Raw genomic sequence first — 56164 nt, 5'->3', positions numbered from 1 at the left:
CGAAGCCGAGCATGACATCGTGCGCAGCTTCGGCGGCCGCGTGACCGAGGAAAAGCGTGCGCAGCTCGCGCGCGACTTCCCGCCGGTGCGTCACCCGGTCGTGCGCTCGCACCCCGAAACGGGCGAGAAGATCCTCTACGTCAATTACACCTTTACCAGCCGCATTATCGGGGTGAGCGAGGAGGAAAGCGACAGCCTGCTCCGCCTGCTGTTCGACCGGATCAAGGTCCCTGAATATCAGGTGCGCTTCCGCTGGACCCCGAACGCGATCGGCATCTGGGATAATCGCTCGACCCAGCATTATGCGGTCGGCGATTATTGGCCCGAATATCGCGCGCTCGAACGCGTGACGGTGTCGGGCGACGTGGTAACCCGATGAGGATGATCGACGCCCAGCTGCACTCGCCGCGTCCGCGTTTTCGCACCGCGACGCGCGTCGCGATCGTCGGTGCTGGGTTTTCCGGGACCTTGCTTGCGATCAACCTGCTCGAACAGCCCGATGTCGAGGTGCTGCTGATCGAGCGCGACCGGCACCGGATGGGCGCCGGGGTCGCGTATAGCAGCACCGAAACCTCGCACCTGCTCAACGTCCGCGCGGGCAATATGAGCGCCTTCGCCGACCGGCCCGATCATTTCTGCGATTGGCTGGCAGCGCGCGGGCTCGGCTGCGAGGCGGCGTTCGTCACGCGCGCGACCTACGGCCGCTATCTGCGCGAGACGCTGCGCGCGGCGATGGAGAAATATGGCCGGCGGCTGAAGCTCGTCGACGACGAAGTGCTCGATATCGAGGAGAAGCGCGGGCAGGTCACGCTCGGGCTCGTCAACGGCGGGCTGATCGAGGCCGACCGCGCGGTGCTCGCGATCGGCAACCTGCCGCCGCACGATCCACCCGCGATCGAGGGCGCGCATCTGCCGTCGCATCGCTATATCGGCGATCCATGGGCGAGTGCCTTCGAGGAGGGGATGGACAAGCGGGCGCCGGTGCTTGTCGTTGGCACCGGGCTGACCGCGATCGACGTGATCCTGCGCCTCGTTTCACACGGCCATGAAGGGCCGATTACCGCGCTCTCGCGCCGCGGGCTGCGCCCGCATCGCCATATCGATGGCCTGCCGCGTCCCAAGCCCGTCCTTGCCAAACCCGCCCCCGACCTCTCCGAACTGGTGCGCTGGGCGCGGGGCGAAGCGAGAGAGCGTGACTGGCGGCTGGTCGTCGATTCGATCCGCCCGATCACGCAGATGATGTGGTCGGCCGCCGACGCCGGCAAGCGCGCGCGCTTCCTGCGTCATTTGCGCCCCTTTTGGGACGTCCATCGCCACCGGCTCGCGCCCGAGGTCGCCGACCGCATCGACGCGCTTGTCGCGTCGGGGCAGCTCCATTTCCGCGCGGGCAAGATCGCGCATGTCGCGATCGAACCCGATGCGCTCGCCGTCGCGTGGCTGCCGCGCGGCGAAGCCGAGCTGGTAACGACGCGCGCGGCGCGGATGATCAATTGTACCGGCCCGCAGGGTGATCTGCTGCGCTCGTCGGACCCGCTGGTGAAACGCCTGCTCGGTGCGCGGCGTATCCGCCCCGATGCGCTGCGCCTCGGGCTCGATATCGACCGCGACGGGCATATCGTCGATGCGTCGGGCCGTTCGTCGGAGCATATCCTCGCGATCGGCCCGATGACGCGCGGCGACCTGTGGGAAGTCGTCGCGGTGCCCGATATCCGGGGCCAGGTGAGCGCGCTCGCGCGCCGCCTCGTCAACGCGCACTGGACGGGCGGCGAGGGGCTTTAGGCTCCTCACCCCCAAAAAAACTCTCCCCTTGCATCCATTGGCGCGCGTCGTGCCGTCCAGTCCATGATCGGCCCCGCGCCGGTCCGGGCGGCGGCGTCGCGCGGTGGTCGATATGTGCTCCCCGGTGCAGATCATCTCCGCCTTGCCGGAGGCCGCCGCCTGTGGTTTCACCATGTCGACGCGGCATGAAGGAGAGTGATAATGGGTTTTCTGATTGCCGCAGCGGCCGCTGCCGCCACGGTTTCCGCCCCGGCCGCGGTGCCCCCCGCCGTCACGACGATCACGGTGCCGGCCGGGGAATCGCTCAGCGCAGAAGATGTCGCCGCCTATATCAGCCCGCGGGAAGTGGCCTCCTATGTGCCGGCGCCCGCGCCGACCACCGAGCTGGTCGCGGTCAGCGACGGTTTCTTCAGCTTGCTCGAAAATATCACGATGGTCGCGCTGTTCGTCGTCGGCTTTTTCCTGCTCGCACGGCTGCTTCACGCCTGGATGTTGCATCGCTCGATCCGCCGCGCGCTCGAGGCCAAGTCGGATGCGGTGAGTCCGCTGATCGACAAGCTTAACAAGCCGTATGAGCATCTCGGCGGACAGGGCGACAAGGAAACGGCCAGTGGAGGCGACGACCGCAATGCGCTGGTGCTGCTTGCAATTGGCCTCGCGATGGCGGGCTTCGGGCTGATCCAGGGGAATGAGCAGCTGATCCGCGTTTCGGCGGGCGCCGCGCTCTTCCCGGCCTTTGTCGGTATTGCACTCTTCGTCCGCCGCCGCCTCGCGCGCGCTGCGGCTGCCGAGGAGCGCGCCGCTGCGTGATGAGGCCAGCGCCGATGAAGATTGGGCCCTCAACCAGCGTGTTGCCGGAGGAGATCGCGCCGCTTTCCAGCTCCTCGTGCTGCGGCACGAGGGGCGATTGCGCGCCTTCCTGTCCCGCGCCGCCGGGTGCGATGCCGACGATCTGGCGCAGGAAGCTTTCGTACGTGCGTGGCAGCGCGCGGGCGAATATCGGGGGCAGGGGAGTTATGCGGCGTGGGTCATGGGGATCGGCTGGCGGCTGTTCCTCGACCAGCGGCGCACCGCGCGGCGGCGCGAGGGACTGGCAGCGGGGGAGGAGGCTGCGGCATCGATCGACCCACGCCCGGCAAGTGACGCCGCGATCGACGCCGACCGCTTGCTCGGCGCCTTGTCGCCGCAGGAACGCGCCGCGCTCACCTTATGCTTCGGCCATGGCTGGTCGCATGGCGAGGCGGCCGCGATCATGGGCTTGCCATTGGGCACGCTCAAATCGCTTGTCTTGCGCGGGCGGGCAAAGGCGCAGAAGATGATCGGCGAAGGAGCGGACGCATGACGGCGCCTGACGATCGGGACATCGATGCGATGCTGGCCGCGATGCTGGCGCCGCCCGCGCGGCCGGGCGATCGCGGCTTTGCGGCCGGAGTCGAGCGCGCGATCGATGCGCAGGCGGCCTATGCGAGCGCGCGGTCGCGTTTCTGGCGCAGCTTCGCGTTCGAGGCGCTCGCTGTCGGCGCGCTGCTCGCGGCGCTGTGGCTGCTGTCATCGGCGCCCTTGCTCGCGCCGTTCGCCGGGGCGGGGCATTGGGGGCTTGCGCCGCCGCTGCTGCTTATCCTGCTGCTCTGGTTCGGGACGCAGCGTTGGCGGCAAGCCTAGCGCGCCCGACTTTAGCTGGCGGGCACATCCTCGCCATCGATGCCCTGATATTTGAGCTGGAGATAGCGTTCGCGCGTCGCGAGCTTGTCGAGTTCGCCCGCCGCGAGGCTGCGCGCGGCGTTGCCGATCTCGCTTTCGAGCATCTTCAGGCCGCCGACGAGCGTTTCGTCGGGGGTACGGCCGGCGTGCGCTTCGGTGCGCAGCCCCGCGGGGATGCGCTGATAGCCCGCGACGAGTTCGGGCAGATCCTCGCCGACGAGCTTGCGGATGTTCGCCGCCGCCGGGCTCGATGCGTCGAGCGTCTGGAGCTGCGGCGCGAGCAGGTCGAGCTGGACGCCGATGCCGTCGACGAGCTGGCGCGCCGGGGCGGGGAGCGCGGGGCGCTGTGCCTCGAGCCAGATTTCGGTGCGGCCGGCGAGCTGTTTCAAGTCGGCCTTGGGCAGATCGGCCTGGCGTGGTTCGGGGAAGGGCGAGCGGCCGAACAGCACCGCGACCCCGATCAAGAGGATGAACAAGGCGAGCAGCCCGGTGAAACCGAGCGGCTGGATCAGTGCGCCGAACACCGCGGCGCCGATCAGCACGATCCCGCCTGCGATCAACACGCGGCCGAGCTTTTTATAGAGATGCTGGCGGCGCAGCGCGACGCTCTTGGTGCCGATCGGGCGGCGGCGCTCGCGCGACCGTTCGATCGCGGAGGCGGCCGTAACCCGAATCTTGTCGACTTCGCTCATTGTCATGATGTGCCTTAGCCTTCGAGCGATGCGAGCGGGCTGTCGGCACCGCCGACGCTCGCCTGCGCCTGGCTCGCACCCTCGGCGCGCGCGATATAGCCTTTCGACTTGGCGACCTCGCCCTCCAGCGTCGTCACCGTCGTCTTCATGCTGTCGAGCGCCTTCAGCTTGAAGGTGTCGATCGCGTCCATCGTGTCATAGATGTTCTGGAACGCGCGCTGCAGCGTTTCCATCGGGATCGTGCTCGACGCCGCCTGCTCGTGGATGCGCGCGGTGTTGTCCTTCAGCATCTTCGACGTGCCGTCGATGATGTTCGCGGTCGTGGTATTGAGCGCGGTGATCTGCTCGAGCACCAGCTTCTGGTTCGTCATCGCCTGCGCGACGGTGATCGCGGTCTTGAGCGCGCCGACGGTCGTCGTGCTCGCACGATCGACGCCCTTCACCAGCTCGACATTATTCTTTTTGACGAGATCGAGCGCGAGATAGCCCTGCACCGTCACCGCCATCTGGGTGAGCAGATCCTGCGTGCGCTGGCGTGCATAGAAGAGTGCGTTCTCGCGCAACACCTTCGCTTTGGCGGGGTCGATGCCGTCGAGCTCGGTCGCCTTCGCCTCGAGCTTGGCATCGAGCGTGCCCGCGATGTGGACCATCTGCTCGAGCTTGCCCATCGCTTCCCACAGCTTACGGCGCTCGACGTCGATGGCGGCATTGTCCATCAACAGTTCGTCTTTGCCGTTCGACAGCGCGGTGAGCACGCCCGAGATATGCGTCTGCGCGCTGCGGTACTGCGCAAAATAATTGCCCACCTTGTTGCCGAGAATCTTGTCGAAAAAGCCTCGCTTCGTCAACAGCTTGCCGTTCGCCGAGGGGTCGAGCCGTTCGACGGTGTTGCGAAGCTCGATCAGGTTCATCCCGATATCGGTGTCGCGGTCCATCGCCTTGATCGGGCGGTCGAGGAAACGGTTCGACTGGTTTGCCGCCTCGAGCATTTCCTTGCGGCCCATGTTGGTGATCTGGTCGACCTTCTGCCCGAAGGCGGGCGAGTTGACGTCCTGCGCGACGAGATCGTCGATGAAGCCATCGACGCGTTCCTCGAGCTTCGATTTCTGTTCGGTCGACAGCGGGACCAGGCCGGCGGCCTTTTCGGGGGAAACTGCGGGCACGGGATCGGGCGGGGTCAGCTTCAACTCGTCGGTCGCGGTTGCCGTCGCGGTCAGTTCGCTCATTCGTCTTCCTTCCAGCCACCCAATAGAAAATCTGGCCAATGCCTATATGGCATGCGCATCTGTGTTATTCAAGCACCACACCCTGCCGCGACCGCAGCACCGGCGCGATCCATGCGGACAGGATCAGTTGCGCCATATGATAGACGAGGATCGGAACGAGCACCATGCCGGCGATGGCGGGCGGGAAAAGCGTCGCGGCGAGCGGCGCGCCGACCGCGATGCTCTTTTGCGCGCCCGAAAAGAGCAGGGTGACGCGGTCGGGCCGCGCGAGCTTCAGCAGCCCGCCGAGCGCCCAGGCGCCGCCGAAAGAGAGTGCGAGCAGCACCGCGACCGCGGCGAGCACGATGGCGATCTCGCGCCCGTCGAGCAGGCTCCAGATCCCTGCGACGACCGCCGCAGAGAAGGCAACATAGACCGCGATCGCGATCGCGGTGCGGTCCATGAAGGTCGCGAGGCCGCGATGCGCGAGCACCCACGGCCGCAGCCAGCGCTGGACGAACTGGCCGGCAACGAAGGGCACGAGCAGGATCGAAACGATACGCAGCACCGCCTCGCCATGGATATCGCCCGCGCTGCCCGCGAGCAGCGCAAAGAACAGCGGCGAGAGCGCGACCCCGCTGAGGTTGAGCAGCGCCGCCGCGACGACACTCGCCGCGACATTGCCGCCCGCAAGGCTGCTCGCCGCGGTCGCCGACTGGACGGTCGAGGGCAGGATGCCGAGGAAGAGGAAACCGAGCGCAAGCGTCGCGGGGAGCAGCGGCGCGGTCGCCGCCTGCGCCGCGAGGCCGAGCAGCGCCATGAAGCCGAAGCAGAAGGCGAGCGCGCTCCCCTGCAGCTTCCAGTTGCGGATGCCGTGGAGAACCTCTTCGCGCGGCAAGCGCACGCCGTTGAGGAAGAAGAGGAAGATGATCGCCGCGGTCGACAGCCCTCCCGCGATCGGCACCGCCGCGCCGCGCACCGGCAGCAGGCTCGCGAGCAGGATAGTCGCGAACAGCACGGGGACGAAGCGGTCGGGAAAGATACGGGACAGCATTGGTGTGAGCGATGGCGGGATGAGAAATGAATGGCAAGCTTGAGATGATTTCGTCGCCCCTGCGAAGGCAGGGGCCGCCATCGGTGTTGAGCAAGGCTGCCAGCGGCCCCTGCCTCCGCAGGGGCGACGGTTAACATTCGAACTAGCCATGGTCCGCCGCCCGGCTACATACGTGCCATGGCCCATATCCTGATCCTCGCCGCGCTGCCCGAAGAGGCCGACGCGCTGTTTCCCGGCACCGGCGACCGCGCTGACGGGCTGTTTGCCGAACGGCGGCTCGTGGTCGGTGGCCACAGCCTCACCATCGCGACCTGCGGACTCGGCAAGGTCAATGCCGCGTTGTGCGCGGGCATGCTTGGCGGCGATGCCGACCCGCTGTTGATGACGGGCACCTGCGGTTCGCTGGGCGCGGCGCCGGGCGCTTACTGGATCGCCGAGGCGTTGCAGCATGATTATGGCGCCAATCAGCCCGGCCTTTTTCGCCGCTACCGCGCGGGCGAATGGCCGATCGGCGAGGCGGGCGAGGCACATTTTTCGGCGATGCCCGACCCTGGGCTCCGTCTGCCGCACGCGCGCATTGCGAGCGGCGACAGTTTCGTCGCGTGTCCCGATGCCGCCGCCGATCTTGCAAGCCTCGGTGCGACACTCGTCGATATGGAGGTTGGCGCGGTGGCGCAGGTCGCGGCGCGGCTGGGCAAGCCGTGGGCGGCGATCAAGGCGGTCACCGACGAAGCGAACGGCGACAGTGCGGGCGATTTCCATGCCAATCTCGTGCGCGCCGCGCGTGTCGCCGGGCAGGAGGTCGAGCGGCTGATCACGATGATCTGACCGTCGCTTCCTCGTTCCGCGCGGGCCGCATTTGTGATAGGCTGCGCCCGTATCGACCGCGGGAGAGACTCGTGATGCGCTATCGATCTTCACTATCCATCGCTGCCGCTTGCGCGATCTTCGTCGCGCCGCTCGCTTTCGCGGCGGGCGGCGGCGGAGGGGGCGGCAGCGCGCCGCCGAGCCAGAGCAGCTACGACCCGACGGTCGATTACAAGAAAGGCGCCGACGCCTTCGCCTCGGGCAAATATGACGAGGCGGCGAAAGCATTCAAAAAGGTCGTGTCGGCGGTGCCGAAGAACCCCCAGGCCAATTATCTGCTCGGTGCGAGCTATATGGCGCAGGGCGATTTCTCGCGCGCGGTGAAGCCGCTCGAAGCCGCGGTGCGCTATAACGAGAAGATGGTCGAGGCGCGCCGCGACCTCGGCATCACGCAGGCGAAGCTCGGCAAGGCGGAAAAGGCAGCTGAGCAGGCCGCGGCGCTGAAGGCGATGCAGGAAGGCTGCGGCGGCACCTGCGCCGATGCCGCGAAGCTCGCCGATGCGGTTGCTAAACTCGATGCGGCGGTGGCCGCGGGTCCGCAGGCGCAAAATGCGGTCGAGCCCGAGGTTCGGCTCGCCGCGGCCGAGACGCTCGATGCGACCTATGTTGCCGCCGTCGGGCTGATCAACGAGCATCGCTACGAAGCCGCGATCGCCAAGCTCGACGCGGCGCTGTGGGCGGCGGGGCCGCATCCCGATGTGCTCACCTATCTCGGTTTCGCGAATCGCAAGCTGAAACGCTATGACGCGGCCGAGGCCTATTATCGGGAGGCGCTTGCCATCGCGCCGGCGCATCGCGGCGCGCTCGAATATTATGGCGAATTGAAGCTCGAACGTGGCGATCTTGCGGGGGCGAAGGCCCATCTCGCAAAGCTCGAGGCGATCTGCGGTTTCGGCTGTCACGAGGTCGACGAACTCAAACGCTGGATCGCGGAGGGCCGCTCATCGGCAAGCTGATCGCGCTCGCGGCGCTGCTCCTTGGCGTCGCGGCGACGCGGAATGCGCCGCCGGCTTTCGAACAACTGCGCTGGACCGCGCCGGGGTCCGAACGGGCGCTTTTGTCGGAGCAGCCCGCGAGTTGCCTTGCCAGCGACACGCCGCTTGTCCGCAGCGGCCGAGCGCTGTTCGGGGCGCCGACTTTGCTCGGCGGACAGGCGGCGAAGGCGGGGCTAAGCTGCGCGAGTTGCCATATCAACGGCCGCGACAATCCGCATTTCCTGCTCGCAGGCGTGTCGGCGGCGCCGGGGACGGCCGACGTCACGAACAGCTTTTTCAGCGCCGCGCGCGGTAATGGTCGCTTCGACCCCGTTGCGATTCCCGATCTCGCGATGCCGGGAAAGGTCGCGCGCGATCCCGATACGCGCGCGCTCGAAGCCTTTGTCCGCAACCTGATCGTCGAGGAGTTCGGCGGGCAGGAGCCGACCCCCGCGATGCTCGACGCGCTCGCTACCTATGTTCGCGCGGTGCGCCCTTGCCCGGTCGAGGAGCGGATTGGGCGGCGTCTCGGCGATCAGCTTTCGGCCATCGACGACGGCGTCGCGGGCGCAGAGCTGATGCTCGATCGCGCCGACCCGCAAGGCGCGCGGCTGGCAATCGCGTCGATGCGCCATCAACTTGGACTGATCGCCGAACGCTATTCCGGATCGGGACTGGCACGCGAGCGCGAAGGGTTGCTCGCCGCATCGCGCGCGTTGCAGGCGATCGGCGATGGCGACGTCGCGCGGATCGGGCCGGCGCTCGCGCGCTGGAAGGGCGAATTCGACACGGGGCTCGCAAAACGGCTGCGCCGCGCCGAGGGGCGCTCGCTGTACGACGCGAACCGTCTGGCGAAATTGCTGCGCTAGCTCGCGCCATCGGCAATCATGTTGCGCCGCAGCACCCATTCTGTTAGGGGCGCGGCGTTTCGCGGCGCTCCGGGCGCTGCCCCCTTCCAATAAGGCCCTTCCGCATGTCTTTGCGCAATATCGCCATCATCGCGCACGTCGATCATGGCAAGACCACCCTCGTCGACCAGCTGTTCCGCCAGTCGGGCACGTTCCGCGACAACCAGCGCGTCGAAGAACGCGCGATGGATTCGAACGATCTGGAAAAGGAACGCGGGATCACGATCCTTGCGAAGTGCACCTCGGTCGAGTGGGGCGAAGGCGCCGACCTGACGCGCATCAACATCGTCGACACCCCGGGCCACGCCGATTTCGGCGGTGAGGTCGAGCGTATCCTCAGCATGGTCGACGGCGTCATCCTGCTCGTCGATGCGGCCGAAGGCCCGATGCCGCAGACCAAGTTCGTGACCGGCAAGGCGCTCGCGCTGGGCCTCAAGCCGATCGTCGTCGTCAACAAGATCGACCGCAGCGACGCGCGCGCCGCCGAAGTGCTCGACGAAGTGTTCGAACTGTTCCTGACGCTCGAGGCCAATGACGAACAGCTCGACTTCCCGATCCTTTACGCCTCGGGCCGCGGCGGCTTCGCCTCGGACAGCCCCGAAGCGCGCGAAGGCACGCTCGAGCCGCTGTTCAAGACGATCGTCAGCCATGTGCCCGAACCCGGCCTGCCCGAAGACGGTCCCTTCACCTTCCTCGCGACGCTGCTCGACCGCGACAATTTCATCGGCCGCATCCTGACCGGTCGCGTCCAGTCGGGCACGATCAAGGTCAACCAGCCGATCCACGCGATCGACATGGATGGCAAGGTCATCGAGACCGGCCGCGCGTCGAAGCTGCTCGCATTCCGCGGGCTCGAGCGCGTTCCCGTCGAGGAAGCGCGCGCGGGCGACATCGTCGCGATCGCGGGCCTCGCGCAGGCGACCGTTGCGAACACCATCGCCGACACGAGCGTGAGCGAGCCGATCGCCGCGCAGCCGATCGATCCGCCGACGCTGTCGATGCGCTTTGCCGTGAACGATTCGCCGATGGCGGGCCGCGAGGGCAGCAAGGTGACGAGCCGCATGATCCGCGACCGTCTGTTCCGCGAAGCCGAAACCAACGTCGCGATCCGCATCACCGAAAGCGCCGACAAGGACAGCTTCGAAGTCGCGGGCCGCGGCGAGCTTCAGCTCGGCGTGCTCATCGAAACGATGCGCCGCGAAGGCTTCGAACTCGGCATCAGCCGCCCGCGCGTGCTTTATGGCGAGGACGAGGCCGGCAAGCGCACCGAACCGTATGAAACCGTCGTCATCGACGTCGACGACGAACATTCGGGCACGGTCGTCGAGAAGATGCAGGTTCGCAAGGCCGACCTCACCGATATGCGTCCGTCGGGTGGCGGCAAGACGCGCATCACCTTCTCGGGTCCGTCGCGCGGCCTGATCGGCTATCATGGCGAATTCCTGTCCGACACGCGCGGCACCGGGATTATGAACCGCCTGTTCGAGAAATATGGCCCGTACAAGGGCACGATCGAAGGCCGCAAGAATGGCGTCCTGATCTCGAACGGCAATGGCGAAGCCGTCGCCTATGCCTTGGGCCCGCTCGAAGAGCGCGGCATCCTCTTCGTCTCGCCCGGCGAGGCGCTGTATGAGGGCATGATCATCGGCGAGAATGCGAAGCCCGACGACCTCGAAGTCAACCCGATGAAGTCGAAGCAGCTCACGAACTTCCGTTCGACGGGCAAGGACGACGCGATCCGCCTGACCCCGCCGAAGCGCATGACGCTCGAACAGGCGATCGCTTATATCGACGACGACGAGATGGTCGAAGTGACCCCGAAGAATATCCGTATCCGCAAGACGCTGCTCGACCCGCACGAGCGCAAGAAAGCGTCGCGCAAGAAGGAAGCGGCGTAAGGATCAGGGGGGCGGCCAGCGATGGCCGCCCCTTTTCTTTTCGAACCCCGTTTCGATTGGCGTTCCCCCGGGCCGGGTTGCGCATTACAGGCGGGCGATGCTTCGCCTGACCGAACTGACCTTGCCGCTGCACCATGCGCCGGAGGATTTGCCCGCTGCGATCTGCAAGCGGCTGCGCATCGGCCCGCGCGAACTGGTGCGCCACGTCGTCGCGCGCCGCGCGCACGACGCGCGCGACAAGACGAACATCAAGCTGATCTATTCGGTTGACGTCAATGTGAAGGACGAGGGCGCGGTGCTCGCGCGCTTTCGCAAGGACCGCAATGTCCAGCAGACCCCGAACACCGCCTATAAATTCATCACGCAGGCGCCGAAGGGCGTCAAACGGCCGGTCGTCGTCGGTGCGGGGCCGTGCGGGCTGTTCGTCGGGCTGATCCTCGCGCAGATGGGGTTCCGCCCGATCATCCTCGACCGCGGCAAGGTCGTGCGCGAGCGCACCAAGGATACATGGGATTTGTGGCGACGCGGCGTGCTCCACCCCGAATCGAACGTCCAGTTCGGCGAGGGCGGCGCGGGCACTTTCTCGGACGGCAAGCTCTACAGCCGGATCAAGGATCCGCGGCACCTCGACCGCAAGGTGCTGACCGAGTTCGTCAAGGCGGGCGCGCCGCCCGAAATCCTGACCGAGGCGCACCCGCATATCGGCACCTTCCGGCTGGTGACGATGGTCGAAAGCCTGCGCGAGACGATAGAGGGGCTGGGCGGCGAATATCGCTGGCAGCACAAGGTCGACGGGCTCGACATCACCACCGACGGCGCGGGCGAGCGCCGCGTCCAGGGGCTGCACCTGGCGGGTGGCGATTATATCGAGGCCGACCGCGTCGTCCTCGCCGTCGGCCACAGCGCGCGAGATACCTTCGCGATGCTGCACGCGGCGGGGGTGCATGTCGAGGCGAAGCCCTTTTCGATCGGCGTCCGCATCGAGCATCCGCAATCGTGGATCGACACCTCGCGTTTTGGTGCCGATGCGGGCAACCCGATCCTCGGCGCCGCCGAATATCATATCTCGCACCACTGCAGGAACGGGCGCACCGTCTACAGTTTCTGCATGTGCCCCGGCGGCACCGTCGTCGCCGCGACGTCCGAGGAAGGCCGCGTCGCGACCAACGGCATGAGCCAATATTCGCGCAACGAGCGCAACGCCAATTCGGGGTTCGTCGTCGCGATCGACCCCGCACGCGACTATCCGGGCGATCCGCTCGCGGGCCTTGCCTTCCAGCGGCACTGGGAATCGCTCGCCTTTATCGCGGGCGGATCGAACTATAAAGCGCCCGCGCAGCGCGTCGGCGATTTCCTCGCGGGGCGCCCGTCGACCGCGCTCGGCAGCGTCGTCCCCTCGTACCGCCCCGGCATCACGCCGACCGACCTTGCCGCCTGCCTGCCCGATTTCGCGGTCGAGGCGATGCGCGAGGCGATCCCGGTGTTCGGGCGCCAGATCGCGGGATACGACCATCCCGACGTGGTGATGACGGGGGTCGAGACGCGCACCTCGTCGCCCGTGCGCTTTACCCGCGGGGAGGATTTTCAGAGCCTGAACACCGCGGGGCTTTTTCCGGCGGGCGAGGGCGCGGGCTATGCCGGGGGCATATTGTCGGCGGCGGTCGACGGGATCAAGGTTGCCGAGGCGGTGGCGCGGAGCCTGATGCCATGACGCTGATCCTGTTCAACAAGCCGTGGGGTGTGCTGTCGCAATTCACCGACAAGGGCATGACTGCGGGCGCCGATGGCCCGCGCGCGACGCTGTCCGACTATATCGACGTCCCCGGCGTCTATCCCGCCGGGCGGCTCGACCGCGATAGTGAAGGGCTGCTGATCCTCACCGACGACGGCGCGCTGCAGGCGCGCATTTCGTCGCCGAAGCACAAGACGCCCAAAACCTATCTGGCGCAGGTCGAGGGCGAGCCCGACGCGGCGAGCCTCGACCGGCTGCGAAGCGGGGTCACCCTCAACGACGGCCCGACGCGCCCCGCGACCGTCCGCCGCATCGACCCGCCCATGCTGTGGGACCGCGACCCGCCCGTACGCTACCGCAAGAGCGTCCCCGACAGTTGGATCGAACTGACGATAACCGAAGGCCGCAACCGCCAGGTCCGCCGCATGACCGCCGCGGTCGGCTATCCGACGTTGCGGCTGGTGCGCTGGCAGATCGGGGGGTGGGAGCTTGGCGAACTGGCGCCGGGGGAATGGCGCGAGGCCGGGTAAAAGGTCCGCGTGCAATTTCGCGGTCGAACGGCGCCGCCCTTGTCAAAGGCCCGGTGTCCCACTATCCGTCGCGAACCTGGCCCCAGGCGCCTCGACCAGCCGACGCCGCCACCAAAGATTGCTTCAGCTGAGCCCTGTTCCAGCCACTCCCTATGTCGAACAGCTCAGCATCGGGGCGGGGCGCCGCACGCTTGCCATAAGCCTGGCGGTTCTGATCCCCGCGCTCCTGCTGCTCCTGCTCCTCTCCTTTGGCTTTGAAACCGAGCCTGACTATCGGGAGGCGCGCGTCAGCGTGGTCAGCCTCGAGGCCAGCCAGATTTCGGAGGAAGCGCCCGAACCGAGCAGCGCGAAGCGCGAGCAGGCCGAAGAGCCGCCCGTGCCTCCGCAGCCGGCAACCGAGGAGCCGCTGCCCCCGCGCGCCGTGGAACCGAAGGTCCCGCCGATCATAACGACGCCGGCCGAACAGCCGCCCGCGCCGGTGCTTCCGCCGAGTCCCGTTCGTCCCCCGAGCGGAAAGGTCTATGGGCCGCCCAACACCGGGGGCTCCTCCGCCTCGCGCGATACGGAACGCGTGGGAACGGCTCCCAATGGCGAGCCGCTCTATGCGGCGGCCTGGTATCGCGAGCCGAGAGACGACGAACTGCGCGGCTATTTGTCGACCGCCAGCGGGCCTGGCTGGGGACTGATCGCTTGCCGCACCGCGCCTGATTATCGCGTCGAGGATTGCGTCGGGCTCGACGAATATCCGAACGGATCGCAGATCAATCGCGCCGTGCTCGCCGCGGCGTGGGCGTTCCAGGTGCGGCCCCCGCGGCTTGGCGGGCGTCCGCTGGTAGGCGCCTGGGTCCGGATCAGGATCGATTATGGGACCAGGCGGCGCTAAGGTCAGGCGAAGCCGTCGACGGCAATCCGGGGCATGACTGCGGCCGGTTCGACAGGGCGGCGCCGCGCGCTTCGTGGCCATTCTTCGGCCGTATTTCAGGGCGAGGATCGGGTTTCAGGGAGGGGCATCCAATGACCATGAAATCCATCGCCGCATCGCTCGCGCTGCTGTCCTGCTGCGCGTCGCCGCTACACGCCCAGACGATCGGGGACAGCACACATCTGAACGGCGCCGGCCCGGTCGCGACGGGGGGCTTCGTCGGCGCGCGCCTGCGCATCCCGCTCGGCGGAACGAAAAGCGACGAGGCAAGGACGCTTCGCGTGGGCCTGACCGTGGCGCCGATGCAGCGGAGTGAGGGGGCGGGGCTGAAAGGGCCCGCGTGGCGCATCGGCGAGGGGCTCGAATTCGGCTTCTCGGGCGATGAGCGATCGCCGCAAATCTCGCTCGCCGGGCAGCGGCTGACGCCGGCGCGCTATGCGCCCGGCCGGTCGACGCCAGCGAAGGGGCGCAGCAACATGTCCGACGCGGGGACCGTGGCGGTCGTCGTGGGCGGTCTCGCCCTCCTCGCGGGGGTCGGGCTGCTCGTCGCCCTCGATGCGTCGGACGACCCCGACCGCTGCTGCGAATAGCCGCAGCGGCCGGACTGGGGAGGCGTCTCGGCCTGAAGCGGCAGTGCAAGGATGCTCTGCTTCGCGACAAAGCCTCATATCCTTCCCCCATCGAGGGGGAAGGATAGCGGGTCCGGTCAGAACTTCAGGCGCGCCCCGACATAGAATTGGCGGCCATTGTCATAGATCGCGCGCGGGCGGTCGCGGGTGCCCGAATATTGCTCGATCTTCTCGTTGGTCAGGTTGATCGCATCGGCGGTGAGCGCGATATTATCGGTGATGTTGACGCTGACCGAGGCGTCGAGCGACGACAGGGCCGCCTGATTGAGCGGCGCCGCGCGGTCGATATCGATGAAGAATTTCGACCGATAGTTGTACGAGAGCCGCGCGCTGATCAGATCATTCTCATAATAGCCCGTCAGGTTGAGCGAATGCTTGGAGTTGCCCGGGATCGGGTCGCCATTGTTCGCCTTGGCGTCGGAGTAGGTGTAGTTCGCCACCATCCCGAAGCCGCCCCAGATCGGGCGCGATACCTGGAATTCAAAGCCCTGGTTGCGTCCGCCGTCGCCGTTGCTGCGACGGTTGATCTGATAGGGGCAGTTGAACAGGTTCGGATTGGCGCCGCCCGCCGCGACGCAGCCCGCGGGCTGTGATCCCGGCACGAAGACGCTCGGCAGGATTTCGGTCGAGGTCGTGTTGACGATGTACGACTGGATATCCTTGTAGAAGGCGGCGAGCGCGACGATCGTCTCGCGGTCGGGATACCATTCGATCGACAGGTCATACTGGTTGGCGCGGTACGGATCGAGGTTCGGATCGCCGCCGCGGCCGGTCAGCAAGGTGCCGTTGAGGTCGACGCCCGGGGTGATGTCGACGAAGTCGGGCCGCGTCACCGTCTTGCCCGCGGCGAAGCGCAGGATGACCTGGTCCGACAGGTCGACCGAGAGGTTCGCGCTCGGCAGAATGTCGGTGTACGAGCGTTTCGCCCGCGACGGGGTGAAGCCGCCGAACGGGTTGGTGAACTGCGGGTTCGCGCCGCCGATGATGAAGCCGTCGGAGGTCTGCTTGGTTTCGATCACGCGCACGCCGACATTGCCGCGCCAGCCGTCGCCGCCGAATTTGGCGAGGCCGTAGCCGCCATAGGCTTTCTCGTTGATCGAGTAAGTGTTGCCGGGAACGAGGAAGCGGTCGGTACCGGGTGCGGTCTGCGCGCCATAGATGGCGCGCAGCTTGGCGGGATCGACGCGCCAGTAATCCTTGAGCGTGCCGGGCGCCGCGATATTGTCGAGGAAGTCGCCGGGCATCCCGCTGCCGGTCGCGAAATCGGCCGAGGTGCAGGGGACGCCGCCGCAGCGCAGCCCGGGGGTGAACACGCCGCCATTGGTCGCGAAGCGTTCGGCGACGCGGTCGTGGTCGGTATATTTGACCCCGAATTTGAGCGCGGTCATCGGGCCCCATTCGACCTGCTTTTCGACGTCGAGGTAGAAATATTTCTCCTCATCGTCGTTCGTCACCGACTGCATGCGCGCGAAGTCGGGGCGGATGCCCGCCGGGTTGAGCGGATTGGGGTTGGAGAAGCTGACTTCGGGCCGGCCGCTGCGCAGGTCGTAGCTGAAGGCGCCGGGGCCCGCGAATTCGATGAAATTCTCGTTGCTCGTGTCGCCGTTCGCCTTGGTCCAGCCGACCTTGAAATGCACCGACAGGCTGTCGGCGGGGCGCCAGGTCAGGTCGAAATCGGCCGACACGGTCTTGGCGACCGCCGCCCGGTCGATCGCGTCATAGACGACCCCGAAGCCCTGCGTGCCGCCGGCGCGCGACGCGACGTTGCCCGCGACCGCGACGCCGTCCTGCACCACCGCATTGCTGATCGTGCCGCCGCCGCCGAGTGCCTGTTCGCCCCATGCGATATAATTCTGGTTGAAATTGTCGGCGTTGAAACGCGAATAGAGGCCGGTGATGTTGACTTCGAGTTCGTCCGACGGCCGGAACTGGATGCCGATATTGGCGCCGTAGCGTTCGCGGTCCTGTTCGAACATCGTCGAGCCGATCAGCGTCGGGACCAGCGCGCTCTGCCCGCCGCCGACGGGGAAGGAGCGGTAGCCGAAGATTTCGAGCCCGTCGCGGCGTGTGCGGCGCTTCTGATAGATGGCACCGACGAGGACGCCGAAGGTTTCGGCTTCATTCTTCCAGCTGACGAGGCCCGAAAGCTGCGGGTCGAACTTGCCCGACAGGTCCGAATAGACGCCCTGCACCGAGGCCGAGAGTGTGAGCGGGTCGAGGTCGAGCGGGTTGCGCGTGATGACGTTGATCGTGCCGCCGACCCCGCCTTCCTCGACGTCGGCCTGCGGGCTCTTGTAGACTTCGAGGCGGCCGATGATCTCGGCGGGCAGGGTCAGATAGTTGAAGCTGCGCGTCGAGGCGACCTGGTCGAGGATGAACCAGTCGGCGGTCGCGACCGAATGACCGTTGAGCAGGGTCTTGGTGAGGTTCGGCGCGGTGCCGCGCAGCGAGACGCGCTCGCCTTCGCCGAACTCGCGGTTGACGACGATGCCGGGAACGCGCTGGAGCGCCTCGGCGACATTCTTGTCGGGGAATTTGCCGACATCCTCGGCGGTGACGACATCGGCGATGACCGACAGGTCGCGCTTCGCATCGATCGCTTCGCGGAGCGATCCGCGGATGCCGGTGACGACGATTTCACTTTCCGCTGCGTCGGCGGCGGCCGGGGCAGGGGCTTGGGCGTGGGCCGCGCTAGCGGCAAAAAGCAGCGTACCAATGCTGGCCGAAGCGAGCAGATATCTTGCATTGGTCATGTTCAGTCTCCCTCTTTTTGATCTTAGATCAAGTTTTGCTCTAATTTTGAGGGAAATTTATACATACCAATCTATCCGTCAAGCTGAATTTGACGCAATTTATGCGCCATACACGCGAAGTGTGCGGAATTTTGGTACTTTATTGGTATTGTTGCGGCGGCGCTTAGCACCCTAACTAATTTCCGGTGCGCGAGTCGCGCTGGGCCCGATGGGCTAGAAATCCGGAAGCAGCTGGTTCGCAAACCCCCAACCTTTGAGTTCGGGGCTCGCGGCGCGGTCGAGCAGGTCTTCGCCATCCTTGATCGTCCAATGCCCCGCCTTTTCGACATCGGCGAGCGCATCCCAGCCGATCGGCACGGCGACCGGCGCGCCTTCGCGCGCGCGCGCCGAATAGGGCATGATCGCGGTGCTGCCGCGCTGGTTGCGGAGGTAATCGATGAAAATCTTGCCCTTGCGCTTCGCCTTGCTCATCGTCGGGGTGAAGCGGCCGGGCTCGGCGAGGCTCAGCGCCTCGGCGAAGCGTTTCGAGAAATCCTTGTGCGCATCCCAGCTGTGCCCCGGATCGAGCGGCACGACGACATGCACGCCCTTGCCGCCCGAGAGCATCGCGAAGCTGACGAGCCCGATGTCGGCGAGCTGGCGGCGGATGTCGAGCGCGGCTTTCTTGACGTCGGCGAAATCGAGCCCTTCGTCGGGGTCGAGGTCGAACACCATGCGGTCGGGCTTTTCGAGCGCATCGACATGGCTGCCCCAACCGTGGAATTCGATCGTCCCCATCTGGACGCAGGCGAGCAGGCCGTCGGCGTCCTCGACATAAAGATAATCCTCGTGCCCGCCGTCCTTCTCGCGGATCGGGACGTGCAGCACATGTTTGCCGAACGAGCCCGAATCATGCTTTTGAAAAAAGCATTTCTTGGCGCGTCCCTGCGGGCAGCGCACGAGGCTGATCGGGCGGCGCGCGGAGTGCGGGAGCATGATCGGCGCGATCGCGGCATAATAATCGGCGAGGTCGCCCTTGGTTGCCTTCGCCTCGGGGAAGATGATGCGCTCGCGGCTGCTGATTGTGACATCGCTTGTCGCGGTCGGGGCGGACTGTTTCTTTTCGGGGGTCACGTCCTTGGCCTCCTTGTCGTGGCGCAGGCCGAGGAAGCTTGCGTGGCGGACCGATCCGCTCGCGGTGAATTCGGCGAAGGCGATTTCGGCGACGAGGTCGGGTTTGAGCCAGCGGACCTTGCGCGCCGATGCGGCGTCGACTTCGAGCGGCGCGGTCTTGCGTTCGCGGGCGGCGAACTTCCTGGCGAGGTCGGCCATGGTGGCGGTGTCGAAGCCGGTGCCGACATTGCCCTTGTAGACGAGCGTGTCGCCCGCGCGCTGCGCGAGGAGCAAAGAGGCGAAGGGGCGCGCCTTGGTCGACGACGGGTTCCAGCCGACGAGGATGAACTCCTGCCGCCGCGTGCATTTGACCTTCACCCAGCTTTTCGAGCGGCGACCCGAATAGGCCGCATCGGCGCGCTTCGAGATGATGCCTTCCTGTCCGGCGCCGCACATTGCGGTGTAGAGTTTTTCGCCTGCGCCGATGACATGGTCGGCGACCGCGACCGGCGGCGCGGCATGGCGGAGGAGCGCTTCGAGGCGTTCCTTGCGCTCGAGGTTGCCGAGTTTGGCTAGCGATTTGCCGCCTTCTTCGAGCAGGTCGAAGGCGAAAAAGAGCAGCTCCGTTTTCTCGTCCTGCGCGCCGTGGCCGCGCTTGAGGACGGCCTGCAATGAGGAGAAGTCGGGGTTGCCGTCCTTGTCATAAGCGACGATCTCGCCGTCGATCAGGCACGGCGGCAGGTCGAGCGCGGCGATATGGCGGACGAGCGGCGCGAATTTGTCGGTCCAGTCGAGGCCGTTTCGCGTGTAGACACGCACATCCGATCCCGCGGCGGCGATTTCGGCGCGGTAGCCGTCATATTTGATCTCGTGGAACCAGCCGTTGCCGCCGGGGACGGCATCGACGAGCGTCGCGAGCTGGAGCGGACGGAATTTCGGGGGTTTGCCCTTTGCTGCGGGCTTGGCGACCTGCTTGTTGTGCGCGGCGGCGACCTGCATCTTCTTGGCGAAGGCCGCGCCCTTCGCGCCCCTCAAAGATTGTTCGCCGCCGGCGTCGCCCGCGATCTCGGCCATCGTGCGGTCGGTGAGAATGCTTGTAAGCTGGCGGCCGACGAGGTCGTCGGTGCCGCCGGCATAGGCATCGTCGATTTTGCGGAGCAGCCAGTTTTCGGGTTTCTCGCCCGCGCGCGGCTTCATGCGGACGAGCAGCCACTCGCCCTTCATCCGCTCGCCCTCCAGCGTGAAATGGAGATGACCCTTCTCGATATCCTTTGCGCTCTTGCCCGCGATCGGCGCCCAGGTTCCGCGATCCCACAGCATCACGGTGCCGCCGCCATATTCGCCCTTGGGGATGCTGCCCTCGAAATCGGCATAGCTCATCGGATGGTCTTCGGTGCGCACCGCAAGGCGTTTATCGGCGGGGTCGGCGCTCGGTCCCTTGGTCACCGCCCAGCTTTTGAGCACGCCGTCGGCTTCGAGCCGGAAGTCGTAGTGGAGGCGCGTCGCATCGTGCTTTTGGACGATGAAGCGGTTGCCCTTTCCGGGGGTGACCTTGCCCGCGGGTTCGGGGGTCAGCTTGAAATCGCGCTTGGCGTTATATTGCGCGAGGGGGTCGGCGCGTTTGGCCATCAGATCCGACCTTGCTCAAACAAATCCGTTCGTCCTGAGCTTGTCGAAGGACCGTCCTTTTTCGCGGACGGAGAAAAGGAAGAACGGCCCTTCGACAAGCTCAGGGCGAACGGGGAAAAGACGTCAGGCACGTTTTCGGGCTGCGGGCTTTTTGGCGGGCGCCTTTTTTTCCTCGGCGGGGGCTTTCTTACCGTCGACCGAGGCTTTCAGCGCCGCCATCAAGTCGATGACGTTCGACCCGCGCGAGACTTCGGCGGGTTCCTCGACATCTTCGAGGACGCGCTTGCCCTTGGCCTTCGCCTTTTTGGCGATCACGCGTTTGAGCGCGTCGACATAGTGATTGTGATAGTCGCTCGCGTCGAACTTGCCGCTCTTCTTGCCGATCAATGTTTCGGCGAGGTCGAGCAGGTCGGCGTCGGGTTTCGCATTGCCGACATCGCGGAAATAATTCGCCGCCTTGTTCACCTCGTCGGCGTAGCGCAGCACTTCGAGCACCAGCCCGCGCCCGCACGGACGCAGCGCGACAAGCTGTTCCTGCCCGCGCAGCGCGAGCTGGCCGAGCCCGACCTTCTTCGTGCGCTTCAGCGCCTCGCGCAGCACGATATAAGCTTCTTCGGCAAGCTCGTCGGCGGGAACGACATAATAGGGCTTGGTGTAATAGAGGACGTCGATCGCATCGGTGTCGACGAACTGGACGAGCTCCAGGGTTCGCTTGCTCTCGAGCTTGACCGCCTCGATCTCCTCCTCGTCGAGCAGCACATAATTGCCCTTCGACAGCTCGAAGCCCTTGACGATATCGTCATGGTCGATCGCGCCGATGCCGGGCACGACCTTCTCATATTTGACCGGCTTGCCGCTCGGCTCGTGGATCTGGCGAAAGGTCACCGCGGCGCCCGATTTGGTCGCCGAATAGATTTCGACCGGGATCGACACCAGCGCGAGCCGGATCTGCCCCTTCCAGTAAGCGCGTGCGGCCATAATATCATCCTTTTGCGGCTCCCAAGTCACAATGATCGGGGCGGCGCGCGGTTCCCGGGCGGCACTTCATCGGACCCAACTTGATTTTATTGCACCATTATTGTCTCATGGAAGCGGTGGGGCAATGGATCTAATTTCTATCTTTGCAGGGCAAAAGCTCGTCGAATGCTGTATTTACGGCATTCTTGGAAATCGGGTCGATGCCGGCACAAAATGGCTTGCAACGGCGGGCTTCAACCGGCTGTCCGGCGAGGCATCGAGCGAGAGCCCTGTCGTGCTACAGTCTATGCACAAGGCGTTCGTCCTGTCGATCGCGGCAATGGAGAAGGCGTGCGATTCGGTCGGCGGCGATCCGGTGAGCAATATGGCGCGGCGCGCGCTGCGCGATTTTGCGCGATCGAAGGATTTGCGAACCTTCGATCGTGCTGCTCACCAGTTGCGAAGCGATCTGCTCGAAGAACAGGTGCGCACTATCTATGGCCAGCAGGCGAAAACGCCCAAGGCGGCGGCAACCGACCGGGCAATGGCACTGGTCGAAGCCGGGATGCGAACGGCGCTGAGTGAGCCGCTGCGTCAGGTATTCCATGAGGGTCATGGGCGCTATCCCGGCTGGGCCGACCAGTTCGAGATGTTTTTTGCTGCAGAGGTCGGGCGCAATCAGGCGCTGGCCAACATCCTCGCGCTCGACCGCGAGAATGAGGCGATTGCCCGGCTGGAAGAATTACGCGTGCTTGGCACGCATCATGCGAATGATCTGGCCGATCTGAGAGCTGATATCGAAAGTGGCTTCGACCGGTTCGACCAGCGGTTCGATGAAATCAAGGAAGCGATCCTGTCGCTCGAAACGACGCAGCAGGCCGAAGCCATCTTTCCGGAGGCGGCGCTCGACGTACTGGAAACGGCCGCACGCGACGGCGATCTGACCGATCGGCAGAAGCAGCGGATTGTGGAACTCTACGGAAAATATCTGGCGCGCACGACGACGATCGCCGCCCCGATCGTCGAAGCAAGCATCCGTAATCTGGCGGAATCGGCGGACGACCAGCTCCTCGCCATGGCGCTGCGCGACATGGCGGGTGAGGATCGGGCCAAGGTTGTCGCCGAACGCGAGGAGCAGCTCGAAGGAGATGTTGCGCGAACGGCGGGGCAGTTTCGTGAGCTTGCATCGGTCGCCGCGCTCGATTCGATCGCGAATGCGGTCCGGCTTTACCGGCGTGCCGCTGATCTCGATCCGGGCGATGTATGGACGTGGATAGCGCTTGCGCGCCTTCATGAAGCGGCGGGGAATCTGGGGGATGCGCGCCGTGCTGCAGAGGCGGCGCGCCAATATGCCGAAGACGCGCGCGATCAGATGGCGGCTCATAGCGAGTTGGGGGATATCTGTATCGCCGAAGGTGCTTTGACATCCGCAAAAGAGCATTTCCATGCGGCCATGCAAGTGGCGGTCGCGGCGGCGGCGGCCGACCCCGAAAATGAAGTGAAAATGCACGATCTTTCGGTCGCCCAAGACAAGCTGGGTGGCATCGAGAGGATAACAGGCGATCTGGCGGCAGCAGGAGAACGCTTTAGGGCAAGTCTTGCCATTTGCGAGGCACTGGTAATGCGTGAGCCGGGAAAAGCGGAATGGCAGCGGGGTTTATCGATCAGTCACGAGAAGTTAGGGGATATCGAGAAAGCGGGTGGCGACCTGGATGTGGCGCGCTCGCGCTATGCGACGAGTCTGACGATTCGCGAAGATCTGGCGTTGCGCGAGCCGGGAAATGCGGAGTGGCAGCGTGATCTGTCGGTCAGTTACAACAAACTCGGCGATATCGAGATGTGGACTGGCCAGCTCGATGCCGCCCGGGAACGTTACGTCGCGAGCTTGGTCATCCGCGAGGGTCTGGCATCACGCGAACCGGGAAATGCGGAATGGCAGCGCGATCTGTCGGTCAGTCACAACAAGCTTGGCGATGTTGAGAAAGCGTTGGGGAATCTGGCAGCGGCGCGGACGCGCTATGCGTCAAGCCTGACGATTTGCGAAGGTCTGGTATCACGCGAGCCGGGCAATGCGGAATGGCAGCGTGATCTGTCGTTCAGCCATGAACGGCTTGGCGATCTGGCCGAGGCGATGGACGACTTGCCTGAGGCCGTCGCGCTGTACCGCGCGTCGCTTCCGATCGCTCAGGCGCTGGCCGATCGCTGGCCTGATCATCCTCAATTTGCCGATGACCTGGCGATCACGCAACGGAGGCTGGCCGAACTGGAAGACCAGCTCCCCTCCCGCTAGCGGGAGGGGAAGACCGTTCAGAATTCGATCGAGGCCGATGCCTTGAAGGTGCGCGGGCCGCCCTGGAGCAGCCGCGAGCCGAAAGCGCTGAACGCGTTATAGGCTGTGGCCCAATAGCGCTTGTCCGCGACATTATCGACGTTGAAGCGCAGCGTCAGCGGGGTGTCGCCGACCAGCGCGACATAGCGCGCGCCAAGGTCGAAGCGCGTCCAGCTATCGAGTTCGAGCGTGTTGGCCGAGTCCACGGCCTGCTTGCCGGTGTAGACGACGCGGCCGACGAGCGTCAGCGCGGGCAGGAAGGGAAGATCCCATTCGACATTCGCGTTGGCGAGCACTTCGGGCACGCCGACCGCGTCCTTGCCTTCGTTCACGCCGCCCTCGGTCCGGCGCAGCTTGGCGTCGTTGAAGGTCAGGCCCGAGATGATGCGGAGGCCGTCGACCGGCTCGCCGTCGAGCGTGATCTCGACACCGCGGTTCCGCTGGGTGCCGTAATTGCCATAGACCAGCGTGTCGGGGTCGACGAAGCTGTTGGGCTTGTCGATCTGGAACAGCGCGAGACCCGCGTTGAAGCGGCCGAAGTTGAGCTTGCCGCCGACTTCATATTGCGTCGACTTGACCGGCGGCAGCACCGCGCCGCGGTTGACGACGGGGATGGCGTTGCCGTTGCCGTCATCGATCGTGAGCGGCGCGACGGAGCCTGCCACCAGACCCTCGATGCGGTTGCCGTAGAGCGAAAGCCCGGGGGCCGGCTTGACGACGAGGCCGAGAACCGGGGTCGCCGCCGATTCCTTGTAGCCGCCCGTGCGGGCGCCGTCGGTATAGGAATAGGAGGTCGTCTTGATCTCCTGCAGGCGCAGGCCGCCGGTGATCAGGATGCGGTCGTCGAGCAACCCGAGCGTGTCCGAGAAGAAGACGCTCGCCACGCGGTTACGGCCGATCGGGAACACATTGTCGAGGTCGCCGCCGACGAAACCGCCGGGCGTCGGCGCGGGCACGATGACCGGGTCATAGAGATTGGCGGGATAGGAGGCCCCAAAGTCGAAGGCGTTGCGGTTGACCTGCCAGCTCACCGCGGCGCCGGCGTTGATCTCGTGGCTCATGCCGCCGCCTTCGAGCTTGATGCGGATGCCGGCGGTCGCCGATTCATTATTGTCTTCGCGCGGCACGTACGAGCCGCTGCCCGTCGCGGCGCCGGTGACCGGATCGTTGAGGGTGATGCCCGCGGTGGTCTGATCCTCGCGCCCGTCGCGCGCGCCGACCTTGGCATAGAGCATCGCGGCGTCGGACAGGTCATATTCGAGGCTGAAGGTGCCGAAATAATCCTTGGTCAGGATCTGGCTCCACGGCTGCGAATAATTGGTGTCGGCGTGCGGAACGCGCGGGATCACCCCGCCGATGCCGACCTGGCCGCGCCAGTATGTCTGGTTCAGCCGCTGGTAGTTGAGGTTCAATGCAGCGCGCAGCGGGCCATTGTTGTAATCGAGCGTGGCGCCAAGGACGTAGCTCGAGTGGAACTCGTCGTCGATCGCGATGTCGCCGCGGCGCGCCGATCCGTTGATGCCCAGCCCCCACTCGCCGTTCGCGCCGAAGCGGCGCGCGACGTCCACCGCGCCCGAGAGGTGCGCGGCAGAGGTATAGCCGAGCGTCGCGCGGATCACGTCGCGCTCGGCCTTTTTGGGGAGCAGGTTGACGCTGCCGCCGATGCCGCTGCCACCCGGGGCGGCGCCGTTGAGGAAGGCGCTGGCGCCGTTGATGACCTGCACCGAGGAGACGAGTTCGGGCGCGACGATCTGGCGCGGGGTGATGCCATAGAGGCCGTCGAAGCCGACGTCGTCGGACGACAGGTCGAAGCCGCGGATGACGAAGACTTCGCCCGCGATACCGAAGCCGAGCGCGGTGCGGACGGTGGGATCATTCTCCAGCACTTCGCCGAGCGAATCGGGCTGCTGGTTGAGGATCAGCGCTTCGTTATAGCTGCGGATGTTGAACGGAATGTCCTCGGCCGCCTTGGTGCCGAAGACGCCGACATTGCCGCCGCTGGTGACCTTGGTCTGGTTGTTGCGCTGCGCGGTGACGAGGATCTCGTCGGCGCCGGCATCATCCTGCGCCATCGCGGGCGTCGCAATGGCGATCACGGCGGTGGCGGCGGTCAGCTCCAGCGCGGTGCGGAAGGTCGGTCTGGTCATGTTTATTCCCCTACGTGCGCGGCCCTGTCCCGCGCGGAAATTGGTCAGGTTCGGCGCGCGCGCATGGCCCAGCCGACGGCAAATACGGGTATGGCGAGCGCGGCCCACGACATCGCATCGCGCCATCCGTCGCCGGTCAGCGCGACGACGAGCCCGACGATGCTGACGGTCGCGAGCAGCAGCGGGACGGCGAAGATCGCGCGGAGGCCTTGGCTCTTCTTCATTCGGCGGGCTGCAATGTGCCGCCGCTCTCGACCTCACGCACGAGCGCGTCGGTTCCGAAGCGGCGCTTGCCGAGCCAGAGATAGAGGCCCGATCCGAGTATGATCATCGTGAAGACGGTCAGGACCGCCCAGAGCAATTTGAGCGGCAGCGCGCCATAGTCGCCGAAATGCAGCGGCTGCGACAGCGCGAGCGCCTTGGCGTACCAGGGCATCGGGCGCGCGTCGGTGAAGTCGCCCGTCTCGGCATCGATCAGCGCCGCGGTGAGCAGGCGTTCGGTGAGCGGCGTGTCGCCCTGGAAAAAGACGGCATAATGATGCTTGCTGCTGAACGCGCCGCCCGGGAAGGCGATGAACTGCGGATTGTTGCCGGGAATCTCCTTGCGCGCCGCGGCCATCGCCTTGTCGATCGAGCCATAATTTTCGGGGGGCACCGCGCCCTTGCCGGCGTAGGTCTTCGTCATCTCGGCCAGCTCGGTCCGCTGCCAATATTCGAAGATCGGGGTGGCGAGCGCGTTGATCACCCCGGTCGCGCCGACGACGGTCATCCACGCGAGCGCGACGATGCCGAGCAGATTGTGATAGTCGAGCCATTTGACGCGGCGGCTGCGCGAGGTGCGCAAGGTGCCGAAGTCGAGCTTTTTCATGAAGGGCGCGTAGAGGACGACGCCCGAGACGATCGCGATCACAAAGAGCAGCCCCATCAGCCCGAGGAAGAGCATGCCGGGCAGCCCGAGGAACATGTCGGTGTGAAGCTGGAGCAGGAAATGCATCACGCCGCTTTCGTCGACGGTCGCGGTGGCCGCGCCGGTCGAGCGGTCGAGGATCTGGATCGTCATGTCCTCCGCCGGGGAATCGGCGCGCGGTGCGGTGGTGATCGTCATCGACGGCTGCTCATTGTCGAACGCCATGAAGACGGGCACCTCGCCCGGCCGCGCGGCGAGCGCCTTTGCGAGCATTTCGTCGAGCGGTTTGAGGCCGGGGGCCTCGCCCGACGACCCGACGCCGGGCATGCCATAGTTCGGCATGTCCTCGGTCAGCGCGTCGATTTCATCGTGAAAGATCAGCGGCAGCCCGGTGACGCACAGCATCAGCAAAAAGCCGGTGCAGACGATGCTCGTCCATTTGTGGATCAGGAACCATGTCCGGATGGTCGATCGTTGCATGACAGGGGCCGCTGCTATTGCGAAGGAAAATCAATAGCGCCCTATGGCCTGACCCCGCAATTGACAACCGCCTTTGCGGCTGGAACCCCATCGTTCGGGCCAGCTATGCCATAGATCGGGCCAGTCAATGACGGCCGTTGGTCGCCCCGGGGCCGGGGAGATGTACGAAGAGGCTGCATTGTGGTGCGAACCCTTCGCGCGTTTCGAACCTATCAAATATCAATTTGCTTTCGGATTGCGGTGCCCTCAAGATGACACCCGAGGGACCCGCTCGTATCGCTTGGAGCAGCTATGCCTTTGAGCCACGAAATAGAGCGACTGCGCGCCGAGCATACGGCGCTGATCGCGCTGGCGCGGATCGTGACCGAACTGACCAATACTCCCGGCCCGCCGCAGCTGACCGAGCTGACGGCAGCGCGCGGACGGCTTCGCGAGATGCTGGTGCGCCACCTGAAATGCGAGGACTGGATCCTCTATCCGCGCCTGCGGGCGACCGGCGACCCCGACCTGATGCGGATCACGAACGAATTCGAATTGGAAATGGGCGATCTGGCGGCAGAATATGTCGCCTATGACGACAAATGGGAGCCCAAAAGGGTCGAGGCCAAATGGGCGGAATTCGGCCGAGAGACGGCGGCGATCTTCGACGTGCTGGCGATGCGGGTCGAACGCGAGGAACGCGAGCTCTACCCGCTCGCCGACAAGCTTTATGTCGCGGCCGCGGCGCTCGGCCCGGCGATCACGGACGAAGCGACAATTTCCAGCTGAGCGCGACGCGCCAGTCCTGATCATAGCCGGGCACCGGCTGGTTCCACGCATCGGCGAGTTCGAAGCCGATCGTCGCATTTTCCGAATAGGAAAGACGCACGCCGCCGCCCCAGCTGCCGAGCCGGAAATTGGTTCTGGGGATCGCGGTGCGCGCGAGCAGGGTGACGTCGGCATAATCGACGAAGCTGTAGATTTCGCTCTTCGCCAGCTTGCCGCCGCGCAGCGGGCGCAGCGCGAGTTCGCCGAAGGTGGCATAGCCGCGGTCGCCATTGACCAGCCCGTCGTCGAACGCGCGGCCGAAAGTCGCGCCGCCGACGCTGAAGCGCTGCGCCGCGGGCAGGCGGTCGCGCGTCCAGCGCCCCGTTGCGGCGGCGCGGACGACGAGCGCTTTGCCGATCGCCTGATTCGCCTCGATGCTGGCGTCGGCATAGAGGAAGCCGGCCTCGCCGACGCCGGGATCGACGCGCGCGCCCGCGAAATCGAGACCCTTGGCACCGCCGAGGCGCGCGCCGACGACGGTGCGCTCTTCGCTGAGGCGAAAGGCGAGGCCGCCGCTTGCCGTCCAGGTCTTCTCGGCGGCGATCGTCGAGCCGAACAGCGCGTTTTTCGAATCGAGATAGTCGATCCGCGCCGCGGCGACCAAATTGCGGCGCGTCGCGCGGATCAGCGGATGGGTAACCCCCAGCCCCGCGCTCCACGCCTCGCCGTCGATCGCGAGCCCCTTGGGGCGCGTGCGGAGCGCCGCGGCCGACAGCTCTGCGCGCGTGCCGCCGGCGCCGATCGGGGTCGAATGGCTCGCTGCCATATAGAGCAAGGATTTGAGGTTGACCGCCGCGGCGCCGGTGAGCCGCGTTTCATCGCCGCTGCGGATGAGACTGGTGCCGCGTGCGTTCGCCTCGACGATGCCGTCGTTCACGAACTGGCTGGTGCGCGTCGTGAAGCCGAGGCCGATCGTCGGTTTCTTCGCGTCGATTGCGAGGTCGAGCGCGACCGCGCCCTGCGCGCCGCCGAGCGCGAGCGACGGGGTGACGGTAAGGCCCGGAATGTCGGCGATATTGCCAAGCGCGCGCTCGAAGCGCGCGCGCGGTAGCGGGCGCTGGCCAGTGAGGCTCCGGGCCATCCTGCCGACGAGCGGCGCGGGGCCGCTCTCGCGCTCGCCGCTCAGCGTCACCGAGCCGATATAGCCCTCGGCCGAGGCGACGGTGACGACGCCGCCCGACAGATCCTGCTCGGGGATGACGAGCGTGAAGAGCGCGACGCTCGAGCGATTATAGGCGCGCGTCATCGCCGCGGCGAGCTTCGCGAGATTGTCCGCCGATGCGCGCTTGCCGACGAAGCGTTGCGCCGCGCGGCCGACATTCGCGGGCACGCCCGCACCAAGGAAGCGAATTTCGCGGATGGTGATGTCGGGCCGCGCGCCGAGTTCGACCTTGCCGAGCGAGAGCGGATTGGCCTCGGGATCGGGAAGCGGGTCGCGGCTGCGGTCGGGCGCGAGGGGCGGGCGGCCGTCGAGCGGTGTCGCCGCGGGCTGGGCCGCGAGCGCCGCGGCGGGGAGGAGCAGGGCTCCCGCCGCCGCCGCGGCGCAGGCGTTGCGCAATGGGCGCATAGGGTGCGGCTTCAGTTGCCGCGCTTCGGTTTCAGACCGCCGAGGACGCCCCCGACGGTGCCGGTGACCCCGGTGACGAGGCCGGTGACGGGATCGACCGCGGTGCCGCCGTCCGTCGCGCCGCCGCCCACTTGTCCGAGCGCGCCGGTCGCAGTGGCGACGACGTTGCTGACCAGCGTGACGGGCGATCCGACGGGGCTGCCGCCGGGCGTGCGGCCGGTCAGGCCGCCGGTGGCGCCGCCGAGCAGATTGCCGCCGGTTCCGGGCTGGAGCGTGACGAGCTGGCCGCCCGAACCGACGCCGACGGTCAGCAGGCTGCCGTTCTGCTGGCCGGGCGAGAGGATGCTCGCGCCGATCAGCGGCGAGGCGGTGGGGCTGCCGATCGCGGTGGCCTTGCCGATCGTTGCGGTGATCAGCTGGCCGGGGGCGGCGGCGAGGCCGTCGACCAGATATTGCTGGCCATTGCCGGTCTGGACGAGCGCGACCCCGGTGCTTTTGACGACGCCGACGACGGTGCCGACGAGGTTGCTGTTGCCGGGCACCTTGCCGTCGACCGCGCTGGCGAGCAGCAGTCCCTTGTCGGCGATGACATTGACGAGCCCGCCCGTCTTGACGAGCACGCCGCCGATCACCGGATTGGTGCTGGCGGGATCGCCGGTGTTGGCGAGCAGGCCCGTACCCGCGACGCCGCCGGGGCCGACGAGACCGCCAACCGCGAGCGCCCCCGCGCTGCCAAGGCCGAGGCCGCTACCCGCCGGGCCCGCGGGACCGGTCGCGCCGGTTGCCCCGGCCGGACCGGGCGCGCCGGCCGGGCCGACGGTGCCGGTTGCCCCGCCGCTGCCGACGCTGCCGACGCGGTAACTGCCCGACGATTCGCAGGCCGCGAGCGCGAAGCACGCCGGGATGAGAATGAGATGGGCCGGGCGGAGTTCAAGACGGAAGAAAGGCATGAGATATCCCCTTCGTACATGATCTGGTCCCTGGACCCCATATTCCCAAACGAACTCCAAAGTTCCCTTTGTTGTTGAAATTAATTGTTATTAACCGAACATATAAACTAGTAAATTAGGAGATACTACGCGTTTCCTTGCAATGAGTGGCAAGGTGTTAACTAAAATTTTTCTGTAGTTCGTTCTTCAAGCTAACTTGGCGTCGTCAATATGTGATCCATCAAGGCACATGATTTTCGCAAATTGATTTATGTAAAAAGTTCCCGTCGCAAGTTTGGCGCGATTGCCGCTTATCCTTCTTCTTTCCGTCATCGCGTTGTCACGCCTTCGCCGCAGCGCAGCAATATCGCCCGCCTATGCCCCCGCGACCCCGGCGCCATTTCGCGACCGGGAAAAGGGGATCCATCGATGACCACTCAGTTCAGGAGCCGCCTGCGCGCCGGGGCCGCCTCGATCGCTGCGCTCGCCGTGCTGGCCGCGACGCCGGCCTTTGCCGAAGACGCCGCGGCGGATGCGGCCGATAGCGCCGATGTCGCGGAGATCGTCGTGCTCGGGCAGGGTCAGGCGCGTCAGGTGCAGGAACTGGGCGCCGCCGACATCGCGCTCGAAGTGTCGGGGATCAGCCCGCTCAAGGCCATCGACAAGCTGCCCGGGGTCAATTTCCAGGCGGCCGATCCGTTCGGCGCCTATGAATGGTCGGCACGCATCTCGATCCGCGGTTTCAGCCAGAACCAGCTCGGCTTCACGCTCGACGGCGTCCCGCTCGGCGACATGAATTACGGCAACCACAACGGCCTGCACATCAGCCGCGCGATCATCAGCGAGAATGTCGGCCGCGTCGAAGTCGCGCAGGGCGCGGGCTCGCTCGCGGCGGCGTCGACGAGCAACCTTGGCGGCACGATCGAATTTTTCTCGCGCGAACCGGCCGAAGACCTCGGCGTCGACGTGTCGGGCACCTATGGCAGCGACGAGACCAAGCGTATCTTCGCGCGCATCGACAGCGGCGAGATCGCGCCGGGTGGCCCGCGCCTGTCGCTGAGCTATGCTTGGGCTGATGCCGACAAGTGGAAGGGCAATGGCGTCCAGCGTCAGGATCAGGTCAACGCGCGCATCGTCCAGCCGGTGGGCGACGGCCAGTTCTTCGGCTTCGTCAACTATTCGAACCGCCGCGAGAATGACTATCAGGACCTCTCCGCCGACATGATCGGCCGCCTCGGTTATCAGTGGGACAATTTTGCCAAGGATTGGGACACGGCGGTCCAGGTCGCCAAAGTCTATCAGAATCAGGTCGCGCGCGCGGCCTATAACGCCGGCGTCGCCAATGGCAGCCTGCCGCTCGGAACGCCCTATGTCGCGCCCTATGCCGGGGCCGGCGAGGCATTCCCGGCGCCGGTCGCGACGGTTGACGACGCCTATTATGACGCTTCAGGACTGCGCAAGGACTGGCTGGCCGGCGTCGGCGTCGAGGCGCCGCTCGGCGAATATTGGACGCTGAAGGCGATGGGCTATTACCATGGCAACAAGGGCCGCGGGCTGTGGTTCACGCCCTATGTCACGACCCCCGGCGGCGCGCCGATGACGATCCGCACCACCGAATATGACATCGAACGCTATGGCATCGTCACCTCCAGCCTGTTCGAGGTCGGCAACAACAAGTTCGAAATCGGCATGTGGTACGAGGACAACGCCTTCAATCAGGCGCGGCGTTTCTATGGCCTTGCCAATACGACCGGCGCGCCGAGCCGCGGCAGCCTGAAATTCCCGAAGGACCCGCTCGCGACGCAGTGGGAGTTCGATTTCAACACCCAGACGCTGCAATATCATGTCCAGGACACGCTCGACCTCGGCAGCTTCCAGATCAATGCGGGCTGGAAGGGGCTGCGCGTCACCAACCTTGCGACGCCGATCGTGCGCGGCGGGCTCGCGTCGGGGAAAACCGAGGCGAAGGACTGGTTCCTGCCGCAGGCGGGGCTGCTCTATCGCCTCAACGACGATAACGAGCTGTTCGCGAGCTACACCGAAAATATCCGCGCCTTCGAATCGTCGGCGACCGGCGGTCCCTTCGCCACGACGCAGGCGGGTTTCGACGCGCTCGACCTCAAACCCGAAACCTCGACCACCTACGAACTCGGTTTCCGCACCAAATCGCCCCGCTTTCAGGGCGTGATCGCGGGCTATTATGTCGACTTCAAGGATCGCATCATCGCCTTCGCCAACGGGTCGGGCATTCAGGGTAATCCGGCGATCCTGAGCAACGTCGGCGACGTCCGTTCGTGGGGCGTCGAGGCGGCGGGCACGTTCCGCGTCACCCCCGAACTCTCGCTCTTCGCTTCCTATGCCTACAACGACTCCGAATATCAGGACGATGTCGTCAATGCGGCGGGCGGGGTGGTCGCGGCGACCGCGGGCAAGACGGTGGTCAATTCGCCGAGGCATCTCGCCAAGGGCGAAATCACCTGGGACAATGGCGATTTCTTCGCGCGCGTCGGCGCCAACTACACGTCGAAGCGCTATTATTCCTACGAGAATGACGCCGAAGTCGGCGGGTTCGTGATCGTCGACGCCAGCATCGGATACCGGCTCAACGACCGCATCTCGATCCAGGCCAATGCGACGAACCTGTTCGACAAGGAATATGTGTCGACGATCGGCACCAACGGCTTCGCCAACCGCGGTGATAGTCAGACCTTGCTGACGGGCGCGCCGCAGCAGTTCTTTGTGACGTTGAAGGCCGGGTTCTAGACCCGACGTCGCTTCTCAACGATTGACGATGATGGCGCGGTCCAGCTAGGGCCGCGCCATCATTTTTTGGGAAATATAGTCATGACCGATACGCCCCCCGACCGCATGTCGACCAATCCGCGCTCGCCCCATTTCGACATGGAGGTGCTGCAGCGTGGCATCGGAATCCGCTTCAAGGGCAAGGAGCGCACCGACGTCGAGGAATATTCGATCTCCGAAGGCTGGATCCGCGTCGCCGCGGGCAAGTCGAAGGACCGCTTTGGCCAGGCGATGACGATCAAGCTGTCGGGCGAGGTCGAAGCCTGGTTCGAAGACACCGCCGCCAGCGGCGAAGGCGACGAAGCCTAAACACACCGGCGTCACAGCGCATAAAGAAAAGCCCCGGAGCGATCCGGGGCTTTCTTTGTGCGCGATGCGCTTGCCGAATGTCGTTCGGGCTTACTGGCCGAGCGAGGCGGCGACGAATTCGAGGCCGTTGCCGGGTTTCCAGTCGTTCTGGGCCCAGACGGGCGCCTTGAAGCTGGGAGCCTTGTTCGGTGCGCCCGCTTCGCCGTCGGCGTAGATGAAGCCCTGCACCGGATTGGCGCGCAGGCCGAGGTCGCCGATCGGCGCGTACCACACGCGAACCATGCTCCAGTCGCCATCCGAGCTGACGTCGACAACGCGGACGTTGCGTTCGATCTGGCCGCGGCGGCCGTTGATCGGCGACCAGTTGGCATGGTCGATCAGGATTTCACGGTCGCTGACGATCTTCTTGACGACGGCAACATGGCCGAGCGGCATGCCGCCGGTGCCGGCGAAGGCCATCACGGCGCCCTGGCGGGGCTCTTCGCCGCGCTGATAGGTGCCGGCGGCCTGCGCCCACCAGGTCTTGGCGTTGCCGCGGATTTCGACGCCCGATTCGGCGCGGGCAAAGGGGACGCACTGCAGATAGTCGCGTGCCGCGGCGGGCGCGCTGACGAGCAGGCCGGTGATCATCATCACAGACGCCATGGCGGCTGCCAGATAACGACGAATAGGCATGGAAAGCGACCCCCCGATGGCTTGTCTTCAAGCGTTGGAGCGTCTTTGCCACGGTCCGCGCGGCACACCACCCGGATAGCGACGAGTCGCGCCGTCGATGCGGTGGATGGGGGAACCTTTTGTTAAGGCGTTCAATTCGTCGTGCGGGCATTTCGGTTTATCGAGCAAATCGAATCCGTCGACCCCGCGTAGGCGGGGGCCGTCATTCGGCCTTGATCCGATGTTGCGGTCTAAAACGACATCGGCCCCCGCCTGCGCGGGGGCGACGATTTGGGTTTGTCAGGCGGCGACGGTCGCCACATCGTCGGGGGCGCGGAACAGCGTCAGCACGTCGCTCGCGGGCATCGGGCGCCCGTAATAATAGCCTTGGATATTGCTGCAGCCGAAGCCGCGGAGCGTTTCGACCTCGAGCTCGGTTTCTGCTCCCTCGGCGGTCGTCGACATGCCGAGGCTATCGGCGAGCGCGACGACAGCGCGGATGATCGCGATCGATTCGATGCTGCCCTTCGCCGCGCCGACGACGAAGCTGCGGTCGACCTTGATCGTCGAGAATTGCGTCTTGCGCAGGTAACCGAGCGACGAATAACCGGTGCCGAAATCGTCGAGCGACAGGCGGATGCCGAGCCCGATGAGCTGGTCGAGCAATTGCGCCGCGCCGCCGCCGTCGCGCAGGAAGACGCTTTCGGTGACTTCGATCTCGAGCCGCTGCGGCGAAAGCCCGCTCTGCGCGAGCGCCGAGACGACGACCGAGGCGAAGCTCGGGTCGGTGAGCTGGTCGGCCGAGACGTTGACCGCGACCTTCAGGTTCGACGGCCATTTCATCGCTTCGCGGCACGCGGTGCGCAGCACCCATTCGCCGATCGGCGAGATCAGCCGCGCATCCTCGGCGAGCGGGATGAAGCGGCCCGGCGACACATTGCCGAGCTTCTGGTTGTGCCAGCGGATCAGCGCCTCGAAGCCGTTCAATGTGCCGTCGGCGGCGGTCACCACCGGCTGGTAATAAAGTTCGAATTCGCCGCGCTCGAGCGCGCCGCGCAATTCCTGCTCCATCACGCGCCGTTCCTCGGCTTGCGCGTGCAACGATGCGACATAGGCGGCGACGACATTGCCGCCCTTGTCCTTGGACTTGTAGAGCGCAAGGTCGGCGTTGCGGGTCAGCGTTTCGACCGTCGCGCCATCGGTCGGCCCGATCGCGAAGCCGACGCTGGCGCCGACGAACAGCTGGTGATTGTCGACCACATAGGGACGGCTGATCGTCGTGATGATCCGCTGCGCGAGATCCTCGGCGCTGTCGGCCGAGGCGACATTGTGGAGCACGACCGCGAATTCGTCGCCGCCGAGCCGGCCGCAGGTCATCCCGCGCTCCATCAGGCCCTTCAGCCGTGCCGCGACCTGCGCGAGCAATTTGTCGCCGACGGGGTGGCCCAGCGTATCGTTGACCGCCTTGAACCGGTCGAGGTCGATCATCAGCAGCGCGCAGCGCGACTTGGCCTCGAGCGCATGCGCCAGCGCGCGCGCCAGATCCTCGTTGAGGCTCAGGCGATTGGGCAGGCCGGTGAGATTGTCGAAGCGCGCCATTTTGGCGATCTGTTCGGCGGTCGCGCGCTTTTCGGTGACGTCCGATCCGACGCCGCGGAAGCCGAGGAACTTGCCGGCTTCGTCGAGGCGCGGCGACGCGGACAATTCCCACCAGCGCGGCATGCCGCCGATCGTGACCGGCACGATCAGATTCGAAAAGCTCTCGCGCCGTTTCATCCGTTCGGCCATGTCGTGGAGGCTTTTGGGGAACAGGCCGGTTTCCCAGGCATCGCCCGACAGCGCCTGCAACAGTGGGATGTTCTCGAGCGTCTCCGCGGTGCCGCCGAGCGCATAGGCGAGGCGCGGCGAGACATGAACGAGGCGGCGGCTGTTGTCGGTCTGCCACAGCCAGTCGGCCGAGGTTTCCTCGAATTCGCGCAGCAGCAAACTCACCGTTTCGGTCTTTTCGTGCAGCGTCTCTTCGGCGCGGCGAAAGCGGATATGGCTTTGCGCAAAACGGACGCAGAAGGCGCAAAGGAGCAGCCCGGCGGCGATCGCCACGCCGGCCAGCTGGGGCGCGCCGGCGCGCACCAGCGCGGCGGCAGCCGACAGGGTGACGGGCCCGATAAACAGCACGCAGGCCAGCGGGACGCTGTGCGCGACGATCGAGAGCGTGACCATCATCAGCACCGCGATCGTCCACATCGAAAGGACATGGTCGAGCGCCGGCGTCAGCCCCTGCAACCAGAAGGGCGACCCCCAAAGAACCGCCGAATAGAGCGCGTGCCGCACGCACAGCCGATATTCGGCCACCCCAGACAGCTTGGGGTCGCCGAGCGGGAGGTTGCGGAATTTGCTGTACGACCAGAGGCCGAAGACCAACGCGCCGCCCAGCCAGCCGGCGGCGACCGGCAACGGCACGCTGAGGATCATGGTGAAAGCCGCAACGAGCGCCATTCCCATGCCCATCACCAGGCGCAGCGATCCGCGGCCGCGAAGCGGCGCAAGCTGGAGCTGGCGGAGGTTGCCGATGTCCTGATCGCGCGGCCCCAGCCCCAAAAGGGTCCGCGCAGGAATGACTTCGGCAGCAATCGGATCGGTCAGCAGGCTTTTCACGCCCGCAGGTTTAGCGCGCGGGTATTACCCGAAGGTAACCAAGCGCGCGCCAAGGCACGGTTTTCTGTCCCTTGTCGGGACAGGAAAAACGTGGCCGTTCAGCGGGTTGATCAGGCCGCCATCGCGAAAGGCTGGATTTCCCCGGCCAGATATTGCGCGCGCGCCTTCGACCGGCTGAGCTTGCCCGAACTGGTCCGCGGCAGCGTGCGCGGCGGGATCAGTTCGATCAGGCAGTTCATGCCGGTGATCGCGCGGACGCGGTCGCGAATCGTCTCGCGCAGCGCGAGGCGCTCAGCCTCGTCGCTGGTGCGGCACTGGACGAGCACCGCGGGGGTTTCCTCGCCGCCGGGCGCGGTGATTGCAAAGGCCGCGATGTCGCCCGATTTGAAGCCCGGCAATTGCTCGACCGCCCACTCGATATCCTGCGGCCAGTGATTCTTGCCGTTGATGATGATCATGTCCTTGGCGCGGCCGACGATATAGATGTAACCGTCTGACAAATAACCCATATCGCCGGTGTCGAGCCAGCCGTCCTTCATGCAGGCGGCGGTCGATTCGGGATCGCGGAAATAGCCGGTCATCAGCGACGGGCCGGTGCACCACACTTTGCCGACGGTCTGGTCGGGCAGCGGGTTCCCCGCTTCGTCGCGGACCTCGATCACCATGTCGCGCGCGGCGCGGCCGCAGTTGACGATCGCGCGGTAACGCGTCGGCCGGCCCGAATCATTCGCGGCGCCCGACAGCTCGGTTTCCTCGACCAGTTCGACGACGATGCCTTCGCCCGGCGGCATGATGCTGACCGCGAGCGTCGCTTCGGCAAGGCCGTAGCTCGGCAGGAAGGCACTCGCCTTGAAACCCGCGTCGGCAAAGGCATCGACGAAGCTTTGCATCACGTCGGGCCGGATCATGTCGGCGCCATTGCCCGCGACGCGCCAGCGCGACAGGTCGAAGCGGTCGGCGACGTGCGTCTGGCTCGACACGCGGCGCGCGCAGATGTCGTAACCGAAGGTCGGCGAATAGCTGAGCGTCGTGCCTTCGTTGCGGCTGATCAGATCGAGCCAGGCGAGCGGGCGGCGGGCGAAATCCTCGGTCTTGAGATAATCGACCGAGACCTGGTTCGCGACGGGCGAGAGCAGGCAGCCGACGAGGCCCATGTCGTGATACCAGGGCAGCCACGAGATACAGCGGTCGCTGTCGCGCACTTCCATGCCGTGGCTGTGCGCCGCGAGGTTGTTGAGTAGCGCGGCATGGGTGACGGCGACGCCGTGCGGGAAGCGCGTCGAGCCGCTGCTGTATTGCAGATAGCAGGTCTCGTCCGACTTTTGCTCGGGAAGCGCGGCGACCGGTGCCGGACTCTGTTCGAACGCGCTCCAGTCGACGGGCTTCACGCCTTCTTTCTCGGCCGCTTCGACCGCCATCGCGGCGATTTCGGGCGGGAAGAAGAGCATCGTGGGATCGCAGCTGGAAAGCTGCACGACGAGCTGGCCGACATAGCTGTCGCGCCCGCCGAAGCTGGTCGGCAGCGGCAGCGGCACCGGCCAGGCGCCGGCGTAGATCGTGCCGAAGAAGAGCGCGGCGAATTCGGGGCCGGTTTCGGCGATCAGCGCGATTCGGTCGCCGGGCTTCACCCCCGCGGCGATCAGCCGATAGGCGGCCCGAAGCGCGTCGGCCTTGAGTTCGCTGTACGGATAGGGGCGCACGAGACGCCCACGCGGATCGTGGAAATTGAGCCCGCGCGTACCGTTCGCGGCATAATCGAGCGCCTCGCCGATGGTGGCGAAGTCCGAAAAGCGGCGCGGTTGCGCACAGAGCGTCGGGGTCGACGTCAGCGCGTCGGCCTGCGTTTCGATGATCTGAGTCATAGGGGGTGCGACATCCCGTGAAACGGGCCGCGCGGCAACAAGCATGTCATCTTTTGAAGCCATAGTACCGTGCGCGAGCCCTGTGTTGTTAGAACAATCGCCCATTTCCGGGCGTTATGGCCCGATATGGCGGTGTTGATCGTTCTCAATCAGGCCCGACTGTGGCACAAACATGGCATATGCCCAAGCATCGCGCTCACTCCGACCGATCGAAAAGGCCGCTTGGCGCCGCGAAGCTTGACGAACTGGCGCTCGCCTATGTCGCGCGATTCGCGACGAGCCGGGCAAAACTGACACGCTATTTGTCGCGAAAAGTCCGCGAATCCGAATGGATAGACAATGTCGACGCCATGACGGCGTGCGAGGCGGTGGCCGACCGGATGGAGCGTTTGCACTATCTCGACGACCGGCAATATGCCGTAATGCGTGCGGGCGCGATGACGCGGCGCGGGCTCGGCGTGCGGCGGGTCAAGGCGCAGCTGTACGTCGACGGAATCGCGGAGGAAGACAGCGGCGAGGCGATCGAGACGGCGGAGGGCGCCGCGGTGGCCGCGGCGGTCGGATTCGCGCGGCGGCGGCGGTTCGGGCCGTTCGCGATGCAATCGACCGACGATCCGAAACAGCGCGAGCGGCAAATCGCCGCCTTTCTGCGCGCGGGGCACAGCATGGCGATCGCGCGCCGCATCCTCGCCGTCCCCCCGGGGGACGAGGCGGCGTTGGCGGTGCTGGACGATGAAGCGATGCTCGATTAGGTCCGGCGGCATCACGGGATAAGGATTTGCCGATGCGCGCCATTTTTACCGCCCTTGCCCTGTCGCTCGCGCTGCCGATGGCGGCGTGCAGTAGCGATGCAAGCGAGGAAGCGAGCGTTGCGACGATCCCGGTGACGATCGCCGCGGCGGGCAAGGCACATGTCTTCAACGTCGAGGTTGCGCGCACCGACGAGGAACAGGATCGCGGGCTGATGTTCCGCACCAGCCTGCCCGAGGGCGGCGGCATGATCTTCCCTTTCACGAAGCCGCGAATCGGCAGCTTCTGGATGAAGAACACGCTGATCCCGCTCGATATGTTCTTCATCCGCGCCGACGGCAGCATCGATCGCATCGCCGAAAATACGATTCCCGAATCGCTCGAACCGGTGGTCAGCGGCGGCGAGGTTTCGGCGGTGCTCGAACTCGCGGGCGGTACGGCGGCGAAGCTTGGCATCGACGAGACCGCCAAGATCACGTGGAAAGATGGAAAATAGCGCCCGTCCGCGTGGTTTGCGGCTTGCAGACCGCGCTACCTTGCCTGTAAACGCCACGCCATGAGCATCTTGGGCAAGATTTTCACCTGGTGGGACGGTGCGACCGTCGGCACGTTGCTGAACAGCTGGAGCACCGGCACGAAGGTGGGCGAGGACAGCCTCGGCAACCGCTATTTCCGCGCGAAAAAGGGCGGCCGCCGCTGGGTGCTGTACAATGGATCGAACGACGCGAGCCGCGTGCCGCCCGAATGGCACGGCTGGCTGCACGGCACCTTCGACGAGCTGCCGACCGATGCCCTTCCCGCGCCGCGCGCATGGGAGAAGGAAGCGACCCCGAACCTGACCGGCAGCACGGGCGCCTATCGCCCCGCCGGTGCGCTCGAACGCGGCGGCCAGCGCGCCGCCGCGACCGGCGATTATGAGGCCTGGCGGCCCGGCGCCGAGTGAGCGCTGCGGTGCCCAGGCTGACCGCGACCGCCGGGCTGGCCATGCTCGCCGCGCTGTCGCTCGGCGCCTGCGACCGGAACCCGGCGACCAAGGCGGGCGGCAGCGACAAGGCGCCGCAGATCGCGAAATCCGAACGCGTGCCGCAGGAAGTCGGCGGCATCGAAGGCGCAACCCCGATGGCGGACCGCGTCGCGGTCGTCGGCCTGCTCAACAAGCGTAACGGGCTCGTCCGCGAGCTCGAAATGAAGCCCGGCGAAACGGCGCGCGTCGGCCGCGCGATCGTCCGGCTGCGCGCATGCGAGATGACCGCGCCGTGGGAGGATCCGCCCGAGACGGGCGCGTTCGTGCAACTGACGGTGCAGGATCAGCGCGACGACAAATGGTATCGCGTCTTTTCGGGCTGGATTTTCCGCGAGCGGCCTGACCGCAACGTCATCCAGCACCCGATCTATGACGTCTTCGTCAAAAGCTGCGCAATGACATATCCGGGCGGCGAACCCGTCGCGCGTTCGGCACCGAAATCGGGCGCCGCCGCGGCGCCCAAGGCATCGAGGGCGCCCCAGTCGCCCGCGACGAACGGCGGCGAGGGGACGGCAACGCTCGTCGCGCCGCCGGTCGTTCCGGCTCCGGCGCCGAAGGCCGCGGCACCGTCGCCCCCCGCCAACACCGAATAGAGCCGCGCAAGATAGTCGGCCTGGCGAATCTCGATCGCGCCGAGGCTGGCGAGGTGCGGGGTGATGAACTGGCAATCGAGCAATTTCCAGCCGCCGGCGCGTAGCCGCGCGACGAGGTGCGCCAGCGCGACCTTCGACGCGTCGCGCGCGCGGCTGACCATCGATTCGCCGAAGAAAGCGCGGCCGAGCGTCACGCCGTAGAGCCCGCCCGCAAGCTCGCCATCCAGCCAGCATTCGACGCTGTGCGCATGGCCGAGCTGGAACAACCGGTCGTAGCTCGCGCGGATCACCGGGTTGATCCACGTCGTCGGCCGGTCGTCGGCGGGCGCGGCGCACAGCGCGACCATATCGGCAAAGGCGGTGTCGGTCGTCACGCGGAAGCGGTCCGACACGATCACCTTTTTCAGGCTGTGCGAGAGGTGAAAGCCATCGAGGGGCAGGATCGCGCGCAGCCGCGGTTCGACCCAATGGACCGACGGGTCGTCCGCCCCGTCGGCCATCGGAAAAATGCCCTGCGCATAGGCGCTGAGCAGCAGCGCCGGATCTATGGATTCAAAATGTTTCAGCTCGCAGGCTTCACGAATTTCAGCGTCATGCGATCCGATTCGCCGATCGCGACATATTTTGCGCGGTCGGTCTCGCCCTCGGTCAGGTTCGGGGGCAGCGTCCAGACGCCCTTGGGATAATCCTTGCTATCCTTGGGATTGGCGTTGATCTCGCTCTCGCCCGCCAGCTTGAAGCCCGCGGCTTCGGCAAAGGCGACGATCGAGCTCTTCTTCATATAGCCCGACTTTTCCTCCTTCGCGCTGTCGTCATTTTCGTTGAGGCGGTGCTCGACGACGCCGAGCGTGCCGCCGGGTTTGAGCATCGCGAAAATCTGCCTGAACGCGTTCGCGGTGTTGTCTGTGCCGTCGAAGCGCCAGTTGTGGACGTTGCGGAAGGTCAGCACGACGTCGGCGCTGCCGTCGGGCACCTTCGGGTTCGTGCCCGCATGGGGGAATTCGGCGAGCTTTACCGCGCCATAGACCTCGGCATTCTCGGTCTGCTTGGTTTTCACGCGGTTCAGGCCGCGTTCCCACGGCGCCGCGACATACAGCGTACCGCCGCCCGATTTGGTCAGCGGGGCGAGTATTTCGGTATACCAGCCGCCGCCGGGCCACAGCTCGACTACCGTGTCGCCGGGCTTGACGCCAAAGAAGGCGAGCGTTTCGGCGGGGTGGCGATATTTGTCGCGCGGCGTGTTCGTCGCGGTGCGCGTGGGCGCGGCGACGGCGGCGGCGATCGCGTCCTGTGCCTTGTGCGCGGCGTGGGCGTCATGCTGCATCGCGGTCGCGGGAACGGCGATCAGGGCGGCAGCACTTGCAAGCAATAATAGGGAACGCATATGGGGCACCTCTCTCCAGGGGAAGGCCCTGTTTGCGAAGGGATGCGCGGCAATGCAAGTGTCCATGCTGTCCATAGGGATCGGCGCCGCGATTCTGTTCGGCGTGGCCGAGATCGCGAGCTGGCGCCGCAACAACCGCCGCGACGTCGAACAGGTCGGTTTCATGCCGTGGCGCGGGATAGCGCTCGCGTCGGCCGCCGTCGCGCTGTTCGCGACGGCGTTCTGGCTGGCCGGGAAATAACGTCGCCCCCGCGAAGGCGGGGGCCGCTGGAGTGTAGCGCAAGATCGATAGCGGCCCCCGCCTTCGCGGGGGCGACGAATATTACAGGCACGCCTCGAGATAGGGCTGGTCAAAGCCATATTGGCGCGCCTTTTCCAGCGTATAGGGGCGCAGGCCCATCGCGCGATATTCGCCGACGATCTTGCCGTCCTTGTCCTCGTCGAGATATTCGAACTTGAACAGTTCCTGCGTGACGATGACGTCGCCTTCCATGCCGATCACCTCGGTGACGTTGGTGACGCGGCGCGAGCCGTCGCGCAGGCGCTTGATCTGGACGATCAGGTCGACCGAGTCGGCGATCTGCTTCGAGATCGCTTCCTTCGGGATCTTGATGTCGCCCATCAGCACCATATTCTCCATACGGCCGAGGCATTCGCGCGGGCTATTGCTGTGGAGCGTACACATCGAGCCATCGTGACCGGTGTTCATCGCGGCGAGGAGGTCGAAACACTCCGCGCCACGGACTTCGCCCATGATGATGCGGTCGGGACGCATACGCAGCGCGTTCTTGACGAGATCGCCCATGTGGATCGCGCCATTGCCCTCGAGGTTCGCGGGGCGCGTTTCGAGCGGCAGCCAGTGCGGCTGTTGCAGGCGAAGTTCGGCGGCGTCTTCGATCGTCAGCACGCGCTCGCCGGGGTCGATCATCTTGGAGAGGGCGTTGAGCATCGTCGTCTTACCCGAACCCGTGCCGCCCGAGATGACGATGTTGAAACGGCTGGCGCCCGCGATCTTCAGCGCGGTGCACATCTTCTGGCTCATCGCGCCCCATTGGCAGAGCATGTCGAGCGTGATCGGTTTGGCCGAGAATTTACGAATCGAGATCGCGGTGCCGCGCAAGGAGAGCGGCGGGACGATCACGTTGACGCGGCTGCCGTCCTTGAGTCGGGCGTCGGCGAGCGGGGTGGTCTGGTCGACGCGGCGGCCGACGAGGTTGCAGATGCGCTGCGCGATCTGGAACAGATGCTGTTCGTCGCGGAACTGGATCGGCGCGATGACCAGCTGGCCCTTGCGTTCGATATAGGTCTGGTACGGGCCGTTGACCATGATGTCCGAAATGTCCGGGTCGGCGAGTAATTCTTCGAGCGGGCCGAAGCCGAGCAGTTCGTCGACGAGCACCTTTTCGAGCGCGAACTGTTCGCGGCGGTTCAGGGTGATTCGCAGTTCCGCGAGCACTTCGAGGATGATCGGGCGGAATTCCTCGGTCAGCTCATCCTTGTTGAGCGTCGCCGCCGCTTCGGGATCGACGCGTTCGAGCAGGCGCGGCAGCACCTGTTCCTTGATCTTGTGGACCGATGCTTCGAACCCTTGCGCCTTTTCGGGCTCCATCGCCTCGGCGGTCGAGCGCTGGTTCAGCCGCTCCATCGCCTCTTCTTCGGGCGTCAGGTTCGACGGCATCTGCGGGATGTCGACCGGGGTGTCGATCGCGGGGAACTGGGTTCCGCCCGGCACGCCGGGACCAGTCTGCATCGGCTTGGCCACGCCAAAGGCGGGGCGGCCAGCGGTTCCGGGTCGGCGTCCGAATGCACTCATCGGTTTATCCTGCTTCCATATCATCGGGAGCTTCGCTGCCAGCGCAGACGAACCCCCATCCGACACGGTGAATAAACCGGAAACTTTGACATTGTCCTAATGCGGCGGGGACAAGCGACGCGGGCATAAAAAAAGCCCGCATCCGTGAAGGATGCGGGCTTTTGATCGCCGTGGACGGCGGAAGCGATCAGCTTGCGATATGCTCGGCCAGAACGGTGAGGCCGGCTTCGTTAACCTCGGCAAAGCCGCCTTCGACCTCGATCACCTCGGGCGCGGCGCCCGCGGTCGCATAGATGGTCAGCGGCCCGTTGCGCAGCGTCGCCATGAAGGGCGCGTGGCCTTCGAGCACCGAGAAATCGCCCTCGGTCCCCGGCACGGTGACCATATGGACGTCGGCGGTCCGCTCGAGGCGGGCGGGGGTGACGAGTTCGAACTTCAGAGCCATGATATGTCCTTAAACCCCTCCCGCCGGGGGAGGGGTGTAGGTGTGTTACGCGTCTTCGGCGAGCTTCGCGGCCTTGGCGACCGCTTCGTCGATGCCGCCGACCATGTAGAAGGCCGCTTCGGGCAGATGGTCATATTCGCCGTCGACCACCGCCTTGAACGACTTCACCGTGTCTTCGATCGCCACGAACTTGCCGGGGATGTTGGTGAAGACTTCGGCGACGTGGAACGGCTGCGACAGGAAGCGCTGGATCTTGCGCGCGCGGGCGACGACCAGCTTATCTTCTTCCGAAAGCTCGTCCATGCCGAGAATCGCGATGATGTCCTGAAGCGACTTGTACTTCTGCAGCGTTTCCTGAACGCGGCGGGCGGTTTCATAATGCTCCTGGCCGACGATCGCGGCGGTCAGCACGCGGCTGGTCGAATCGAGCGGATCGACCGCCGGATAGATGCCGAGTTCCGAAATCGCGCGGTTGAGCGTCGTCGTCGCGTCCAGGTGGGCGAACGAGGTTGCCGGGGCAGGGTCGGTAAGGTCATCTGCGGGAACGTAGATGGCCTGCACCGAGGTGATCGAGCCCTTGTTCGTCGACGTGATGCGTTCCTGCAGCGCGCCCATGTCGGTCGACAGCGTCGGCTGGTAGCCCACGGCCGACGGAATACGGCCGAGCAGTGCCGACACTTCCGAACCCGCCTGCGTGAAGCGGAAGATGTTGTCGACGAAGAAGAGCACGTCCTGGCCTTCCTGATCGCGGAAATATTCGGCGATCGTCAGACCCGAGAGCGCGACGCGGGCACGGGCGCCCGGGGGTTCGTTCATCTGGCCGAACACCAGCGCAACCTTCGAGCCCTCGGGGGTCGGATTGCCGTCCTTGTCCTTGGCGATAACGCCGGCGTCGAGGAATTCGTGATACAGATCGTTGCCTTCGCGGGTGCGTTCACCGACGCCCGCGAACACCGACGTACCACCATGGCCCTTGGCGATGTTGTTGATCAGTTCCTGGATGAGCACCGTCTTGCCGACGCCCGCGCCGCCGAACAGGCCGATCTTGCCGCCCTTTGCGTAAGGCGCGATCAGGTCGATGACCTTGATGCCGGTGACGAGGATGCTGCTTTCGGTCGACTGGTCGACGAATTCGGGAGCCTTGGCGTGGATCGGCGCGCGGCTGACGGCGTTCACCGGACCCTGTTCGTCGATCGGCTCGCCGATGACGTTGAGGATGCGGCCGAGCGTCTGCGGGCCGACGGGGACCGAGATCTGCGCGCCGGTGTCGGTGACGGGCTGGCCGCGCGTCAGGCCGTCGGTCGCGTCCATCGCGATGGTGCGGACGGTGTTCTCGCCGAGGTGCTGCGCGACTTCGAGAACCAGGCGGCTGCCGTTGTTGTCGGTTTCGAGCGCGTTCAGAATCGCGGGGAGCTGGCCGGTGAACTGGACGTCGACGACGGCGCCGATGACCTGTGCGATGCGGCCCGTGGCGGTGCCGGTGCTCGCAGCCTTGGGAGCAGCAGCCTTCTTCGGCGCAGCGGCCTTGGGCGCGGCGGGCTTCTTGGCGGGCGCCTTTTTCGCGGCGGTGGGTGCGGTTGCCATTGTCTTCTTCCTCGGGTTGATCGGTTAGAGCGCTTCGGCGCCAGCGATGATTTCGATAAGTTCGGTCGTGATCGCCGCCTGACGCGTGCGGTTGTAAATGATGGTCAGCTTGTTGATCAGGTCGCCCGCGTTGCGCGTCGCATTGTCCATCGCGGTCATCGACGCACCCTGTTCGGACGCGGCGTTTTCAAGGATGCCCTTGAAGATCTGGATCGTGATGTTGCGCGGGAGCAGGTCGGCGAGGATCGCTTCCTCGTCGGGCTCATATTCGACCGCGGCGCCGCTCGATGCCGGAACGTCGACCGGCGCGGGAACGGGGATCAGCTGCTGGCCGGTCGCTTCCTGGAGGAGCGCCGAACGGAACTTCGAATAGAAGAGATGCGCGACGTCGAACACGCCGGCTTCGTACATCTCCATGACCTTCGCCGAAACTTCATGCGCCTGGTCGAAGCCGATGTCGCGGATGCCGGTCGTCTCATAGAGCTCGGTGATCTGGCCCGCGAACAGGCGTCCGATGACCGGACGGCCCTTGCGGCCGATCAGGTAGAAGAGAACCTTCTTGCCCTCTGCCTGCAGTTCGAGCGCCTTGTCGCGCGCGGCCTTGACGATGTTCGAGTTGAACGCGCCCGCAAGGCCGCGGTCGCTGTTGAGCACGACGAGCAGGTGCGTGTCGCTCTTGCCGGTGCCCGACAAAAGCTTCGGCGCGCTGTCCGACCCGCCGACCTTCGACGCCAGGCTGGCGACGACGCCTTCGAGGCGCTCGGCGTAAGGACGCGCGGCTTCGGCAGCCGCCTGCGCCTTGCGCAGCTTGGCGGCTGCGACCATTTTCTTGGCCTTGGTGATCTTCTGGGTCGATTTGACCGAGTTGATCCGCCCTTTGAGTTCTTTCAGGTTTGCCATGAAGGCCCCTATATTTCGTCATCCCGGCCGGGGCCGGGACGACGTAAACCTTTAAGCGAAAATCTTGGCGAACGCTTCGAGCGCGGCAACGAGGCCCTTCTTGGCGTCATCGCCAAGATCCTTGGTGTCGCGGATCGTCTTGAGCACGCCGGCGTGGTCGCTGCGCAGATAGGCGATCATCGCCTGTTCGTAACGCGAGACGTCGGTGGTCGCGACATTGTCGAGATAGCCGTTGGTGCCGGCAAAGATCGACGCGGTCTGCTCTTCGAACGGCATCGGCTGGAACTGCGGCTGCTTCAGCAGCTGCGTCAGGCGCGCGCCGCGGTTGAGCAGCTTCTGCGTCGACGCGTCGAGGTCCGAACCGAACTGCGCGAAGGCTTCCATTTCGCGATACTGTGCGAGTTCGAGCTTGATCGAGCCCGACACCTTTTTCATCGCCTTGGTCTGCGCGGCCGAGCCGACGCGCGACACCGACAGACCGACGTTGATCGCCGGGCGGATACCGGCGTTGAACAGGTTGGTTTCGAGGAAGATCTGGCCGTCGGTGATCGAAATCACGTTGGTCGGGATGTACGCCGAAACGTCGCCCGCTTGCGTTTCGATGATCGGCAGCGCGGTCAGCGAGCCCGAACCATTGTCGGCGTTCATCTTTGCCGAACGCTCGAGCAGGCGGCTGTGCAGATAGAACACGTCGCCGGGATAAGCTTCGCGGCCCGGCGGGCGGCGCAGCAGCAGCGACATCTGGCGGTAAGCGACGGCCTGCTTCGACAGATCGTCATAGACGATCACGGCGTGCATGCCGTTGTCGCGGAAATATTCGCCCATCGTGCAGCCGGTGTAGGGTGCGAGGAACTGCAGCGGAGCGGGCTCCGACGCGGTCGCGGCGACGACGATCGAATATTCCATCGCGCCATTTTCTTCGAGCTGGCGGACGATCTGCGCGACGGTCGAGCGCTTCTGGCCGATCGCGACATAGATGCAATAGAGCTTCTTGCTCTCGTCATCGCCCGCGTTGGCTTCCTTCTGGTTGATGAAGGTGTCGATCGCGACGGCGGTCTTGCCGGTCTGGCGATCGCCGATGATCAGTTCGCGCTGGCCGCGGCCGACGGGGACGAGCGCGTCGAGCGCCTTGAGGCCGGTCTGGACGGGTTCGTGAACCGAGGTGCGCGGGATGATGCCCGGCGCTTTCACTTCGACGCGCATGCGCTTTTCGGCCTTGATCGGGCCCTTGCCGTCGATCGGGTTGCCGAGGCCATCGACGACGCGGCCGAGCAGGCCCTTGCCGACGGGGACGTCGACGATCGTGCCGGTGCGCTTGACGGTGTCGCCTTCCTTGATCTCGGCGTCCGAGCCGAAGATCACGATGCCGACATTGTCGGCTTCGAGGTTGAGCGCCATGCCCTGCACGCCATTGGCGAATTCAACCATTTCACCGGCCTGGACGTTGTCGAGGCCGTGGACGCGGGCGATGCCGTCGCCGACCGACAGAACCTTGCCGATTTCGCTGACCGTTGCGTCGGTGCCGAAATTGGCGATCTGGTCCTTGATGACCTTGCTGATTTCAGCGGCGCGGATTTCCATGGTTTAGCCTTTCATCGCCTGTGCGAAGCTATTGAGACGGGTACGGATGCTGCCGTCGATCAGCTGGCTGCCCAGCTGGACGACGAGACCGCCAAGAATGGCGGGGTCGACGGTCGCGGCGACGGTGACGTCGCGCCCGACACGGGATTTGAGGTTCGCGGTCAGCTCTTTGAGCTGCGCGGCCGAAAGCGGATGCGCGCTGGTGACCTTCGCGGTCACTTCGCCGCGGTGATCGGCGACGATCGCGTCGAAGGCGTCGATCATCCCGGGCAGATCGGCGAGGCGGCGATTCTCGGCGAGCACGCCGAGGAACTTCGCGGTCAGCGAATCGAGCTTCATCGCCTTGGCGACCGCGGCGATCGCGTTCGCGGCGTCGGCGCGGGCGACGACCGGGCTGGCGATCAGCGCCGACAGGTCGGTCGATTCGGTCAGGCCGGCGCGAAGCGTCGCAAGGCTCTTGGCCACCGCATCGATCGCGTTCGATTCGCGCGCCAGATCGAACAAAGCGACTGCATAACGGCCCGCGAGGCCCGCCGTGATGTTGCCCTGAATGCCGCCGGAATTCTCCACGCGTGAAAGTCCTTTGTTGCTATCCCGTGGGGGATGGGTCGCGCGCTTTTCGGGGATATTCGACGAATGCCCCCCACGCGAAGTCGCGGCGCGCCTAGCAACGATTTTGCTGCAATGCAAGGCGGGGGCACGATTGCTTTTGCCCCTTCGTGCGATAGGGACGGGCGAACCAAAAAATATGACGTCGAAGGGAAGGTGCACGATGGGCGAGATGATCCGGATGACGATGGACGATGGTGCCGAGATCGCGGTCTATCACGCGCAGCCCGACGGCGTGCGGCGTGGCGGTCTGGTGCTGATCCAGGAAATCTTCGGGGTTACCGACCATATCCGCGAAATGTGCGACGAGTTTGCCGCCGAGGGCTATGAGGTACTGTCGCCCGCGCTCTTCGACCGCGAGCATCCGGGGTTCGAGAGCGACTATTCGGGGCCGCAGTTCCAGCGCGCGGTCCAGCTGGCGCGCGAGCTGCATCCGTTCGAGCAGAGCCTGAAGGACGCGCAGACGTGCATCGATGCGCTCAAGGGCAAAGGTCCGGTGTTCATCACCGGCTATTGCTATGGCGGCTCGGTCGCGTGGCGGATGGCGCAGATCAGCGCCGACCTTGCGGCGTCCTCGGCCTATTATGGCAGCCTCGTGCCGACGATGTTCAAGGACGAGGCACCCGCCTGCGCGGCGATCGCCCATTTCGGCCGCTATGACGACGGCATCCCGATGGAAGGCGTCGAGGCGCTGATCGCGAAGGATCACCCGACCGCGCAAATCTTCGTCTATGACGCGGGGCACGGCTTCAACAGCGACCGGCGCAAGGATTATCACGAAGCGAGCGCAACCCGAGCGCGCGAGCGCACGCTGATGCTGTTCAGGGCGTGCGGGGGATGAGGCTGGTCTTCATCCATGGTCCCGCGGCGTCGGGCAAGCTGACCGTCGCGCGCGAACTTGCGGCGCAGACCGGGCTGCCGCTGTTCCACAATCATCTGGTCGTCGATGCGCTGCTGGCGGTCTTTCCCTTCGGCAGCGACGCCTTTGTCGAACTGCGCGAGACGATGTGGATGGATGTATTTCGCGCGGCCGCGGCCGGCGGGCGATCGCTGATCTTCACCTTCCATCCCGAGGCGAGCGTCGCCCCCGATTTTCCAGAGCGGGTCGTCGCGCTGGTCGAACAGGCCGGGGGGCGGGTCGATTTCGTCGCGCTGACGTGCGCGCGAGAGATTGTCGAAGCCCGTCTCGACGCGCCGTCGCGGCAGGCAAGCGGCAAATTGTCGTCGGTTGCGTTGTATCGCGAACTCGCGGCGACCGGCGCCTTCGCCTATCCCGCGCTTCCCGCCGCGCGGGTCGCGATCGATTCGGGGGCCATGCTTCCCGCCGAAGCGGCGGAGCGGATTCGCGCCGCGCTCGGCCTCGGATAGCGCGCAACGCGTGAAGCTCGCCCTGAACCTGCTACTGGCGCTTGCCGTCTTCGCACTCGTCGCGGCGGCGCTGCTCTATACGCAGCAGCGCCGGCTGATCTTTCCGGCGCCATCACACTATCCGCAGGCGCCGCCGCAAGGCTTCCGCCTCGTCCACACCCGCACCGACGACGGGCTGCGGCTCTCGGCCTTCTATCGCCCCGCGCTGCCGGGCAAGAAGACGCTCCTCTTCTTCCACGGCAATGGCGACAATATGCTCGGCGCGATCGAGGCGACGCGCGGGCCGGCGGCGGCGGGGCACGGGCTGATGCTGGTCGAATATCGCGGCTATGGCGGCAATCCCGGATCGCCGGGCGAGGCGGACCTCTATCGCGATGGCGCGGCGGCGATGCGCTGGCTCGCCGGGGCCGGGGTCGATCCGCGCCAGATCGTCGTCGTCGGCAATTCGGTCGGCTCGGGACCGGCGACCGAAATGGCGCTGCGGTACGATGTCGCGGCGTTGATCCTCGTGTCGGGGTTTTCGGATTTGCCGTCGGTCGTGAAGAGCCAGGTCCCGCTCGTCCCGCGCTGGCTGGTGCGCGACCGGTTCGACAATGCGGCAAAGCTGGCCCGCGTGAAGGCGCCTGTCTATCTGATGCAGGGCGACGCCGACACGCTGGTGACGCCCGCCAATCTGGATCGACTGGCGCGGGCGCGGCCCGACGCGACGGTCGCGCGTGTCGCAGGGGTTGGGCACGAGCTGGCCTACACCGCCCCCGCGCAGGCGATTCTCACGAAATGGGTTGGCGGACTCCGCTGACGGTCAGCCGCCGGTCGCCGGTTTGACCGCTGCGCTGCTCGCCGGCTGGCAGCGATAGACGAGCCGCTCGTTCGGGCTGGCGGGCAGCGCGCTGCGGATCGCGTCCTGCTGCGCGGCGAGCCCTGCGAGCTCGTCGGGGTTGGCGGTGCAGCTCTTGAGCGTGACCGTCGCGCGCGTCTCGCGCGCCTTGGTCATCGTTTCGGCGTCGAGCAGATAGCGGTCGACGCGGTAATCGCGCCCGGTCGAATCGATCGACGCGACGGTGACCGTCGCCTCGTCGTTCGGCACGAGGATGCGCTGCCAGCGGTCGTCGGCGCCCCGCGTATATTGCGTGCGCCCGTTGACGCAGCCGCTCTTGCCGATGGTGATCGGTACGTCGGTCGTCGCCGATACGGTGATGCGGCTGCGGTCGGGGCGGATCGTGCAGAGGAAATTGCCCTGCGCAAGTTTGGGCGTTTCGGTGGCGGCGGCGGTCGCCGCTTCTTCTGCGATCTCGGCGTGCGCGTCGGGACGCGTGACGAACAGGATCGCGGCGCCGAGCATCAGCACCGCGCCCGCACCGCCCGCGATCTTGGCGTTGCGCAGATTCTTCTGGCTGTAGAAGAGCAGGCCGGCGCCCGCGGCGAGCGCGCCGATCACGAAGAACACGCCCGCGAGCGCGATGCGGTTTTCGCGCGCGGCGAGCGCGTCTTCCGCGGCGCGCGCCTGCTTCAATTCGCGGTCGAGCCGGGCGGCGGCGTTCTTCGCGGCATTCGCCTCGGCGCTCGCGCGCGCTTCGGCGTCGATCGCGGCGCGATCGCGGGCGTCGGCTTCGGCGAGCGACAGGCACGGCGTGCCGACGCTGGTATATTGCTGGTTCGCATCGGCGAGGAAGCGCATGAGCTCGCGCCCGGAAATGGCAAAGGCGAAGGGCGAATCGCCGTCGTCGGCGCGCGTGATCGCGGTATTGATCCCGGTGATGCGGCCGCACTGATCGACGAGCGGGCCGCCCGAATTGCCGCGCGAAATCTTCGCGGTGTGGATCAGCATCGCGACCCCGTCGACGCTCTGCGTGTTCGACATATTGCCCTCGCTGCGCGTCGGGGTGCGCGGGGTGATATAGTCGTTGGCGCTGCGCGCGGTCGCAAGGTCGACATTGCCGGGATAGCCCAATGCCACGACATCGGCGCCCGAATCGAGCGGGCCGGTATAGATCGCGGCGGCGGGCAGGCGGCTCTCGGTAATCTCGATCAGCGCAAGATCGCGCGCGGTGTCGATCGCGATCAGCTTGCCCGCGAAACTCTTCTGCCCTTCGGACGGGACGACGCCCAATGCGACATTGTCGGGATATTTGGCGGCCGATTCGACGACGTGCGCGTTGGTGACGATCCTTGTCGGCGAGATCGCGATGCCGCTGCCGTGGCCGAAACCGACGACTTCGCCATCGACCATCGCGACGGTGACGACGCGCACGACGCTGCGCGACGCGGCGCTGATGTCGTCGGCGGCATGGACCGGAAGCGAGAGAGTAAGAAGGGCGAGCAGCAGCGCGAGGAGGCGGGTCATGGCGCGGAACCTAGTCGCTCGCGGCGCGAAGGCAAGCGCGGCTAGATATAAGGGCTCCACATCATCATCCACGCGCCGGCGCTGCCGGCAAGGATGACGAGGCCGCTGAACGCCAGAATGATCGCGACGCCTTTTTTCGCCGCCGGGGTGCCATGCGCGCCCGCGCGCAGATAAAGCTCGGCCAGCCCGAGCGGGATCAGCGAGCTGGCGAAGGCGAGGAAGAGGTCGAAGGGGCCGTCGAGCGCCTTGCCGATCCCTGCGCCGCCGGTCGCCATGCCCCACGCCATATAAGCGACGCGCATGAACCACACCGCCGAGGCGACCGCGAAGAGGCGCAGCGCCCAGCGGCAGTGCTCGACAAAGCGGCGCGCGCGGGCGGCGCGCCACGCGAGCGCGGCGAAGGCGAGGATGAGCAGCGCGTCGAGCGTGATCCCGATCGCACCGGCGAGCACGAGCCAGGTTTCGCGCACCCAGGTGAGCCACAGCCCGCCGAGCGCGAGGGTGACCGCGCTGACGAGGTAGAGCCGTCCGTTCCAGCGATGCACCGCGGGCCAGCGGCTGCGGATCGCGGGGACGAGCTGGACGAGCCCGCCGAAGGTGATCACCGCCGCCATCAGCACATGCACCGCGAAGAGCAGGTTGCCCGCGCCGTCGCCCGCGACAAATCCCTTGATCAGCGGCTTGTCGTTCCACGCCGCGAAATTGCCCGAGAGCGAGGAGGGGTAATAGAAGAGCAGGATGAAGGCGGTGAAGAGCAGCTGCCCCGCGGCGATAGCGAGATAGCAGAAGGTCGCGCTTCGCCCGAGCCAGTCGGTGCGGCGCGCGGGCCGTGCGGATGCGATTGCTGCGTCGATGGTTGCCATGCTCAGCTCCCCGATTTCCGACGGGAGAGTGCGTTTTTCGGCGTAGTGAGTCAATGATATAATACAGTAACACAGCTGGGCCGAAATGTTTGAACGCAAGCATCGGGACGCGGCGCGAACCGGGCGGTGGCATTGAATGTCCAACGCACGAGAAAGGATATTCCGATGACCTATTCGATCCAGGGACTAAACCCCGAACCCTTTGCCCCGCTCTTCGCGCTCGACGACGCCGGACTCGCCGCGCTCAACGCGCGCCGCGTCACCGCGACCGCCGATCGCGGCTTTCCGTGCCGGGTCAGCCTCGAGGATGCAAAGGCGGGCGAGGCGCTGATCCTGCTCCACCACACCAGCCACGATGTCGAAACGCCGTATCGTAGTGCTTATGCAATCTATGTGCGGCCGGGCGTTGAAGCGGCGACCTATCGCGATGAACTGCCGCCGGTGTTCGAGGGCCGCGCGCTTGCGCTGCGCGCCTTCGATGCCGAGGGTATGCTGCAGACCGCGCGGCTCGCGGGGCCGGGCGAGGCCGATGGCGCGATCCGCGACCTGTTCGCCGACGATGCGATTGCCTATATCGATGCGCACAACGCCGCCTATGGCTGTTTTGCCGCGCGAATCGAAAGGAATTGACCATGGACTTCAGGGCCATGACCGACGACGAGCGTTGGGAAGCGGTACAGGCGCGCGACAAGGCGCAGGACGGCCGTTTCGTCACCGGGGTGCTGACCACCGGCATCTATTGCCGGCCAAGCTGCGCAGCGCGCCATCCCTTGCGCCAGAATGTCCGCTTCTTCGCCGACGGCGACGCGGCGCGCGCCACGGGCCTCCGCCCTTGCAAGCGCTGTCTGCCCGACGATGTCGCGCGCGACGAAAATGCGGTGATCAAGGCGATCGCGGCGATCAAAGGCAGCGAGGAACCGCTCGCGCTCGGTGATCTCGCCGCGCGCACCGGCTATTCGCCGACGCATTTCCAGCGCGTCTTCACCCGCCACACCGGCCTGTCGCCCGCGGCCTATGCCCGCGCGCTGCGCGAAGAGCGCGCGCGGCAGGCGCTGAGCGATGGCAGCCGGGTGACCGACGCGATTTACGACGCGGGCTTTTCGGGGCCGTCGCGTTTCTACCAGAATATGGAAGGACGCATGGGCATGACGGCGTCGGCGTGGGTGAACGGCGGCAAGGGCACCGAGATCCACTGGGCGGTCGTGCCGACCAGCCTTGGCGAAATGCTCGTCGCGGCGACGGAGAAGGGCGTGTGCCGCCTGAGCTTCGACGAAGGGCGCGAGGCGCTCGAGGAGCGTTTCCCTGCGGCCGAACTGGTCGAAGGCGGCAAAGAGTTCGAAGCCTTGCTCAAACAGGTCGTCGACGCGGTCGAGGCGCCGGTGAACGGCTTCGATCATATTCCGATCGACGTGAAGGGCACCGCCTTTCAGGAAGCGGTGTGGCGCGAGCTCCGGAAAATCCCGGCGGGCGAGACGCGCAGCTATGCCGACATCGCCGCGGCGGTCGGCAAGCCGAAGGCGGTGCGTGCGGCGGGGAGCGCGAATGGCGCAAATAACGTGGCGGTGCTGATCCCGTGCCACCGTGTGGTACGCAGCGACGGAACGCTCGGCGGCTATGCCTATGGCCTGCCGATCAAGGAAGAATTGCTCAAAAGGGAGAGTTTTTGATGGCCGACAAAGTTGCCGAGTTCCGCGCGTTGCACGTTCCGGGCGATCCGCTGATCCTGATCAACATCTGGGACGCGGGAAGCGCGAAGGCGGTCGCCGCGACGGGCGCCAGGGCGATCGCGACCGGCAGCTGGGGCGTCGCGTCGGCGCACGGATCGTCCGACGGCGAGAATTTTCCGCTCGAAGCGGCGCTCGCCAACCTCGCGCAGATCCTGGCGGTCACAGACCTGCCCGTCACAATCGATATGGAAGCGGGCTATGGCGACGACCCCGCGGCGGTGGGCGAATCGGTGGCGCTGGCGCGCGATGCAGGTGCGGCCGGCATCAACATGGAAGACCGGCTGCCCGGGCAGAAGGAACTGCTCGCGACTGCAGATGCCGCCGAACGCTATCGCGCTGCCGCCGACACCGGCATCTTCGTCAACGCGCGCTGCGACCTGTTCCTGGGGCAGGATGCGGCGAAGGACGG

At 65.9% G+C, this 56164-nt stretch carries 51 protein-coding genes and 1 pseudogene (2 of these 52 only partly in view); 28 read left to right on the top strand and 24 right to left on the bottom strand.

The window, feature by feature from the left end; translation table 11 throughout:
- From ACTJI5_RS15115 to ACTJI5_RS15095, 5 genes are all read left to right on the top strand, one after another.
- Window positions 1-379, top strand: partial view of a TauD/TfdA dioxygenase family protein gene (locus ACTJI5_RS15115; RefSeq protein ID WP_440860894.1) — the end only. It extends 515 nt beyond the left edge of the window; the window shows 379 of its 894 coding nt (coding positions 516-894); the start codon falls outside the window, past its left edge; its stop codon occupies window positions 377-379.
- 2 nt (window positions 380-381) lie between these two features.
- Window positions 382-1779: an FAD/NAD(P)-binding protein gene (locus tag ACTJI5_RS15110; RefSeq protein WP_440860893.1), complete on the top strand. Its 1398-nt coding sequence runs from the start codon at window positions 382-384 to the stop codon at window positions 1777-1779.
- A 201-nt stretch (window positions 1780-1980) separates the two neighbouring features.
- Window positions 1981-2589 carry a hypothetical protein gene (locus ACTJI5_RS15105; RefSeq protein WP_439513248.1) on the top strand — a complete coding sequence of 203 codons (609 nt, stop codon included), beginning with the start codon at window positions 1981-1983 and terminating at the stop codon, window positions 2587-2589.
- Window positions 2525-3121, top strand: coding sequence for an RNA polymerase sigma factor (locus tag ACTJI5_RS15100; RefSeq protein ID WP_440860892.1), 597 nt, complete (start codon window positions 2525-2527; stop codon window positions 3119-3121). Before ACTJI5_RS15105 ends, ACTJI5_RS15100 begins: the two co-directional genes overlap by 65 nt.
- The gene (locus ACTJI5_RS15095) at window positions 3118-3441 is read left to right on the top strand and encodes a hypothetical protein (RefSeq protein WP_440860891.1); all 324 of its coding nucleotides are present in this window, start codon (window positions 3118-3120) and stop codon (window positions 3439-3441) included. Before ACTJI5_RS15100 ends, ACTJI5_RS15095 begins: the two co-directional genes overlap by 4 nt.
- Window positions 3442-3452: 11 nt before the next feature.
- On the opposite strand, the gene ACTJI5_RS15090 is transcribed toward ACTJI5_RS15095, so the two are convergent.
- From ACTJI5_RS15090 to ACTJI5_RS15080, 3 genes are all read right to left on the bottom strand, one after another.
- Complete coding sequence (locus ACTJI5_RS15090; RefSeq protein ID WP_440860890.1) at window positions 3453-4172, bottom strand: hypothetical protein; 720 nt, start codon at window positions 4170-4172, stop codon at window positions 3453-3455.
- A 14-nt stretch (window positions 4173-4186) separates the two neighbouring features.
- A complete protein-coding gene (locus ACTJI5_RS15085) occupies window positions 4187-5398 on the bottom strand; it encodes a toxic anion resistance protein (RefSeq protein WP_440860889.1) in 1212 nt (403 codons plus the stop codon).
- A 64-nt stretch (window positions 5399-5462) separates the two neighbouring features.
- Window positions 5463-6431, bottom strand: a complete 969-nt coding sequence (locus ACTJI5_RS15080) for a bile acid:sodium symporter family protein (RefSeq protein WP_440860888.1) — start codon at window positions 6429-6431, stop codon at window positions 5463-5465.
- Window positions 6432-6608: 177 nt separating this feature from the next.
- Between ACTJI5_RS15080 and ACTJI5_RS15075 the strand changes: the two genes are divergently transcribed.
- The 8 genes from ACTJI5_RS15075 to ACTJI5_RS15040 all read left to right on the top strand — a co-directional run bounded on the left by ACTJI5_RS15075 (window position 6609) and on the right by ACTJI5_RS15040 (window position 14852).
- Complete coding sequence (locus ACTJI5_RS15075; protein WP_440860887.1) at window positions 6609-7259, top strand: 5'-methylthioadenosine/S-adenosylhomocysteine nucleosidase family protein; 651 nt, start codon at window positions 6609-6611, stop codon at window positions 7257-7259.
- 74 nt (window positions 7260-7333) lie between these two features.
- The gene (locus ACTJI5_RS15070; protein ID WP_440860886.1) at window positions 7334-8254 is read left to right on the top strand and encodes a tetratricopeptide repeat protein; all 921 of its coding nucleotides are present in this window, start codon (window positions 7334-7336) and stop codon (window positions 8252-8254) included.
- Between the two features lie 101 nt (window positions 8255-8355).
- Window positions 8356-9141 carry a hypothetical protein gene (locus ACTJI5_RS15065; protein WP_440860885.1) on the top strand — a complete coding sequence of 262 codons (786 nt, stop codon included), beginning with the start codon at window positions 8356-8358 and terminating at the stop codon, window positions 9139-9141.
- Window positions 9142-9245: 104 nt separating this feature from the next.
- Window positions 9246-11078 (top strand): translational GTPase TypA, encoded by a 1833-nt coding sequence (gene typA / locus ACTJI5_RS15060; protein ID WP_058537681.1) that lies wholly within the window; start codon window positions 9246-9248, stop codon window positions 11076-11078.
- A 97-nt stretch (window positions 11079-11175) separates the two neighbouring features.
- Complete coding sequence (locus tag ACTJI5_RS15055) at window positions 11176-12789, top strand: NAD(P)/FAD-dependent oxidoreductase (RefSeq protein ID WP_440860884.1); 1614 nt, start codon at window positions 11176-11178, stop codon at window positions 12787-12789.
- A complete protein-coding gene (locus ACTJI5_RS15050) occupies window positions 12786-13340 on the top strand; it encodes a pseudouridine synthase (RefSeq protein ID WP_440860883.1) in 555 nt (184 codons plus the stop codon). Before ACTJI5_RS15055 ends, ACTJI5_RS15050 begins: the two co-directional genes overlap by 4 nt.
- 118 nt (window positions 13341-13458) lie before the next feature.
- Window positions 13459-14223 (top strand): hypothetical protein, encoded by a 765-nt coding sequence (locus tag ACTJI5_RS15045; RefSeq protein WP_440860882.1) that lies wholly within the window; start codon window positions 13459-13461, stop codon window positions 14221-14223.
- A gap of 131 nt (window positions 14224-14354) precedes the next feature.
- On the top strand, window positions 14355-14852 hold the full coding sequence (locus ACTJI5_RS15040; RefSeq protein WP_440860881.1) for a hypothetical protein: 498 nt from the start codon (window positions 14355-14357) through the stop codon (window positions 14850-14852).
- A gap of 116 nt (window positions 14853-14968) precedes the next feature.
- Here ACTJI5_RS15040 and ACTJI5_RS15035 read toward each other — a convergent pair whose 3' ends face one another.
- The 3 genes from ACTJI5_RS15035 to ku form a co-directional block, all read right to left on the bottom strand.
- Window positions 14969-17644: a TonB-dependent receptor gene (locus ACTJI5_RS15035; protein WP_440860880.1), complete on the bottom strand. Its 2676-nt coding sequence runs from the start codon at window positions 17642-17644 to the stop codon at window positions 14969-14971.
- Between the two features lie 213 nt (window positions 17645-17857).
- Complete coding sequence (ligD, locus tag ACTJI5_RS15030) at window positions 17858-20365, bottom strand: DNA ligase D (RefSeq protein WP_440860879.1); 2508 nt, start codon at window positions 20363-20365, stop codon at window positions 17858-17860.
- A gap of 123 nt (window positions 20366-20488) precedes the next feature.
- A complete protein-coding gene (gene ku / locus ACTJI5_RS15025; protein ID WP_440860878.1) occupies window positions 20489-21343 on the bottom strand; it encodes a non-homologous end joining protein Ku in 855 nt (284 codons plus the stop codon).
- 124 nt (window positions 21344-21467) lie between these two features.
- Between ku and ACTJI5_RS15020 the strand changes: the two genes are divergently transcribed.
- Window positions 21468-23612, top strand: a complete 2145-nt coding sequence (locus ACTJI5_RS15020; protein ID WP_440860877.1) for a hypothetical protein — start codon at window positions 21468-21470, stop codon at window positions 23610-23612.
- A gap of 17 nt (window positions 23613-23629) precedes the next feature.
- Here the strand turns inward: ACTJI5_RS15020 and ACTJI5_RS15015 are convergent, their stop codons facing one another.
- From ACTJI5_RS15015 to ACTJI5_RS15005, 3 genes are read right to left on the bottom strand one after another with little or no spacing between them, the layout of a single operon-like run.
- Window positions 23630-25798 carry a TonB-dependent receptor gene (locus ACTJI5_RS15015; protein WP_440860876.1) on the bottom strand — a complete coding sequence of 723 codons (2169 nt, stop codon included), beginning with the start codon at window positions 25796-25798 and terminating at the stop codon, window positions 23630-23632.
- A gap of 44 nt (window positions 25799-25842) precedes the next feature.
- The gene (locus tag ACTJI5_RS15010) at window positions 25843-26022 is read right to left on the bottom strand and encodes a hypothetical protein (RefSeq protein WP_058537690.1); all 180 of its coding nucleotides are present in this window, start codon (window positions 26020-26022) and stop codon (window positions 25843-25845) included.
- Entirely contained in the window at window positions 26019-27185 is a 1167-nt protein-coding gene (locus ACTJI5_RS15005) for a PepSY-associated TM helix domain-containing protein (protein WP_310257082.1), read from the bottom strand. The genes ACTJI5_RS15010 and ACTJI5_RS15005 overlap by 4 nt, the downstream gene beginning before the upstream one ends.
- Before the next feature lie 291 nt (window positions 27186-27476).
- Here ACTJI5_RS15005 and ACTJI5_RS15000 point away from each other — a divergent pair, with 291 nt between their 5' ends.
- Window positions 27477-27953, top strand: coding sequence for a hemerythrin domain-containing protein (locus ACTJI5_RS15000; RefSeq protein WP_440860875.1), 477 nt, complete (start codon window positions 27477-27479; stop codon window positions 27951-27953).
- On the opposite strand, the gene ACTJI5_RS14995 is transcribed toward ACTJI5_RS15000, so the two are convergent.
- A complete protein-coding gene (locus ACTJI5_RS14995) occupies window positions 27925-29559 on the bottom strand; it encodes a ShlB/FhaC/HecB family hemolysin secretion/activation protein (RefSeq protein ID WP_440860874.1) in 1635 nt (544 codons plus the stop codon). The two genes, ACTJI5_RS15000 and ACTJI5_RS14995, sit on opposite strands and share 29 nt — an antisense overlap.
- A gap of 11 nt (window positions 29560-29570) precedes the next feature.
- The gene (locus tag ACTJI5_RS14990) at window positions 29571-30509 is read right to left on the bottom strand and encodes a hypothetical protein (RefSeq protein ID WP_440860873.1); all 939 of its coding nucleotides are present in this window, start codon (window positions 30507-30509) and stop codon (window positions 29571-29573) included.
- A 408-nt stretch (window positions 30510-30917) separates the two neighbouring features.
- On the opposite strand from ACTJI5_RS14990, the gene ACTJI5_RS14985 reads away from it, so the two are divergent.
- Together ACTJI5_RS14985 and ACTJI5_RS14980 are read left to right on the top strand one after the other, a co-directional pair.
- Window positions 30918-33251 carry a TonB-dependent receptor gene (locus ACTJI5_RS14985; RefSeq protein WP_440860872.1) on the top strand — a complete coding sequence of 778 codons (2334 nt, stop codon included), beginning with the start codon at window positions 30918-30920 and terminating at the stop codon, window positions 33249-33251.
- An 81-nt stretch (window positions 33252-33332) separates the two neighbouring features.
- Complete coding sequence (locus ACTJI5_RS14980; protein ID WP_310257095.1) at window positions 33333-33599, top strand: DUF3297 family protein; 267 nt, start codon at window positions 33333-33335, stop codon at window positions 33597-33599.
- Window positions 33600-33689: 90 nt separating this feature from the next.
- On the opposite strand, the gene ACTJI5_RS14975 is transcribed toward ACTJI5_RS14980, so the two are convergent.
- The 3 genes from ACTJI5_RS14975 to ACTJI5_RS14965 form a co-directional block, all read right to left on the bottom strand.
- Window positions 33690-34274, bottom strand: a complete 585-nt coding sequence (locus ACTJI5_RS14975) for a CHAP domain-containing protein (protein ID WP_440860871.1) — start codon at window positions 34272-34274, stop codon at window positions 33690-33692.
- A gap of 279 nt (window positions 34275-34553) precedes the next feature.
- The gene (locus ACTJI5_RS14970; RefSeq protein WP_058537697.1) at window positions 34554-36908 is read right to left on the bottom strand and encodes a putative bifunctional diguanylate cyclase/phosphodiesterase; all 2355 of its coding nucleotides are present in this window, start codon (window positions 36906-36908) and stop codon (window positions 34554-34556) included.
- Between the two features lie 110 nt (window positions 36909-37018).
- The gene (locus ACTJI5_RS14965) at window positions 37019-38770 is read right to left on the bottom strand and encodes a fatty acyl-AMP ligase (protein ID WP_440860870.1); all 1752 of its coding nucleotides are present in this window, start codon (window positions 38768-38770) and stop codon (window positions 37019-37021) included.
- 179 nt (window positions 38771-38949) lie between these two features.
- Here ACTJI5_RS14965 and ACTJI5_RS14960 point away from each other — a divergent pair, with 179 nt between their 5' ends.
- The 4 genes and pseudogenes from ACTJI5_RS14960 to ACTJI5_RS14945 form a co-directional block, all read left to right on the top strand.
- On the top strand, window positions 38950-39522 hold the full coding sequence (locus tag ACTJI5_RS14960) for a regulatory protein RecX (RefSeq protein WP_440860869.1): 573 nt from the start codon (window positions 38950-38952) through the stop codon (window positions 39520-39522).
- 32 nt (window positions 39523-39554) lie between these two features.
- Window positions 39555-40016: a DUF192 domain-containing protein gene (locus ACTJI5_RS14955; protein WP_440860868.1), complete on the top strand. Its 462-nt coding sequence runs from the start codon at window positions 39555-39557 to the stop codon at window positions 40014-40016.
- A gap of 60 nt (window positions 40017-40076) precedes the next feature.
- A complete protein-coding gene (locus tag ACTJI5_RS14950; protein ID WP_037513557.1) occupies window positions 40077-40463 on the top strand; it encodes an NADH:ubiquinone oxidoreductase subunit NDUFA12 in 387 nt (128 codons plus the stop codon).
- A gap of 41 nt (window positions 40464-40504) precedes the next feature.
- A pseudogene (locus ACTJI5_RS14945) lies at window positions 40505-40876 on the top strand (DUF2155 domain-containing protein); the annotation flags it as partial.
- 35 nt (window positions 40877-40911) lie between these two features.
- On the opposite strand, the gene aat reads toward ACTJI5_RS14945, so the two are convergent.
- Window positions 40912-41703, bottom strand: coding sequence for a leucyl/phenylalanyl-tRNA--protein transferase (gene aat, locus ACTJI5_RS14940; RefSeq protein ID WP_440860931.1), 792 nt, complete (start codon window positions 41701-41703; stop codon window positions 40912-40914).
- Window positions 41700-42521, bottom strand: a complete 822-nt coding sequence (locus tag ACTJI5_RS14935) for a class I SAM-dependent methyltransferase (RefSeq protein WP_310257110.1) — start codon at window positions 42519-42521, stop codon at window positions 41700-41702. Before ACTJI5_RS14935 ends, aat begins: the two co-directional genes overlap by 4 nt.
- 52 nt (window positions 42522-42573) lie before the next feature.
- On the opposite strand from ACTJI5_RS14935, the gene ACTJI5_RS14930 reads away from it, so the two are divergent.
- Window positions 42574-42762, top strand: a complete 189-nt coding sequence (locus ACTJI5_RS14930; protein ID WP_294048476.1) for a hypothetical protein — start codon at window positions 42574-42576, stop codon at window positions 42760-42762.
- Between the two features lie 81 nt (window positions 42763-42843).
- On the opposite strand, the gene ACTJI5_RS14925 is transcribed toward ACTJI5_RS14930, so the two are convergent.
- From ACTJI5_RS14925 to ACTJI5_RS14900, 6 genes are all read right to left on the bottom strand, one after another.
- Window positions 42844-44334 carry a CpaF family protein gene (locus ACTJI5_RS14925; protein ID WP_058537703.1) on the bottom strand — a complete coding sequence of 497 codons (1491 nt, stop codon included), beginning with the start codon at window positions 44332-44334 and terminating at the stop codon, window positions 42844-42846.
- Window positions 44335-44521: 187 nt separating this feature from the next.
- Entirely contained in the window at window positions 44522-44779 is a 258-nt protein-coding gene (locus tag ACTJI5_RS14920) for an ATP synthase F1 subunit epsilon (protein WP_037513563.1), read from the bottom strand.
- A 45-nt stretch (window positions 44780-44824) separates the two neighbouring features.
- Window positions 44825-46363, bottom strand: a complete 1539-nt coding sequence (gene atpD / locus ACTJI5_RS14915) for a F0F1 ATP synthase subunit beta (RefSeq protein WP_440860867.1) — start codon at window positions 46361-46363, stop codon at window positions 44825-44827.
- Window positions 46364-46387: 24 nt separating this feature from the next.
- Window positions 46388-47263 carry a F0F1 ATP synthase subunit gamma gene (locus ACTJI5_RS14910; protein ID WP_440860866.1) on the bottom strand — a complete coding sequence of 292 codons (876 nt, stop codon included), beginning with the start codon at window positions 47261-47263 and terminating at the stop codon, window positions 46388-46390.
- A gap of 51 nt (window positions 47264-47314) precedes the next feature.
- The gene (atpA, locus tag ACTJI5_RS14905) at window positions 47315-48844 is read right to left on the bottom strand and encodes a F0F1 ATP synthase subunit alpha (protein ID WP_058537705.1); all 1530 of its coding nucleotides are present in this window, start codon (window positions 48842-48844) and stop codon (window positions 47315-47317) included.
- A 3-nt stretch (window positions 48845-48847) separates the two neighbouring features.
- Window positions 48848-49414 carry a F0F1 ATP synthase subunit delta gene (locus ACTJI5_RS14900; RefSeq protein ID WP_440860865.1) on the bottom strand — a complete coding sequence of 189 codons (567 nt, stop codon included), beginning with the start codon at window positions 49412-49414 and terminating at the stop codon, window positions 48848-48850.
- Window positions 49415-49616: 202 nt separating this feature from the next.
- Between ACTJI5_RS14900 and ACTJI5_RS14895 the strand changes: the two genes are divergently transcribed.
- From ACTJI5_RS14895 to ACTJI5_RS14885, 3 genes are read left to right on the top strand one after another with little or no spacing between them, the layout of a single operon-like run.
- Entirely contained in the window at window positions 49617-50294 is a 678-nt protein-coding gene (locus ACTJI5_RS14895) for a dienelactone hydrolase family protein (protein ID WP_440860864.1), read from the top strand.
- On the top strand, window positions 50291-50821 hold the full coding sequence (locus ACTJI5_RS14890) for an AAA family ATPase (protein WP_310257129.1): 531 nt from the start codon (window positions 50291-50293) through the stop codon (window positions 50819-50821). The genes ACTJI5_RS14895 and ACTJI5_RS14890 overlap by 4 nt, the downstream gene beginning before the upstream one ends.
- Window positions 50822-50831: 10 nt before the next feature.
- Complete coding sequence (locus tag ACTJI5_RS14885) at window positions 50832-51620, top strand: alpha/beta hydrolase (protein WP_440860863.1); 789 nt, start codon at window positions 50832-50834, stop codon at window positions 51618-51620.
- Window positions 51621-51623: 3 nt separating this feature from the next.
- Here ACTJI5_RS14885 and ACTJI5_RS14880 read toward each other — a convergent pair whose 3' ends face one another.
- Both ACTJI5_RS14880 and ACTJI5_RS14875 read right to left on the bottom strand, forming a co-directional pair.
- On the bottom strand, window positions 51624-53165 hold the full coding sequence (locus ACTJI5_RS14880; RefSeq protein ID WP_440860862.1) for a S1C family serine protease: 1542 nt from the start codon (window positions 53163-53165) through the stop codon (window positions 51624-51626).
- A gap of 41 nt (window positions 53166-53206) precedes the next feature.
- The gene (locus ACTJI5_RS14875) at window positions 53207-54028 is read right to left on the bottom strand and encodes a DUF2306 domain-containing protein (protein WP_440860861.1); all 822 of its coding nucleotides are present in this window, start codon (window positions 54026-54028) and stop codon (window positions 53207-53209) included.
- 165 nt (window positions 54029-54193) lie between these two features.
- On the opposite strand from ACTJI5_RS14875, the gene ACTJI5_RS14870 reads away from it, so the two are divergent.
- The 3 genes in view from ACTJI5_RS14870 to ACTJI5_RS14860 are tightly spaced (at most 2 nt apart) and all read left to right on the top strand, a layout consistent with a single transcriptional unit that may run on beyond the window.
- The gene (locus ACTJI5_RS14870) at window positions 54194-54658 is read left to right on the top strand and encodes a DUF1203 domain-containing protein (RefSeq protein ID WP_440860860.1); all 465 of its coding nucleotides are present in this window, start codon (window positions 54194-54196) and stop codon (window positions 54656-54658) included.
- A 2-nt stretch (window positions 54659-54660) separates the two neighbouring features.
- Window positions 54661-55695: a bifunctional DNA-binding transcriptional regulator/O6-methylguanine-DNA methyltransferase Ada gene (ada, locus tag ACTJI5_RS14865; RefSeq protein ID WP_310257142.1), complete on the top strand. Its 1035-nt coding sequence runs from the start codon at window positions 54661-54663 to the stop codon at window positions 55693-55695.
- A protein-coding gene (locus ACTJI5_RS14860) for an isocitrate lyase/PEP mutase family protein (protein WP_440860859.1) crosses the window boundary here: on the top strand, window positions 55695-56164 show its 5' portion. Its footprint extends 289 nt past the window's final position; 470 of the gene's 759 nt are visible here — the first part of the coding sequence; it begins with the start codon at window positions 55695-55697; the stop codon falls past the right edge of the window. Before ada ends, ACTJI5_RS14860 begins: the two co-directional genes overlap by 1 nt.

It is taken from the genome of Sphingopyxis sp. 22461 (assembly GCF_052044915.1).
Lineage (GTDB): Bacteria > Pseudomonadota > Alphaproteobacteria > Sphingomonadales > Sphingomonadaceae > Sphingopyxis.
The sequence above is the reverse complement of the archived record's forward strand: the minus strand, read 5'-3'. Positions and strand labels throughout refer to the sequence as shown.

What these genes read in the sequence shown, in the direction of transcription:
- ACTJI5_RS15110 (WP_440860893.1), top strand. Translation starts at nt 382, where the DNA reads ATGATCGACGCCCAGCTGCACTCGCCGCGTCCGCGTTTTCGCACCGCG.
- ACTJI5_RS15105 (WP_439513248.1), top strand. Translation starts at nt 1,981, where the DNA reads ATGGGTTTTCTGATTGCCGCAGCGGCCGCTGCCGCCACGGTTTCCGCC.
- ACTJI5_RS15095 (WP_440860891.1), top strand. Translation starts at nt 3,118, where the DNA reads ATGACGGCGCCTGACGATCGGGACATCGATGCGATGCTGGCCGCGATG.
- ACTJI5_RS15090 (WP_440860890.1), bottom strand. Translation starts at nt 4,172, where the DNA reads ATGAGCGAAGTCGACAAGATTCGGGTTACGGCCGCCTCCGCGATCGAA.
- ACTJI5_RS15085 (WP_440860889.1), bottom strand. Translation starts at nt 5,398, where the DNA reads ATGAGCGAACTGACCGCGACGGCAACCGCGACCGACGAGTTGAAGCTG.
- ACTJI5_RS15080 (WP_440860888.1), bottom strand. Translation starts at nt 6,431, where the DNA reads ATGCTGTCCCGTATCTTTCCCGACCGCTTCGTCCCCGTGCTGTTCGCG.
- ACTJI5_RS15075 (WP_440860887.1), top strand. Translation starts at nt 6,609, where the DNA reads ATGGCCCATATCCTGATCCTCGCCGCGCTGCCCGAAGAGGCCGACGCG.
- ACTJI5_RS15070 (WP_440860886.1), top strand. Translation starts at nt 7,334, where the DNA reads ATGCGCTATCGATCTTCACTATCCATCGCTGCCGCTTGCGCGATCTTC.
- typA (WP_058537681.1), top strand. Translation starts at nt 9,246, where the DNA reads ATGTCTTTGCGCAATATCGCCATCATCGCGCACGTCGATCATGGCAAG.
- ACTJI5_RS15055 (WP_440860884.1), top strand. Translation starts at nt 11,176, where the DNA reads ATGCTTCGCCTGACCGAACTGACCTTGCCGCTGCACCATGCGCCGGAG.
- ACTJI5_RS15050 (WP_440860883.1), top strand. Translation starts at nt 12,786, where the DNA reads ATGACGCTGATCCTGTTCAACAAGCCGTGGGGTGTGCTGTCGCAATTC.
- ACTJI5_RS15040 (WP_440860881.1), top strand. Translation starts at nt 14,355, where the DNA reads ATGACCATGAAATCCATCGCCGCATCGCTCGCGCTGCTGTCCTGCTGC.
- ACTJI5_RS15035 (WP_440860880.1), bottom strand. Translation starts at nt 17,644, where the DNA reads ATGACCAATGCAAGATATCTGCTCGCTTCGGCCAGCATTGGTACGCTG.
- ligD (WP_440860879.1), bottom strand. Translation starts at nt 20,365, where the DNA reads ATGGCCAAACGCGCCGACCCCCTCGCGCAATATAACGCCAAGCGCGAT.
- ku (WP_440860878.1), bottom strand. Translation starts at nt 21,343, where the DNA reads ATGGCCGCACGCGCTTACTGGAAGGGGCAGATCCGGCTCGCGCTGGTG.
- ACTJI5_RS15020 (WP_440860877.1), top strand. Translation starts at nt 21,468, where the DNA reads ATGGATCTAATTTCTATCTTTGCAGGGCAAAAGCTCGTCGAATGCTGT.
- ACTJI5_RS15015 (WP_440860876.1), bottom strand. Translation starts at nt 25,798, where the DNA reads ATGACCAGACCGACCTTCCGCACCGCGCTGGAGCTGACCGCCGCCACC.
- ACTJI5_RS15010 (WP_058537690.1), bottom strand. Translation starts at nt 26,022, where the DNA reads ATGAAGAAGAGCCAAGGCCTCCGCGCGATCTTCGCCGTCCCGCTGCTG.
- ACTJI5_RS15005 (WP_310257082.1), bottom strand. Translation starts at nt 27,185, where the DNA reads ATGCAACGATCGACCATCCGGACATGGTTCCTGATCCACAAATGGACG.
- ACTJI5_RS15000 (WP_440860875.1), top strand. Translation starts at nt 27,477, where the DNA reads ATGCCTTTGAGCCACGAAATAGAGCGACTGCGCGCCGAGCATACGGCG.
- ACTJI5_RS14995 (WP_440860874.1), bottom strand. Translation starts at nt 29,559, where the DNA reads ATGCGCCCATTGCGCAACGCCTGCGCCGCGGCGGCGGCGGGAGCCCTG.
- ACTJI5_RS14990 (WP_440860873.1), bottom strand. Translation starts at nt 30,509, where the DNA reads ATGCCTTTCTTCCGTCTTGAACTCCGCCCGGCCCATCTCATTCTCATC.
- ACTJI5_RS14985 (WP_440860872.1), top strand. Translation starts at nt 30,918, where the DNA reads ATGACCACTCAGTTCAGGAGCCGCCTGCGCGCCGGGGCCGCCTCGATC.
- ACTJI5_RS14980 (WP_310257095.1), top strand. Translation starts at nt 33,333, where the DNA reads ATGACCGATACGCCCCCCGACCGCATGTCGACCAATCCGCGCTCGCCC.
- ACTJI5_RS14975 (WP_440860871.1), bottom strand. Translation starts at nt 34,274, where the DNA reads ATGCCTATTCGTCGTTATCTGGCAGCCGCCATGGCGTCTGTGATGATG.
- ACTJI5_RS14965 (WP_440860870.1), bottom strand. Translation starts at nt 38,770, where the DNA reads ATGACTCAGATCATCGAAACGCAGGCCGACGCGCTGACGTCGACCCCG.
- ACTJI5_RS14960 (WP_440860869.1), top strand. Translation starts at nt 38,950, where the DNA reads ATGCCCAAGCATCGCGCTCACTCCGACCGATCGAAAAGGCCGCTTGGC.
- ACTJI5_RS14955 (WP_440860868.1), top strand. Translation starts at nt 39,555, where the DNA reads ATGCGCGCCATTTTTACCGCCCTTGCCCTGTCGCTCGCGCTGCCGATG.
- ACTJI5_RS14950 (WP_037513557.1), top strand. Translation starts at nt 40,077, where the DNA reads ATGAGCATCTTGGGCAAGATTTTCACCTGGTGGGACGGTGCGACCGTC.
- ACTJI5_RS14935 (WP_310257110.1), bottom strand. Translation starts at nt 42,521, where the DNA reads ATGCGTTCCCTATTATTGCTTGCAAGTGCTGCCGCCCTGATCGCCGTT.
- ACTJI5_RS14930 (WP_294048476.1), top strand. Translation starts at nt 42,574, where the DNA reads ATGCAAGTGTCCATGCTGTCCATAGGGATCGGCGCCGCGATTCTGTTC.
- ACTJI5_RS14925 (WP_058537703.1), bottom strand. Translation starts at nt 44,334, where the DNA reads ATGAGTGCATTCGGACGCCGACCCGGAACCGCTGGCCGCCCCGCCTTT.
- ACTJI5_RS14920 (WP_037513563.1), bottom strand. Translation starts at nt 44,779, where the DNA reads ATGGCTCTGAAGTTCGAACTCGTCACCCCCGCCCGCCTCGAGCGGACC.
- atpD (WP_440860867.1), bottom strand. Translation starts at nt 46,363, where the DNA reads ATGGCAACCGCACCCACCGCCGCGAAAAAGGCGCCCGCCAAGAAGCCC.
- ACTJI5_RS14910 (WP_440860866.1), bottom strand. Translation starts at nt 47,263, where the DNA reads ATGGCAAACCTGAAAGAACTCAAAGGGCGGATCAACTCGGTCAAATCG.
- atpA (WP_058537705.1), bottom strand. Translation starts at nt 48,844, where the DNA reads ATGGAAATCCGCGCCGCTGAAATCAGCAAGGTCATCAAGGACCAGATC.
- ACTJI5_RS14895 (WP_440860864.1), top strand. Translation starts at nt 49,617, where the DNA reads ATGGGCGAGATGATCCGGATGACGATGGACGATGGTGCCGAGATCGCG.
- ACTJI5_RS14890 (WP_310257129.1), top strand. Translation starts at nt 50,291, where the DNA reads ATGAGGCTGGTCTTCATCCATGGTCCCGCGGCGTCGGGCAAGCTGACC.
- ACTJI5_RS14880 (WP_440860862.1), bottom strand. Translation starts at nt 53,165, where the DNA reads ATGACCCGCCTCCTCGCGCTGCTGCTCGCCCTTCTTACTCTCTCGCTT.
- ACTJI5_RS14875 (WP_440860861.1), bottom strand. Translation starts at nt 54,028, where the DNA reads ATGGCAACCATCGACGCAGCAATCGCATCCGCACGGCCCGCGCGCCGC.
- ACTJI5_RS14870 (WP_440860860.1), top strand. Translation starts at nt 54,194, where the DNA reads ATGACCTATTCGATCCAGGGACTAAACCCCGAACCCTTTGCCCCGCTC.
- ada (WP_310257142.1), top strand. Translation starts at nt 54,661, where the DNA reads ATGGACTTCAGGGCCATGACCGACGACGAGCGTTGGGAAGCGGTACAG.